The 55,534-nt window shown below is 46.7% G+C and carries 37 protein-coding genes and 1 tRNA gene; 22 read left to right on the top strand and 16 right to left on the bottom strand.

Features of this window, described 5'->3' with window-relative positions; all coding sequences use genetic code 11:
• Positions 1 to 225 precede the first annotated feature (225 nt).
• Positions 226 to 699: a thioredoxin-dependent thiol peroxidase gene (gene bcp / locus NIES208_RS10940; RefSeq protein ID WP_075892654.1), complete on the top strand. Its 474-nt coding sequence runs from the start codon at positions 226 to 228 to the stop codon at positions 697 to 699.
• Positions 700 to 1,130: 431 nt separating this feature from the next.
• Positions 1,131 to 1,349, top strand: a complete 219-nt coding sequence (locus NIES208_RS10930; RefSeq protein ID WP_139325039.1) for a hypothetical protein — start codon at positions 1,131 to 1,133, stop codon at positions 1,347 to 1,349.
• Between the two features lie 35 nt (positions 1,350 to 1,384).
• Here NIES208_RS10930 and NIES208_RS10925 read toward each other — a convergent pair whose 3' ends face one another.
• Entirely contained in the window at positions 1,385 to 2,119 is a 735-nt protein-coding gene (locus NIES208_RS10925; protein ID WP_075892648.1) for a SapC family protein, read from the bottom strand.
• An 869-nt stretch (positions 2,120 to 2,988) separates the two neighbouring features.
• Between NIES208_RS10925 and NIES208_RS10915 the strand changes: the two genes are divergently transcribed.
• Positions 2,989 to 15,402 carry an autotransporter outer membrane beta-barrel domain-containing protein gene (locus tag NIES208_RS10915; protein WP_139325038.1) on the top strand — a complete coding sequence of 4,138 codons (12,414 nt, stop codon included), beginning with the start codon at positions 2,989 to 2,991 and terminating at the stop codon, positions 15,400 to 15,402.
• An 8-nt stretch (positions 15,403 to 15,410) separates the two neighbouring features.
• Here the strand turns inward: NIES208_RS10915 and NIES208_RS10910 are convergent, their stop codons facing one another.
• Positions 15,411 to 16,352 carry a spermine/spermidine synthase domain-containing protein gene (locus NIES208_RS10910; RefSeq protein WP_075892642.1) on the bottom strand — a complete coding sequence of 314 codons (942 nt, stop codon included), beginning with the start codon at positions 16,350 to 16,352 and terminating at the stop codon, positions 15,411 to 15,413.
• 370 nt (positions 16,353 to 16,722) lie between these two features.
• On the opposite strand from NIES208_RS10910, the gene rpsU reads away from it, so the two are divergent.
• Positions 16,723 to 16,899 carry a 30S ribosomal protein S21 gene (gene rpsU, locus NIES208_RS10905; RefSeq protein ID WP_012307353.1) on the top strand — a complete coding sequence of 59 codons (177 nt, stop codon included), beginning with the start codon at positions 16,723 to 16,725 and terminating at the stop codon, positions 16,897 to 16,899.
• Positions 16,900 to 17,135: 236 nt separating this feature from the next.
• Here rpsU and NIES208_RS10900 read toward each other — a convergent pair.
• Positions 17,136 to 17,222: transfer RNA gene (locus tag NIES208_RS10900), tRNA-Ser, on the bottom strand.
• Positions 17,223 to 17,284: 62 nt separating this feature from the next.
• Between NIES208_RS10900 and NIES208_RS10895 the strand changes: the two genes are divergently transcribed.
• The 7 genes from NIES208_RS10895 to NIES208_RS10865 all read left to right on the top strand — a co-directional run bounded on the left by NIES208_RS10895 (position 17,285) and on the right by NIES208_RS10865 (position 24,763).
• Positions 17,285 to 17,653 (top strand): 2Fe-2S iron-sulfur cluster-binding protein, encoded by a 369-nt coding sequence (locus NIES208_RS10895; RefSeq protein ID WP_075892640.1) that lies wholly within the window; start codon positions 17,285 to 17,287, stop codon positions 17,651 to 17,653.
• Between the two features lie 86 nt (positions 17,654 to 17,739).
• Complete coding sequence (locus NIES208_RS10890) at positions 17,740 to 18,576, top strand: inositol monophosphatase family protein (protein ID WP_075892638.1); 837 nt, start codon at positions 17,740 to 17,742, stop codon at positions 18,574 to 18,576.
• Between the two features lie 76 nt (positions 18,577 to 18,652).
• Entirely contained in the window at positions 18,653 to 19,639 is a 987-nt protein-coding gene (locus tag NIES208_RS10885) for a J domain-containing protein (protein WP_075892636.1), read from the top strand.
• A 33-nt stretch (positions 19,640 to 19,672) separates the two neighbouring features.
• Positions 19,673 to 20,884, top strand: coding sequence for an ATP phosphoribosyltransferase regulatory subunit (locus NIES208_RS10880; RefSeq protein WP_075892634.1), 1,212 nt, complete (start codon positions 19,673 to 19,675; stop codon positions 20,882 to 20,884).
• A 121-nt stretch (positions 20,885 to 21,005) separates the two neighbouring features.
• Entirely contained in the window at positions 21,006 to 21,638 is a 633-nt protein-coding gene (gene hisG, locus NIES208_RS10875; RefSeq protein WP_075892632.1) for an ATP phosphoribosyltransferase, read from the top strand.
• A 134-nt stretch (positions 21,639 to 21,772) separates the two neighbouring features.
• The gene (rimO, locus tag NIES208_RS10870; protein ID WP_075892630.1) at positions 21,773 to 23,092 is read left to right on the top strand and encodes a 30S ribosomal protein S12 methylthiotransferase RimO; all 1,320 of its coding nucleotides are present in this window, start codon (positions 21,773 to 21,775) and stop codon (positions 23,090 to 23,092) included.
• A gap of 180 nt (positions 23,093 to 23,272) precedes the next feature.
• Positions 23,273 to 24,763 carry a DEAD/DEAH box helicase gene (locus tag NIES208_RS10865; protein ID WP_075892628.1) on the top strand — a complete coding sequence of 497 codons (1,491 nt, stop codon included), beginning with the start codon at positions 23,273 to 23,275 and terminating at the stop codon, positions 24,761 to 24,763.
• Between the two features lie 131 nt (positions 24,764 to 24,894).
• Here the strand turns inward: NIES208_RS10865 and tyrS are convergent, their stop codons facing one another.
• Positions 24,895 to 26,070 (bottom strand): tyrosine--tRNA ligase, encoded by a 1,176-nt coding sequence (tyrS, locus tag NIES208_RS10860; protein ID WP_075892626.1) that lies wholly within the window; start codon positions 26,068 to 26,070, stop codon positions 24,895 to 24,897.
• A gap of 153 nt (positions 26,071 to 26,223) precedes the next feature.
• Here tyrS and NIES208_RS10855 point away from each other — a divergent pair, with 153 nt between their 5' ends.
• Positions 26,224 to 26,961, top strand: coding sequence for a Uma2 family endonuclease (locus NIES208_RS10855; protein ID WP_075892624.1), 738 nt, complete (start codon positions 26,224 to 26,226; stop codon positions 26,959 to 26,961).
• Between the two features lie 15 nt (positions 26,962 to 26,976).
• On the opposite strand, the gene NIES208_RS10850 is transcribed toward NIES208_RS10855, so the two are convergent.
• Positions 26,977 to 27,345: an RNA polymerase sigma factor gene (locus tag NIES208_RS10850; RefSeq protein ID WP_075892622.1), complete on the bottom strand. Its 369-nt coding sequence runs from the start codon at positions 27,343 to 27,345 to the stop codon at positions 26,977 to 26,979.
• Between the two features lie 36 nt (positions 27,346 to 27,381).
• Positions 27,382 to 27,741, bottom strand: coding sequence for a hypothetical protein (locus tag NIES208_RS10845; RefSeq protein ID WP_075892620.1), 360 nt, complete (start codon positions 27,739 to 27,741; stop codon positions 27,382 to 27,384).
• A 185-nt stretch (positions 27,742 to 27,926) separates the two neighbouring features.
• On the opposite strand from NIES208_RS10845, the gene NIES208_RS10840 reads away from it, so the two are divergent.
• Together NIES208_RS10840 and pyrR are read left to right on the top strand one after the other, a co-directional pair.
• Entirely contained in the window at positions 27,927 to 30,347 is a 2,421-nt protein-coding gene (locus NIES208_RS10840) for a LuxR C-terminal-related transcriptional regulator (protein ID WP_075892618.1), read from the top strand.
• 365 nt (positions 30,348 to 30,712) lie between these two features.
• Entirely contained in the window at positions 30,713 to 31,249 is a 537-nt protein-coding gene (pyrR, locus tag NIES208_RS10835; protein WP_075892616.1) for a bifunctional pyr operon transcriptional regulator/uracil phosphoribosyltransferase PyrR, read from the top strand.
• Between the two features lie 58 nt (positions 31,250 to 31,307).
• Here the strand turns inward: pyrR and cdf31 are convergent, their stop codons facing one another.
• A complete protein-coding gene (gene cdf31, locus NIES208_RS10830; RefSeq protein WP_075892614.1) occupies positions 31,308 to 32,276 on the bottom strand; it encodes a CDF family zinc efflux transporter Cdf31 in 969 nt (322 codons plus the stop codon).
• Between the two features lie 170 nt (positions 32,277 to 32,446).
• On the opposite strand from cdf31, the gene NIES208_RS10825 reads away from it, so the two are divergent.
• Positions 32,447 to 33,475: an ABC transporter permease gene (locus NIES208_RS10825; RefSeq protein ID WP_075892612.1), complete on the top strand. Its 1,029-nt coding sequence runs from the start codon at positions 32,447 to 32,449 to the stop codon at positions 33,473 to 33,475.
• Between the two features lie 65 nt (positions 33,476 to 33,540).
• Here the strand turns inward: NIES208_RS10825 and NIES208_RS10820 are convergent, their stop codons facing one another.
• The 8 genes from NIES208_RS10820 to NIES208_RS10785 form a co-directional block, all read right to left on the bottom strand.
• Positions 33,541 to 33,771, bottom strand: coding sequence for a DUF433 domain-containing protein (locus NIES208_RS10820; RefSeq protein ID WP_225875296.1), 231 nt, complete (start codon positions 33,769 to 33,771; stop codon positions 33,541 to 33,543).
• Between the two features lie 17 nt (positions 33,772 to 33,788).
• Entirely contained in the window at positions 33,789 to 34,619 is an 831-nt protein-coding gene (locus NIES208_RS10815; RefSeq protein ID WP_075892610.1) for a DUF6429 family protein, read from the bottom strand.
• A 23-nt stretch (positions 34,620 to 34,642) separates the two neighbouring features.
• Complete coding sequence (locus tag NIES208_RS10810; RefSeq protein WP_075892608.1) at positions 34,643 to 34,897, bottom strand: BrnA antitoxin family protein; 255 nt, start codon at positions 34,895 to 34,897, stop codon at positions 34,643 to 34,645.
• Positions 34,851 to 35,156: a BrnT family toxin gene (locus NIES208_RS10805; RefSeq protein ID WP_075892606.1), complete on the bottom strand. Its 306-nt coding sequence runs from the start codon at positions 35,154 to 35,156 to the stop codon at positions 34,851 to 34,853. The genes NIES208_RS10810 and NIES208_RS10805 overlap by 47 nt, the downstream gene beginning before the upstream one ends.
• Positions 35,157 to 35,275: 119 nt before the next feature.
• Complete coding sequence (gene groL, locus NIES208_RS10800; RefSeq protein WP_075892604.1) at positions 35,276 to 36,901, bottom strand: chaperonin GroEL; 1,626 nt, start codon at positions 36,899 to 36,901, stop codon at positions 35,276 to 35,278.
• Between the two features lie 86 nt (positions 36,902 to 36,987).
• Positions 36,988 to 37,299, bottom strand: a complete 312-nt coding sequence (gene groES, locus NIES208_RS10795) for a co-chaperone GroES (protein ID WP_075892602.1) — start codon at positions 37,297 to 37,299, stop codon at positions 36,988 to 36,990.
• A 393-nt stretch (positions 37,300 to 37,692) separates the two neighbouring features.
• Positions 37,693 to 38,439, bottom strand: coding sequence for a hypothetical protein (locus NIES208_RS18980; RefSeq protein ID WP_075892600.1), 747 nt, complete (start codon positions 38,437 to 38,439; stop codon positions 37,693 to 37,695).
• Between the two features lie 97 nt (positions 38,440 to 38,536).
• Complete coding sequence (locus NIES208_RS10785) at positions 38,537 to 39,187, bottom strand: hypothetical protein (RefSeq protein WP_075892598.1); 651 nt, start codon at positions 39,185 to 39,187, stop codon at positions 38,537 to 38,539.
• A 228-nt stretch (positions 39,188 to 39,415) separates the two neighbouring features.
• Between NIES208_RS10785 and NIES208_RS10780 the strand changes: the two genes are divergently transcribed.
• From NIES208_RS10780 to NIES208_RS10760, 5 genes are all read left to right on the top strand, one after another.
• The gene (locus tag NIES208_RS10780) at positions 39,416 to 39,865 is read left to right on the top strand and encodes an MOSC domain-containing protein (protein WP_075892596.1); all 450 of its coding nucleotides are present in this window, start codon (positions 39,416 to 39,418) and stop codon (positions 39,863 to 39,865) included.
• Between the two features lie 445 nt (positions 39,866 to 40,310).
• Complete coding sequence (locus tag NIES208_RS10775; RefSeq protein WP_075892594.1) at positions 40,311 to 42,161, top strand: NAD(P)H-quinone oxidoreductase subunit F; 1,851 nt, start codon at positions 40,311 to 40,313, stop codon at positions 42,159 to 42,161.
• A 30-nt stretch (positions 42,162 to 42,191) separates the two neighbouring features.
• A complete protein-coding gene (locus NIES208_RS10770; RefSeq protein WP_075892592.1) occupies positions 42,192 to 43,715 on the top strand; it encodes an NADH-quinone oxidoreductase subunit M in 1,524 nt (507 codons plus the stop codon).
• A gap of 50 nt (positions 43,716 to 43,765) precedes the next feature.
• Positions 43,766 to 45,049, top strand: a complete 1,284-nt coding sequence (locus tag NIES208_RS10765; protein ID WP_075892590.1) for a CO2 hydration protein — start codon at positions 43,766 to 43,768, stop codon at positions 45,047 to 45,049.
• A 33-nt stretch (positions 45,050 to 45,082) separates the two neighbouring features.
• Positions 45,083 to 45,487 (top strand): fasciclin domain-containing protein, encoded by a 405-nt coding sequence (locus NIES208_RS10760; protein WP_075892588.1) that lies wholly within the window; start codon positions 45,083 to 45,085, stop codon positions 45,485 to 45,487.
• Positions 45,488 to 46,094: 607 nt separating this feature from the next.
• Here the strand turns inward: NIES208_RS10760 and carB are convergent.
• Positions 46,095 to 49,343 (bottom strand): carbamoyl-phosphate synthase large subunit, encoded by a 3,249-nt coding sequence (gene carB / locus NIES208_RS10755; protein ID WP_075892586.1) that lies wholly within the window; start codon positions 49,341 to 49,343, stop codon positions 46,095 to 46,097.
• A 427-nt stretch (positions 49,344 to 49,770) separates the two neighbouring features.
• Here carB and NIES208_RS10750 point away from each other — a divergent pair, with 427 nt between their 5' ends.
• Positions 49,771 to 54,183 (top strand): TIR domain-containing protein, encoded by a 4,413-nt coding sequence (locus NIES208_RS10750; protein WP_075892584.1) that lies wholly within the window; start codon positions 49,771 to 49,773, stop codon positions 54,181 to 54,183.
• A complete protein-coding gene (locus NIES208_RS10745) occupies positions 54,180 to 55,529 on the top strand; it encodes an SLC13 family permease (protein ID WP_075892582.1) in 1,350 nt (449 codons plus the stop codon). The genes NIES208_RS10750 and NIES208_RS10745 overlap by 4 nt, the downstream gene beginning before the upstream one ends.
• Positions 55,530 to 55,534 lie beyond the last annotated feature (5 nt).

Raw genomic sequence — 55,534 nt, 5'->3', positions numbered from 1 at the left:
GACGCGGTGAATGGGAGAGCGAGAGATCGGGAGATGTTTCTATGCAAACAATCCTCGCTTTCAAAAAATGCAAATTTTCGCTGCTTCCCCGTGTCTTTCCCTCTCCGTATCTCCTTTTCTCTAAAGAATTTTGGCTACATGCTTATCCATAACTGACGTTACCTAGGCCACATCTCTTCAGATTAAAATCAAGTTGCAAAACTATCCCAGACAAAAAGAACTAAAATGCCCCCCGAAATTGGTCAAGCCGCCCCCAACTTTTCTCTCACCAATGCAAAAAGTGAAGTCAAAACCCTGAAAGATTTTGCAGGTCAATGGCTCATTCTCTATTTTTATCCCAAGGACAATACTCCCGGCTGTACAACAGAAGCCCTAGACTTTACAGCCCTAGAACCTGAATTTACCAAGCTCAATGCCACTATTGTCGGCGTTAGCCCAGATTCAGAAAAATCCCACCAACGCTTTATCGATAAAAAAGCATTAAATATCGAACTGCTGAGCGATCCAGAGCATCAAACCGCCAAAGACTACGGCATTTGGCAACTAAAAAAATTTATGGGTAAAGAATATATGGGGATTGTCCGTTCGACATTTTTGGTAAACCCTAACGGCGACATTGCCCACACTTGGATCAAAGTTCGCGTTAAAGAGCATGCACAGAAAGTTTTAGAACAGCTCCAGTCCCTCGCGACAGCATAATCGTCTCAGCTTGGACTTTTTATTTTTTATTATGCAAGAAAATTGAAATTCTCCTGAGGTGAGGCCTGCAATGGTGATCGGGCGATGGCATGACTGGGGCGATTTTGTTAGCTCAAAAACTTTGCTCAAAACAGTCAATATGGCAATGTTTGCCTATCTTTATTTTTTTGTTTTCTCTAGAAATTTAAGATTTAACCATGCACCAGAGCTAACACTTCATGAGCTGGCGATCGCCGTACAACAAAAAAGAAAAAAACTTTCAAAAAAAAAAGCTACGTACAGATACGGAGAAACTTACATTAACTTTATCCAAACAAGAACAGTACCTTAAAAAGTTCTTGAGATTTTTATTCCGGATGTCAACCTTATTCTTCGTAAAACGTAGCGAGAGTTATTATTAGACTAGAATTTCAGCAATGCGCCGCAAAGTCATGAGTAGTAACCTTCCGCACCCTCAGCGAATCCATTCCCAGCGAGAATTTGAAGATTCACTCAATACCCTGAGTCAATTATCCCAAAAGGATTTTTCACTGAATAACCAGAATATGAACTCTCGACCTATTTCTTGGGAAGAAGCCGCAGAAGATGTTGAATCTTTTCTCTCCCAACATGTCGCGACCCATGGGCTCGACCCGTATCAATCCGAATAATTCACCATAGAGATCACACCAATTAATGATCTCCTCTAGCCATCATTTAAGCGATCAGACATCATACTTGTTAGGCGAGAGAAATGATTAAGAGAATGTAAATGTAAATAAATTAGCTCCAACCAACCTAACTGCATAAATTCATACAATACTTCAGGAGTTAAAGACTTAAGCTTGTCGCGATTAATACCGAGAAAGCCTTGAAAAGGTTTTTGCACAACATTATTAATAGTTAAACTTGCTTGCATTCCTTCTAATAGATTAAGCTCCATAAGTTTTCTAGAAAAGGCTTCTGTGGCTAAGAAACTTGCTTGGTAATCCCGTAAAAACGCAACAACATTCTTAAGATACTGAGTTTGATTTTCTTCACTATCAAATAATCGCTCACCAGAACCATTCTGATTCCAGCCATCAAAAGATTCATCAATGCAAACCGTAAAGGTTTTTTGATCTTCACTAATGGAAAAAATAAACGGATAACGCCGTACAAAAGCAGGAATATAATCCGCTTGCCATTCCCCAGATTTAGTGACGAAAAAATTTTCGTGATCCTTAATGCCGGTAATAATTGATGGGTATAGGATAGACTCGGTTTTAACAAAAACAATCGGATAAATTAATGCAGCTGGAGAAAACTCAGTTCCTAGCAGAGGAAATGCATTAACATCCTTTGCGAATGAGAAGTTACTCGTATTTTGTAAACACCATTTTTTATGGCGCTCTACGGAAAGTGGAATTGTATTTTCATAGATGAGAAGCTGCTTTGTCATGATTTAGACCTCTATTTATTAAATATTGCTATTGGCATCTTACTCATTTTTTCATGTTGGTGAAAATCAAAGTTTCTTTGGAAAAAATGTACGGATTTTAAGATATGAATTGCTCTGTTGTTTCAAGGGTTATCGATGGTGATAGCTCAAGCGCAAAACGAAATTCCTCGACTTAATTATCTATGCATTGGTATTGCCAGATTATGAATTTAGTTATTTCTTTTTATGAATGTAAAATACAAAAATGTAACTGAAACTCATGGGCAATGGAGCGTTCTGCCGTAACGCCACCGTCTATGGCGCAGATTTTAAGCTGAAGTTCTTGTTTTAAGCCCATATAGGTTGACTGCTAAATATTGCCTCCTAAACTGAATGTTATTGCTCATGGGGCTGTATATGTCCGGCCATTTTTTAGCTAAAACATTTTTGGCTAAAGAAATCAGTTTATTTGTTTTGACAGAAAACAACTTGAAAATAAAAGTTTGGGAAATATTTCTTGATAATTTCGCAAGAATTTTGCCCATCATTGTTTCCTTAGAAAAGCCTTAAAAAATAGAAAGATTTATCTAAGAATTTAGCAAAGTTTTTGTAAAGGCAGTCCATTTTTTGTGAATTCTGAGCCTTTGGGAAACATTATGTGGACAGATCAAGACGTGTATTTTTGGACTATTTATGTATATGTATGATTTTTTGTATTGTCACATAGGAGTTGTGATCAATATCAACTTTTTAAAGGGTAGTCCGTACTAACTTTAAAAAGTCATTAGTGACATTTTAGGAATGTTAATTCCTATTCGTTAATTTTGTCGGTATGGGATTTTCATTATCCCAATTTACTAGACTCTTATTTCTTCATTTCTTTCTTCACCATGTCTTTTTCCACTAAAGCAACATTGTCTACTCAACAGAGATATAAAGGCCTCTCCCAAATTTTGTTGGCGATCGCCAGTCTTGGCCGACTAAATGTGAAAGGATCTTTGCTTTTGCTCGCAATCCTGGCTTCACCGACATTGGCGATCACCCAGTCCACCCCACCACCGGACCCTTCCTCCACTTCAACTATTGGTCAAGCCGTCACCAACCCGACCAATGGCACAACAACAACGGTTACAGGTTTGCGTCGTGATCCCGCTGGCGTACCAACAGCCGGAGATGTCGCTTGGGTTGACACCGCTGATGGTGACTCTTTCCTCGTTAAAACGGCAGGTGATCTTGTTTATGCTGAGGATGATGCATCGATCTTTTTCCGTGTCGTTAGTGTTAATTTAGCGGGTGAAGAGTTTGTTCTCGATGCGGATGCAGATCTATCTACAACCGATGATCGAATAGCATTTGATAACTTTGCAACGACGACAATATTCCCAGACACTACCGTAGAACCAACAATACAGCCCCCTCCCATCAACGAAGCCGGGGCAGATGGTATTACCAAAATTGAACAAGGAAACAATGGTGGCAACGGCCGTAATGGTGCTTTATTTGTCCCGCCGAGAAGTGGCGGTGATGGTAGCAATGGCCCCACAGTCAATTCAACTAATAACACTGACATTAATGCAACCAACAGAATTGGCATGGAAGTTGCCAGTATTGGTGGCGATGGTGGGGATGGGGGTGATTCCTTTGCCTCAGCTTTTTCGGGTCGTTCCGGCGGTGATGCAGGGGATGGTGGCGCAGTCAATGCCACTAGTAATGCTCAAGTTGCATCCACAGGAGATGATCAACACGGCATTTTTGCCTATAGCCGGAGTGGCGAAGCAGGGGATGGCGGCAGTGGCTTTTTAGCGCCGAGTGGTGGCAGTGGCGGTGTCGCGGGTAGCGGCGGCGATGTGACGGTTAACAATAATGATGCGGTTGCCACATCTGGGGACGGAGCTGTTGGTGTCTATGGTTTAAGTGCGAGTAATACGGGTGGTAATGGGGGATCTCAATTCGGCATTGTCGGCAAAAGTGGTGATGGTGGAGCGACAGGGGATGGCGGCGATATTGAGATTAATAATAATGCTGGCAGCTCCATTCAAACAACGGGCGATGATGCCCACGGTATTCTCGCCCAGAGTATCGGTGGTTCAGGCGGTAACTCTGGTACATCGGGTAATTTAATTGTTTCGTTGCAAGGTAGTGCCAACAATGGTGGTGATGGTGGTGATGTTGAGGTCACGAATAACGGTTTAATTGTTACCGAGGGTCGCAACGCGAAGGGGATTTTTGCCCAAAGTCTTGGTGGTGGTGGCGGTTCTGCTGGTGGTAATGGTGCGCTGGTGGCGATCGGTGGTGATGCGGCTGGTGGTGGCGATGCGGGCACTGTCACTGTTCGCAACCTCAATGAAGGGGACATTCGTACTGGAGATGATGGGAGTGGCGATTATGCGGATGGCATTTTGGCGCAGTCGATTGGCGGCAGCGGCGGGAGTACAGCGGGAGCGGGTGGTTTAGTTGCCCTTGGTGGTGATGGTGGTGTTGCGGGGGATGGCGATGTTGTCACTGTAGAAAATTTCGGCAGTATCTCAACGGATGGCTTTACGGCTCGCGGTATTGTCGCCCAGAGTATCGGCGGTGGCGGTGGTGACAGTGGTTCTTCTGGTGGTCTGGTTAGTATTGGCGGTAGTGGTGATGGTGGTGGTGATGGTGATGTGGCGATCGCCCGCAACTTTGGCAACATTGATACGGCGGGGGATTTTTCCCATGGCATTGTTGTGCAGAGTATCGGCGGTGGCGGTGGTAATGGCGCATCCACGAGCGGCTTAGTTTCCCTCGGTGGCAGTGGTAGTGGCGGCGGTACTGGGGATGATGTCACGGTTATTAATAGCGGCACGATTGAAACGGATGGGGATGACTCGCGTGGTATTTTGGCGCAATCGATCGGCGGCGGCGGCGGTAATGGTGGCAGTTCAGCTTCGACGAGTTTATTTGCGGGTGTCTCCATTGGTGGAACAGCAGGAAATGGTAACGTTGCTGGCGATGTCAATGTCACGCTGCAAGGTCAAGATGCCGATAATGCCTCTCTGATTCGGACAACCGGCGATCGCTCCACTGGTTTATTTGCCCAATCTGTCGGTGGCGGTGGTGGTAATGGCGGTGGTTCTATTCAGGCAACGGGTGGCATTGGCGGTGCTGTCTCTGTTTCTATTGGGGGTAGTGGCGGCACAGGCGGGAATGGCGGTGTCGTTAATCTCACCAAAGGTACGGGTTTAAGCATTGTTGAGACGACTGGCGCTGACTCCACTGGCATCATGCTCCAGAGTGTCGGTGGTGGTGGCGGGAACGGTGGCTATGCGGTCAGTTTGGCGGCTTCGGGAGGGCCTGCTTCGGCTTCTCTAGGGATTGCCGTTGGTGGTGATGGTGCTGCTGGTGGTGATGGTGGTCAGGTACAGGCAGGAACTTTCAACGGCTCTAATATGCTGACGAGTACGGGCTTTAATGGCAGTATTCTCACGACCGGCGATCGCTCGACTGGATTTTTAGCCCAATCTACTGGCGGCGGTGGTGGCAATGGTGGCGTAGCCGTCGCAATTACAGGTAGTGCTAGTGCTACCTTTGGGAGTGCTATTTCTGTGGGCGTTGGTGGTGCTGGCGGCGATGGCGGCGATGGCGGCACTGTGGCGGTTGGTATTGAAGGCAATATCACCACAGAAGGCGCTAGCTCTACAGGTTTTCTGGCTCAATCCGTTGGCGGTGGCGGCGGTAATGGTGGCGGTAGTGTCACAGTGGCTGGTTCTGGCGCGGGGCTTGCTTCGGCTTCCATTAATGTTGGCGTTGGCGGTGCTGGCGGTGATGGTGGCGACGGTGGTCAAGTGACAGCAGCCACTCGTTCAGGCACAATTTCGACTGGCGGCAGTGATGCCACAGGAATTTTAGTGCAGTCGGTCGGCGGTGGCGGCGGTAACGGTGGTTACTCCGTCGGTGTCGGCGGTTCCGGTGCAGGCGTTGCTTCTGGCGCAATTAATGTTGCAGTGGGCGGTTCCGGTGGCGGTGGCGGTATCGGTAATACCGTTAAAGCTGATTTAGAATCCAATGTCACCACTACTGGTGCAAATTCTGGCGGGATTCTGGCGCAATCTGTCGGTGGTGGCGGCGGTAATGGTGGTTTTACGTTTATTGCATCTGGTTCTGGGGCTGGAGTCGGGAGTGGGGCGATCGCCATCGGTGTGGGTGGTTCTGGCGGCGGCGGCGGTGAGGGTGGCGATGTTGATGCATCTTCGACGGGCGTAATCTCTACAATCGGTAATAGTTCTATCGGTTTCGCGGCTCAGAGTCTCGGCGGTGGCGGCGGTAATGGGGGCTTTAATATCACCCTGTCCGGTAGCGGTGCTGGTGTGGGTAGTGGCACGGTAAATGTCGGTGTTGGTGGTTCCGGCGGGTCTGGTGGGGATGCGGGTATTGTCCTTGCTTCCACGTCAGGTAATGTTACAACGGCAGGTGATGATTCTATCGGTGTGCTTGCCCAGAGCATCGGTGGCGGCGGTGGTAATGGTGGTTTTGTCGTTAGCGCAACAGGCTCCGGTGCTGGTGTTGGTAGTGGCGCTGTCAATATTGGTGTCGGTGGTTCTGGCGGTGCAGCAGGCGATGGTAATACTGTCGATTTAACGGTTACGAACGACGTAACAACTAGCGGTGATAATTCCCATGGCGTTGTCGCCCAAAGTATCGGCGGTGGCGGTGGTAACGGTGGTTTTAGTATTGCGCCGACGGGTTCTGGGGCTGGCGTGGGTAGCGGCTCTATTGGCGTAAGTCTTGGTGGTGATGGCTCTGGCGGTGGCGACGGTGAAGCGGCAACCAGCAATGTCACAGGCACAATCCAAACCTCAGGCAACAATTCCTATGGCGTTTTAACCCAATCCCTCGGTGGAGGCGGCGGTAATGGTGGCTTTAATGTGACGGTGACTGGCTCCGGTGCTGGTGTTGGTAGCGGCAGTATTTCCGTGGGTCTCGGTGGTAATGGTGGAAGCGGTGGTGATGGCGCAGAAGCTGACGCAACCTTTGACGGTTTTATTGCAACCACTGGCAACGACTCCTCTGGATTTGTGGCTCAGTCCCTCGGCGGTGGCGGCGGTAATGGTGGCTTTAGTATCACGGCGACGGGTTCTGGGGCAGGCGTTGGTAGTGGTTCCGTCGGTGTATCCGTTGGTGGTAATGGTTCCGCCGGCGGTGATGGTGGCGAAGTGGAGGCTGATTTTACAGGGGGTGTCAATACCTCTGGTGACCAATCAATGGGTATCGTTGCCCAGTCCATTGGCGGTAGTGGTGGTAATGGTGGTTTTACCATTTCAGCCACTGGCGATGGCGCAGGGGTCGGCAGTGGTGCAGTTTCTGTCGGTGTCGGTGGTGCTGGTGCTGGTGGCGGTGATGCTAGTGCTGTCACTCTCACTGTTCAAGAAAAAAATACATTGGCAAATACCTCGATTACCACTTCAGGAGATGAGGCGATCGCCATTCTTGCCCAGAGTGTTGGCGGTGGCGGCGGTAATGGTGGTTTTAGTGTGACTGCATCGGGTAGTGGTGCAGGTGTCGGTAGTGGCGGTGTTTCTGTCGGTGTTGGTGGCGGTGGTGGCACGGCAGGTACAGGTGGCAATGTGGATTTATCCTTTGCCAATGATGTTTTTACCGATGGCGAAAATTCCCACGGTGTTGTGGCTCAGTCCCTCGGTGGGGGCGGCGGTAATGGTGGCTTTGCTGTTTCGGTGACGGGCAGTGGCGCAGGTGTGGGCGCTGGCACCGTTAATGTAGGTGTTGGTGGTACGGGCGCTGGTGGCGGTCAGGCAGGCACAGTTGACCTTGAAGTCACCGACGACATCACAATTTTGACGCAGCAAAAAGGTTCCTACGGCATCCTCGCCCAATCTCTTGGTGGTGGCGGCGGTAACGGCGGCTTTAATGTGACAGCATCGGGTAGTGGTGCAGGTGTTGGAAGCGGTTCTATTGGCGTTGGGGTCGGTGGTTCCGGTGGTGGTGGCGGCAATGCCAGTGCAGTTACTGTTACGGCTGCAAATACTGTCACAGGTGGCTCAATTACGACCGAAGGTGACGAGTCCAACGGCTTTACAGCTCAGTCTATCGGCGGTGGCGGCGGTAATGGTGGCTTTAATGTTACTGCGGTTGGCTCTGGTGCTGGCGTTGGCAGTGGTGCGGTCAGTGTTGCCGTGGGTGGTTCTGGTGGTGGCGCTGGTAATGGCGGCGATGTTACTGCTGTCCTAGCACAGGCGATCGCCACAAAGGGAAATACCTCCTCTGGTTTCCTAGCCCAGTCCGTGGGCGGTGGCGGCGGTAATGGTGGCTTTACTGTCAATCTCGCTGGCTCTGGCGCAGGCACTGGCAGTGGCACAGTTAGTATCGGTGTGGGCGGCGGCGGCGGTAGCGCAGGCAATGGAAGTAGCGTTAACGGTACAGCGAGGGGCACGATTACCACAGAAGGTGTTGATGCCATTGGTTTTGCCGCCCAGTCCATCGGTGGTGGTGGCGGTAATGGTGGCTTTACTGTTGTTGTTAATGGCTCCGGTGCAGGCACAGGTAGCGGCACATTAAACGTGGGTGTGGGTGGTTCTGGTGGTGGCGGCGGAAATGCCTCAACAGTGACAGCCCTTGCAGAAGAGGATATTTCGACCCAAGGCGATGGTGCTCTCGGTTTTATCGCCCAATCCCTCGGCGGTGGCGGCGGTAATGGTGGTTTTAATGTTAGTGCTAGCGGCTCTGGTGCAGGGACTGGCAGTGGCGCAATTGGCATTAGTGTGGGTGGCTCCGGCGGTGGTGCTGGCAATGCGGATGATGTGACGGCTACAGCACAGGGCAAAATTACGACTTTAGGGGATGATGCCACAGCCTTTACCGCGCAATCCCTCGGTGGCGGTGGCGGTAATGGTGGTTTTAGTGTCAATATCACTGGCTCTGGCGCAGGGACGGGTAGTGGCGCAGTGGCAATCGGTGTCGGTGGTTCTGGTGGTGGCGGTGGTACATCCGGGGCTGTTGTTGCCGTAGCGAACGACGATATCAGTACAACCGGCGATCGCTCCCGGGGCTTTTTAGCCCAATCCCTTGGTGGGGGTGGTGGTAATGGCGGCTTTAATTTCACTGTTGTGGGTTCCGGCGCGGGTACAGGCTCCGGCGCAATCAATATTGGTTTGGGCGGTTCCGGTGGCGACGGTAACGATTCGGGCAGGGTGAATGCCACCATGGTCGGTGATATTACAACCATTGGTGAAGATGCCACTGGTTTTATGGCTCAATCTATCGGCGGCGGCGGCGGTAATGGCGCGTTTAATGTCAGCATTACTGGTTCTGCTGCAGGCAAAGGATCTGGCGCATTTAATCTGGGTCTCGGCGGTTCCGGCGGATCTGGTGGTAATGCCGCGGCAGTTACAGCAACAACCCAGTCCAATATCTCTACAACCGGCGATCGCTCCGGTGGTATTTTTGTACAATCCCTCGGCGGGGGTGGCGGCAATGGCGGCTTCAATATTTCCCTTGTCGGTTCCGGTGCAAAACAAGGCAGTGGTGTCGTCGGCATTGGTATCGGTGGTAGTGGTGCTGGAGCGGGTAATGCTGGTGACGCAACCTTATCAAGCTCTACGGGCAATATTCAGACCCAAGGCGACGAAGCAAAAGGCGTTGTTGTCCAGTCCATTGGCGGCGGCGGCGGTAATGGCGGCTTTAACATTAATGGTGCTGGTGGTGGAGCCAGTAGTAGTGGTAATGGCGGCGTTGTCGGTATTGGCATTGGCGGTTCCGGTGGTGCTGGCGGGAATGCGGGTAATGTTCTTGTTAATCAAGACGGGGCGATCGCCACAGCTGGAGAATTATCCGGTGGTTTGCTAGCCCAGTCCATTGGCGGCGGCGGCGGTAATGGTGGTTTTAATGTCAATGGTGTCATTGCCATTAATAGTTCCCCAATTCAAGTGGCTGTGGGGGGTTCCGGTGGTGGTGCTGGCGAAGCGGGTTCTGTTACTGTCAATCGCGGCACATTAACAAATCCAGCGGGCAACATTTTCACCAATGGCACTCAGTCCAACGGTATTGAAGCGTCGAGTATCGGTGGCGGCGGCGGTACTGCGGGTATTAATTTCAACGCGGGCTATGTTTACACAGAGCGCCCCGGTTTTGTCGGTCAATTCACTATTGGTGGCGCTGGCGGCAATGCTACCCAAGGCTCCACGGTGGAAGTCAATAACTTCAGTAATATCACGACCCAAGGCCAAAATAGCCACGGCATCCTTGCCCAAAGTATTGGTGGCGGCGGCGGTAATGCCAACGTGAATTACAATTCTACCCACGCTAATTTCAGCTTTCTCGATAGCTTTTTTGATAGTGGTGATTCTAGTCCTGCTGACTTTAACCCGGCCATTGGTTTCTCCCTTGGTGGACAGCCGGCTGACGGTGGCGATAGCGATACCGTTGATGTCGTCCATGTCGGCGATATTACAACCCTTGGCGATCGCTCCTTTGGGGTAATGGCGCAGTCTATTGGTGGGGGTGGCGGTAATGCTGACAATGGTTCTGATGCAACTTTCCTCAATCTTCAGGCTCCCATCACTGAAGACGATAGTGATTCTGTGTTTGAGCAGGACATTACAACCGTGATCTTGGATGTCGCAACGGGGCAAGATGGCACTTTAGAATCTGGCGGGGCGATCGCCATCCAGGTCGAAGTCGGTCGTAGGGGCGGCGATGGTGGTGATGCTGGGGATGTCACCCTGGATTCAACGGGAGTAATTACAACTAGCGGCAAAGGTTCTCACGGTCTGATTGCCCAATCTGTCGGTGGTGGCGGTGGTACAAGTACAACAACTTCTGTCTCTGGTTCCTTTACCCCAGATGCTGGCGGTGCGTCAGTGGAAGTGAGTGTCGGCTTAGAAGGTGGCGAAGGGGGATCAGCGGGGAATGTCACCGTTGATGCCGCAGATTCTGTCACAACTTTCGGCGAAGAAGCCCATGCAATTTTTGCTCAATCCGTTGGTGGTGGCGGTGGTCTTGGCGGTTACGACGAAGACTTCGGTGAAGTGTCCACGGGTGACATCACAGATGCGATTGATAACGCGACCTCAGATGGTAAGGACGTTAATACCAATATTCGCGTTGGCGGCACAGGTGGAGAAGGGGGTATTGGCGGCGATGTGACGGTGACTAGCTCCGCAACCATTGCGACCAATGCAGATCGCTCTGTGGGGATTTTGGCGCAATCTATTGGTGGCGGCGGCGGTAACGGCGGTACGGCTCGTACGGGTTATTCTTCCAGCGGCTCTAATATTAATGTCCTCGTCGGTGGTGAAGGGGGCGAAGGCATGAGCGGCGGCACGGTCAAAGTCGATAATAGTGGCTCTATTACGACTGATGGCGAAGTTGCCCACGGTATTTTTGCCCAAAGCCTTGGCGGTGGCGGCGGTAATGGCGCGATGGCTGTTGATGCCAATTTGATTAGTGGTAAAGGCTTTTTCAATCTATCCACAGTTGTGGGTGGTTCCGCAGGTGATGCGGGTGCTGGCGGCGTTGTTGAGGTAACGAATAGCGACATAATTTACACTCAACAAGATAAATCCGTTGGTATTTTTGCCCAGAGCCTTGGTGGTGGTGGCGGTAATGGTGGTACGGCGATCGCCGGAACCTTAGTCAGTATCGAACCAGCAGGCACAGAGAAAACCAATTTTGGTGTAACAGTTGGTGGCAACGGCGGTACAGGCGGCGTTGGTAACAACGTCACAGTCACCAACAGCGGCACAATTATGACTGAGGGTGAAGAATCCCACGGCATCCTCGCCCAATCCGTTGGTGGCGGCGGCGGTACTGGCGGCCTCAGTCTCAATTTAGATATTGCCCTGTCGAAAAATAACTCTTCCATGCAGGGTTTAAGCGGTACTTTTGCCATTGGGGGTCAGGGCGGTGATGGCAATACTGCAGGCGATGTCACGGTCAGCAATACTGGCTCCATCGTGGTGAATGGCGATAATGCCCACGGTATCTACGCCCAATCCGTCGGCGGAGGCGGAGGCGATGGCGGCTTTGCAGTGGCATTGTCCAGCACTCAACTCAAAAATTTCACCAATCCTTTATCTAGTGCCTCACTTCTAACCTTTGGTATGGGCGGCTTTAATGGTACGGGTGCTGATGGTGGTGATGTCACGATTAATCACACAGGTTCCATCATTTCCAATGGCGATAATTCCTACGGTGTTTTTGCCCAATCCGTCGGCGGTGGCGGTGGGAACTCTGCCTATTCTGTCTCTAGTCCGTTGTGGACAGCCCTTGATGCAGTAATCAAAACGATTTCTGGTAGTGGCTTTGAGATCACATCCGAAGAAGTTATTCCAACCGAGTCCTCTAGCGGTATGTCAGGCGAAGTAACGATTAACCGCACGGGCGACATCATGATGCTCGGCGCGAATAGTCAAGCGACCAATAACCAAGGTATTAATGGTGGCGGTGGTAATACTAATCTATTCCTCGACTTTAGCGATTTTGGTGATGAACCAATTTCTCCCACTGATGACGATGCATTGAATGCCGAAATTCAGGTGGGGTCTAATGATGCTGAAAATGCGACAGCGAATCTGATGACTGTTGTGCAGAAAGGCAACATGGTCACAATGGCTGAAAACAGTGCTGGTTCTAGAACCCAGTCCATCGGTGGTGGTGGCGGTAATGTTAATCAAGATATCGTTGTTGACCAAAGCACCGACCTAAATTTAACAGCCGTTTTAGGGGCGATTAATACCAACAATTCTGGTGGTGGCAGCGTCGAGGAAACCCGTGAAGGCGACATCTTTACCCAAGGGGATTATTCGGCAGGTTCTTCTACTCAATCGATTGGTGGCGGCGGCGGCTATCTGCGTCTCGGTATTCTGCAAAATGACGGTGGTTCCGGCATTGCTGATGGTGATCAACTAGCAAAAATCACTCTCGGTTCCGACCCCAGTTTTAATAATGATGGCAATACGGTACTGCAAACTCTGGCTGGCTCTATTCGTACGGGTGGAGACATGTCACCCGGTCTCGAGGTGCAATCAATTGGTGCGGGCGGCGGCATTGCTAAGGTTTCTGGGGCAGATTCCGTTGAAGCGGTGATGGGTGCTCAGGATGACTCCACTGGTGATGGTAAAGATGTCACGGTTGTGAATACTGGCAATCTTGAAACAGATGGTTTGTTGTCCCACGCGGCGGTGGTGCAATCAATTGGTGGGGGCGGTGGTTTCGTCCTCACAGGTCTCGATAAAAGTTTAGTAACCGTTACGCCTAGTGCCGCTAATGGTGGTGACGGCGGCAATATCGATTTTGAGCAAATTGGGAATATTTCTGTTGGCGGCGATCGCTCCTTTGGTTTATTTGTCCAGAGTCTCGGTGGTGGCGGCGGTCTTGTGGATGATTTCTACGCTGATTCGGCTGGGGGTTTAGGTGCATCCGGCAAAGTTGATGTGGTGCTTGATGGCGACCTGACGGCTACGGGCGAAGAAAATGTTGGGCTCTATGCCCAATCCCGCAGTGCCCAAAGTACCCAAGGCGATATCGACATTACCCTCACTGACGACAAAACTATCTGGGTGAATGACAGTGGCATCGGCGTAAAAATTTCTGGCGGTGCGGAGAATAGCTTTACCAATGAAGGAGGCTATGTCATTGCTGCTTCGGAAGGCGACCCCAGCATGTCCGAACTGGGCATGATCACGATGTCGACACCGGATGGTTATACGGTGGTGGGCGAGGAAGGGAATGAAGTTGTCACGAATCAAGCGACGGGCGTTTTCTACGGCAATATGAACCTCGGCGGTGGTAATAATACGTTGCTGAATGAGCTAGGAGGAACCATTTTTGCGGGTACAGAAATGTTTATCGGTGAGGATGGCAATAGCGTCTTTAGCAATGCAGGTACAATTTCGCCGGGGAACCAATCGGTTTATGTAACCGAGATTTCAGGTAATTATATTCAAACAAAAACCGCTGATTTTGATCTAACCCTCGACTTTACGGATGATTCCCTCGATCGCCTTAATATCACGGAAGATGCCTCCCTCGAAGGTGATCTGAATGTTTTAAACACAGGCATCGGAAGGATTAAACCCGGTCAGCGCACTTTGATTTTTGCGGCAACGGAAGGCAGTATCACCAAGGAAACTTTGAATTTGGTCGTACCTGATTCGGCGATCGCCACTTTTGCGATTGACTCGACGGATAAAATTGCCTTCCTTGATATCGATGTTGATTTTCAGGGTTTTGGGGCACTAAACCGCAATCAAACTGCTTTTGGCGATTATCTCAATCGGGTGCAATTGGCAGGTAGTGATCCTAGTCTTGCACCGCTGATTGAAGGGATTTTTGCGCTGGCAGAACCCCTCGATTTAAGAACACCCTATGACAGTTTGTCGCCAGAAATTTATGGCTCGATTCACACAAATTTCCAGTTAACTTCGCAGCAACTACGGGATGACCTATTCACCTGTAAAGCGAGTGGCGACCAGCGAATCCTTAAAGAAGGAGAATGTCTCTGGCTCGATATCGCGGCTCTCGGTAATAACGGCGATCGCACTTCTGAATACTTTGATTTTGAGACTTCGGTTTCTGCAATTTCTGGTGGCGCACAGCTGGATCTCGGTGAGCAATGGTATTTAGCTTTAGCGGCGGGAGCGAGCGTCTATGAAACGAGTTCTGCTGTTCAGCCTGCCATGATGAACGGTTCTTCCAATCAGGCAGGTTTAGCTGTCAAAAAATCCTTTGGTAATACGGATATTGGTTTAGGAGTTGTGGGTGGTTCTGGGGAATTCGATGCGGAACGATTCAACCTTTTCCCCACCGGCGATCGCGTTACCAGTGAACAAGATGCATCCTTCTTTGGCTCATGGTTACGGATTTCCCACGATATTGATGCAGGTGGCGGCTGGTATGTACGACCCATGCTCGACTTTGGCTCCACTCGCGTGAAGTACAACGGCTTTGAGGAAACTGGTGCAGGCGCTTTAAACCTAATCGTCGACGACAGCAGCCAAGCCTATGTCACCCTCAACCCAGCCATTGAATTTGGTGGCGAATTTAAAGATGAAAATCTCACCATCCGCCCGACCATTTATCTGGGTTACACCCACTACCTCACTGATCCAAATCCTTCTACTTCTGCACGCCTAGCTGGTGCACCCCAAGGTGTTGATTCCTTTGAAGTAACTAGTCTCGGCGATCGCAGTAAATTTGATGCGGCGGCAAATGTCGAATTATTGTTCCTCAATGGTTTATCGATGAAGTTGGGGTATTGGGGACAGTTCTCCCGCAACACCACCGTCCACGGCGCAGACTTTAAGATGAAATTCTCCTTCTAATCTGCTGTTTACCCTTGCTTGCCTTTGCCGAAAAACTTTGGCGGTTCAGCAAGGGTATAAACCTCCGTATGGGTGGCGATCGCCTGCCGTACAAAAAGACTTGTTTGCAACATTCCAAGCAGGGTTTGCCCATCGATAAATTTCAATCCACCATGGGTTTGCTCGGCGAGGAGCTGATCCACATCTGCCGGATTAGGCATGGTATCGAGGTCAGTATCGCGACATAATGCAAAGCCCCAAGGCGCACCATAGGTCGAGACAAAAGAGCTGTAGGACGTAACGTTTTCAAATACTGTTTTGAGCGTATTGACCAAACGGCAATGTAATTTCACTTCCGCCGGAGCCGTGGGGCCTGCCTGCACCACCACGAGACCGCCGGGCGCTAAAACACTTTTGAGTTGTGCGAAATATTCTTTGGTGAACAATTTAAAGGAAGGCCCTTCCTCAATTGGGTCGGACAAGTCAGAAATAATGATGTCCCACTTTTCCGTGGTGGTATCCAAAATCTCAAAAGCATCTTCAATGCGCAGATCAAGACGTGGATCGTCAAAAGCCCCCTGATGCATCTCCGGTAAAAACTCTTTACAAGCGTCAACCACTTCACCGTCAATATCCACCATCATCACTTTTTCGACCGACTTCCAGCGCAAAATTTCCCGCACCGTTGCTCCTTCGCCGCCCCCAAGCACTAGAACTTTTTTTGGGTTGCCGTGGGCGATCGCCGCCGGTTGCACAAGGGGTTCATGATACAAAAACTCATCACCCGTACAAGACTGCCACTTGCCATCAAGAATTAAAGCTTTACCGTAAGCACCCGTTTCGGCGATCGCCATTTCTTGGAATGGAGTTTGCTTATAGACCAATAACTTTGTGATGCCATGACTATAAATATCCCACGGCGTAATGTACTCATTGACCCAATAATCAGCCTTAACTTCACTACCAGCCATAACACCTATCCCAACTCAACCACTCAAAATTAACGGCTACCAGTATGGCAGATTTTAAGAAAAGGATTTAAAACATTTGCATTGGCACATGGCGTAAAAAATCAGACCCAACTTCCAGCACCTAGACCATTACCAAAATTTGGTCGACCCACACTTGATATAAATCGACAAACTCATCACAAACCCCACTATCAGCAACCCAATTATTCAGACATAAAATACTTTAATCCCCGTACCGAGAACTTGCACTTGTGTCCAACAGGATTCTAAAATGGTATGTCTTATAATATGACTAAACTTTTATACCAAAGTCTTACGTCAGTATTTATTTTAATTTCTTACAAACTTACTGCCCAAAGGAGGATACTGTATGACCCAAGTGGTTGTCGGACAAAACGAAAACATCGAATCCGCATTACGTCGGTTTAAGCGTCAGGTTTCCAAAGCTGGTATTTTTGCTGATATCAAGCGTCGCCGTCACTTTGAGACTCCCATCGAGAAACGTAAGCGCAAGGCTGTAGCGCGTCGCAAGAAGCGTTTCCGTTAAACAGAATTTTTTTAGATTGGTTTTGCCAGCGATGCTCATAGCCAACGTTAAAGAAAAATCATAAATTAAAAGCAGGAAAGTTAATCTAGCTTCCCTGCTTTTTTATGTCCTAATCCTTTATGTCGTTAATCTCGAAAAATGTTGCACAAATACCTAATAAAGCAAAAATGAGATGTTATCCAAAACTCGAAAAGAGCAACCGAATAAACATCTCACATTTACTTTGTTCCTTGGAACGGAGAGAGAGGGATTCGAACCCTCGTTAGAGTTACCCCTAAACAGCATTTCCAGTGCTGCGCCTTCAACCGCTCGGCCATCTCTCCAGATGGGGCACGGTTAAAGATTATACAATACCCACTGAAAAAGACAAGTTTTTATTGGATTTATGTCTAAAACTCACCAAATAACCGTCAATTATCGCCAAATCGATAAAACTGAAACCTTTACTGTCCCTGAAGACGAATACATTTTACGGAGTATCGAGAAACAAGGTTTTGAGATTCCCTTTTCGTGCCGTAATGGTGCCTGTACGACTTGTGCTGTGCGCGTCAAATCTGGGAACCTTGAGCAAAAATATGCCATGGGGTTATCGCCAGAGTTACAGAGACAGGGTTATGCCTTGCTCTGTGTGAGTCATGCGAAAAGTGATCTTGTGGTGGAAACTCAAGATGAAGATGAAGTGTATGAGCTGCAATTTGGACGCAATTTTGGCAAGGGTAAAACTCGTTTTGGTTTTCCCATTGAGGATGACTAACGTTTGCTAATGCAATTTGTGGGGACGGCGGCGATCGCCCTATCTTTATCCAATTGATGATTTTTCCTTATCTTTGATCACCCAACATGACTTACCCCCCAAGCAAACAACGCCAGACCTATCTCGATATTGCGACCGAAGCCGCATTAAACGCTGGAGCTAAGCTCAACTATTACTATGGCAATCTTCAGCAGGTGCGCGAAAAAGCAACACCGGGTGATCTGATCACCGAAGCAGATACCGCCTCCGAAAACATCATTATTGAACTCCTACAACGACATTGCCCTGAGCTGCCCATTCACGCCGAAGAGTCCGGGCAAATTTCTGGCTCTAGTGAAAGCCCGTTTCTTTGGATGATTGATCCCCTCGATGGAACGGTGAACTATGCCCATGGCTACCCGATGTTCTCGGTCTCGATCGCCCTTTTATACAATGAGCAGCCAATTGTTGGTGTTGTGTACAATCCCTACCGCAACGAATTATTTCGGGCGGCAGAAGGCCTCGGTGCCACATTGAATCGCCAACCCATTCACGTTTCTACGACGGAAACATTAAAAGATAGCTTGCTAGTCACAGGTTTTGCCTACGATCGCCGCCAAACAAAAGACAATAACTACATCGAGTTTTGCTGTTTGACCCATCAAACCCAAGGCGTGCGCCGCGGCGGCTCAGCGGCTCTAGACCTGACCGATGTGGCCTGTGGCAGACTAGATGGTTACTGGGAACGAGGTATCCAGCCATGGGATATGTCAGCGGGAATCTGCATTTTGCGGGAGGCCGGTGGTTTTGTGACGGCCTATGATGAAAGTCCCTTGAAGATTCATAGTGGTCGATTACTGGCCACAAATCATAAAATTCATAGTCAGCTTAGCGAGGCACTAAAGTCAGCAAAAGACTGGTTTATCGACTATTACAAGAGCTAAACTACTGTGAGACCCGATGATTTTTTCCTTACTAAATCCGTCATAATTTAAACTATTGAGCCGAGACTTCTGAGATATGTCATTTGTAATCCGCCAAGGACTCTTTTTACTAGATATTGCTGATCACTATGCTGTTCTCGGTTTACCAGTGGATGCAGGATCAAAGACAGTTCGTAAAGCGTATCTCAAGATTGCTCAGCGCTTACACCCTGACACCTGTAAAGCAAAGGACAGTGTGGAAAAGCAGTTAGCCAGTGAGCTGTTATCTAAATTAGTTAATCCCGCCTACGAACAACTGGCAAAACCGGCCTCTTGGTCGGAGTTTCAGGTCATTCTGAAGCAGCTTTCTAAGCAATTACGCAACAATAACAATGAGTTAAAGCTGCAGTCGGCGATCGCCCAAGATTTACTCAAAAATGTCGATAACCTAGAAGTGGACTACCACAACAAAGTTACCGAACTGGCCAAGTCCAATTACAGCGACATGACAACAGTCCTCAAAAATATCGGCACCCTTAGTGAATTAAACCTAGTCTTTCTAAAAAACACAATTCAAGAAAGTACAGGCTTGCTTAGTAATAGCACCTCCCCCGGACGGACAACCCAGAGCAGCGCGAGAACGACCAGTAGTAGCAGTCGCTCCAAATCCATAAAACCACCCGGCATACAAGTCACCACAAATGCTCCACAAGCTCCAGAAAAAAGCACCACATCCTCTTCCCTAGAAGCCGCTATCTGGCGGGGAGAGCAACATCTTAAAAAGAAAAACTATGCTAAAGCCACCCTCGAATTTCGCGATGCTATTAAACTTGATCCCAACTCCGTCAAAGCCCACGCTCTAATGGGAATATCCTATTTACAACAAAACCAGTTGGCCATGGCGAAGGTGCACATTAAAAAAGCCTATATGGCAAAACCCAGTGATCCCTTTGCGCGCAAAGCAAAACAGCTCCTAGAAAAAGCGATGGGTAGCGCCCTAGAGACCCAAACAGGCAAGAAAAAATCGAACAATAGCAAAAAAGGCGGTCTATTCGGCGGTTTGTTTGGCGGGAAAAAGAAGTAGAATAGGCGACGGCAAAACTGAGAAACAACTTTTATGATTCATCAACCCCCCGCAGGTGCGAGGGATCTCCTTCCGCTTGAGGTCGCCCAAAAGGCTTGGATAAACGACAACTTACAGAGCGTGTTTCAGCGATGGGGATATCAGCGTATCGTCACCTCTACTTTGGAATGGCTTGATACTTTGACGGCGGGAGGTGCCATTGATGGTTCGAAGGTCATTCAAATTCAGACTTCAGAAAGTCAATCGTTGGGTTTACGTCCGGAGTTAACGGCTTCCATTGCCCGTGCGGCGGTCACGAGAATGGCCGAAAATACTTTTCCCCAGCGGCTTTGCTATCGAGCCAATGTGTTTCGCCATCCGCCCGGTGGTACCCATGGCAAGCAAATGGAATTTTATCAAGCAGGGGTGGAGTTACTGTTTGCGAGTGGTCTTGTTGCTGATGCGGAAATTCTTTTGCTGCTTAGTGATTCGTTGAATGAGTTGGGTCTCCGGGATTGGCAATTAATTCTGGGGGAAGCGGCTCTTGGGCGATCGCTACTCCAGCCATTCCCTGAAAATATTCGAGAAGCTGTACGCCACTGTATTGCCAATTTGGATCGCGTAGGATTGCAAAATCTAGATCTTAGCGATGCACTCCAGATCTATGCCCTTGAGATTTTTGAACTGCGGGGTGAGCCACTGACTGTGTTGGAACGGGTAAGTCAATTTGAGCTGACGGCAGAGGCACAGGAGATTGTCGCAAATTTAAAAGCACTATTTGATCTGCTAATCGGTAGTGCATCGCAGCCGTTGCCCATTGTGCTTGATTTGACTCTCATTCAAACATTTGACTACTACACAGGTATTGTTTTCGAAGCGGTTAGTTTTGTTAACAATCAATCGCGGGTGTTGGGGCAAGGTGGACGCTATGACAAACTTCTAGGTCTATATCATCCCCAAAAGGAGAACTATCCTGGTATTGGTTTTTGCCTTAACCTCGAAGAGCTGCATACTTGTTTGTTGCAAAGTCCTCAACTGCCAAACAAGCTTAATGGTAATGCTTGGCTTGTGATTGCTAAAGCCTCAGAGATTCAACAGCAAGCGTTCCAATATGCTCAAAAACTACGTCAACAGGATGAGAATGTGCGGGTTGAGATTGAGCTCGGTGGGCGATCGCCGCATGAAATACGTGAATACGCTAACCGCAGCCATATTTCTAATCTTGTCTGGATTGACACTGACAGCGAAACAATTGAAACCCTTTAGCCCTTTAGGATTGGCGTACATGTGAGCCATGACCCAACGTTGAGTGACTGTTGTATTCATCCCCCATCACCAAAACTATTGATATCTGATATCTGACCACTGTTCCCTGATACCTGAAAATATGATTACCATTGCCATCCCCAAAGGCGGACTGCTCCCCGAGGCGATCGCCCTCCTACAGAACGTTGGCCTAGACTTTAGTGATTTCCTAGATAAAAAAAATCGTCAACTGCAAATCACCGATCCCACAGGTACAGCCAAAGCTTTGCTCGTGAGAACCCACGACGTACCAGTTTATGTCGAATATGGGCAGGCACAACTCGGCTTTGCAGGCTATGATGTTCTAAGAGAGAAAAAACCGGAAGTTGCAAATTTACTTGATCTTAAATTTGGTGGCTGTCGTCTTTCTGTCGCTGTCCCCCAATCAAGTCCCTACAAAAATCCCCGCCAACTACCGCCCAATTGCCGCGTTGCTTCAAAATTTGTTAATTGCGCCAAAGACTATTTCCGCGAATTAGACTTGCCCATCGAAGTGATTCCCCTCCATGGCTCAGTTGAGCTCGGACCGATTACTGGCATGTCCGAGGCGATCGTCGACCTCGTTTCAACAGGCAATACACTCCGTGAAAATAACCTAGAAGAAATTGAAATTTTATTCCAAAGCACCGTGCGCCTCATCGCCCATCCCATCAGCTACCGCGCAAATCGATACGACATCGCGACCCTCGTCAAAAAAATTGAAAAAAACCTTTGATTTTTTGCACGAACGGTAACAAGGTTTGCTGACAAAACCGAAAAAACTTTTAGCACCAGCTCAAAATCCATTACAATAAGTTAAGAAATTGTTTGCGGATATTGACCTCGACACCATCTTTTATTAAAGACTGCATGACCACAAAACCTTCAATTGCTATTTCCCACCTCGGTTGCGAAAAGAACCGAATCGATTCAGAGCACATGATCGGGCTTTTAGTTGAGGCCGGCTACCATGTCGACGCAAATGAGGAGTTAGCCGATTACGTCATTGTAAATACTTGCAGTTTTATTGAAGATGCGCGCGCTGAATCTGTCCGCACTTTGGTAGAACTTGCCGAAGCAGAAAAAAAGATTGTCATTTCTGGCTGTATGGCACAGCATTTTCAGGAGCAACTTTTAGAAGAATTGCCAGAAGCTGTGGCTCTTGTCGGCACTGGTGATTATCACAAAATTGTTGATGTCATTGAACGGGCTGAGCAGGGCGAAATTGTTAAAGAGGTTTCTGAAGAGCTCACTTACATTGCTGACGAAACTGTACCGCGTTATCGCACCACCAATGAAGCCGTTGCCTATCTACGGGTAGCGGAGGGCTGTGATTACCGTTGTGCCTTTTGCATTATTCCTCACCTCCGGGGAGACCAGCGCTCCCGACCTATTGAGTCTATTGTTGCAGAGGCAAAGCAGCTCGCTGCCCAAGGTGTACAGGAAATTATTTTAATTTCTCAAATCACAACTAATTACGGTAAAGATATTTACGGCAAACCTCAACTGGCAGAGCTTCTCAGAGCCTTAGGTGATGTCGATATTCCTTGGATTCGTATCCATTATGCTTATCCCACGGGTCTAACGCCTGAGGTGATTGAAGCGATGCGAGATACCCCAAATGTTATTCCTTATCTGGATCTACCGCTACAGCATTCCCATCCAGATATCCTTCGGGCGATGAATCGTCCTTGGCAGGGGCGAGTCAATGACGAGATCATTGAAAACCTCAAAGCTGCCTTGCCCGATGCAATTTTGCGCACCACCTTTATTGTGGGTTTCCCTGGCGAAACTGAGGAGCATTTCCAGCACCTCGTTGACTTTGTGAAACGCCATGAGTTTGATCATGTGGGTGTGTTTACTTTCTCTCCTGAGGAAGGAACACCTGCTATTGATCTTCCTAATCAACTACCGCAATCTGTCAAAGACACCCGTCGGGATGCTCTGATGGAAATTCAACAACCGATTGCAGCCCGTCGCAATGAAAAATGTGTCGGACAAACGGTGGATGTGCTGATCGAACAGGAAAATCCGGCCACTGGTGAACTGATCGGGCGATCGCCCCGATTTGCGCCAGATGTCGATGGACTTGTCTATGTCAAAGGAGAAGCCTCCCTTGGTAGCCTTGTCCCTGTTCAAATTACCGCTGCGGATATTTACGACCTCTACGGCACGATCGTCGACGCGTAACTAGACCGTTTAGCCACAGCCCCCGGCATTGTCCAGACTGCTTAGAAGCATCCAATCGGTTTAATCAAAAGAACCCAGTTTGGGAAAAAGGGTTGGGGGAGAGATTGATTAATACAAATCTCACAATATATCTTTGTCGCACCTAGGCGAAGACCCATCCATAAACTCTATAACTTTTTTATGACCACTACTTTTCAAAATATCGGCCTTTCTGAAGCTCGCGCTGACCTCCTCCAAAGCATTGGTTTTGAGCAGCCTACAGAAATCCAAACAAAAGCAATTCCCGCCATCCTCGAAGGCAGAGACGTTGTTGGTCTCTCCCAGACTGGTACTGGTAAAACTGCGGCCTATGCTTTGCCTTTCCTCGAAAAAATTGATCTCCAAGAGAAAGCTGTACAGGGTTTGATCTTGACACCAACCCGTGAGTTGGCAATGCAAGTCACCCAAGCGCTTAAGCAGTTTGCTGTGGACCGTCGTCTGTGGGTTTTGACTGTCTGTGGTGGTCAATCTATGGAGCGCCAAATTCGTAGTCTCCAAAAGGGTGTCCATGTGGTTGTGGGTACTCCCGGTCGCGTGATCGATTTATTAGATCGTGGCAAGTTATCTTTTGAAGATCTCCGCTGGTCTGTACTGGATGAAGCGGATGAAATGCTAAGCATGGGCTTCATTGATGATGTCAAGAAAATTTTGCGTCAATCTCCTAATTCTCGCCAGACGGCTTGTTTTTCGGCGACGATGCCTCCTGCCATTCGTGATCTCGTCAAGAATTTCTTGACTGAGCCTGTGAGCATCACGATTAAGCAGCCGCAGGTTACGCCTGACCGTATTAAGCAGGAAGTCTATATGATTCCCCGCGGTTGGTCGAAGACTAAGGCTTTACTGCCTATTCTTGAGATGGCAAATCCTGAGTCGGCAATTATTTTTGTGCGGACAAAACGTACGGCTTCTGAGCTAACTAATGATTTGCTTGCGGCGGGTCAAAGTGTTGATGAATATCATGGTGATTTGAGTCAGGCTCAACGGGAAAAGCTCGTTCGCCGCTTTAAGGAGGGTCGCATTAAGATGATTGTGGCGACGGATATTGCGGCACGGGGTCTTGATGTGGCGAATCTTAGCCATGTGGTCAATTTTGATCTACCGGACAATACTGAAAGTTATATTCACCGTATTGGTCGTACTGGTCGTGCTGGTAAAACGGGTACGGCGATCGCCCTTGTCGATCCCAGTGATCGTCGCTTGTTGCGTCAGATTGAGCGTCGCGTGAAGCAATCTTTAGAGCCTAGCAAGATTCCTAGTCGTTCTGAGGTGGAAGCAAATCGCATTAGCCGCCTCGAAACTCAGGTGCGCGAAGCCCTTGCTGGTGAGCGGATGGCTTCTTTCCTTCCCATTGTGAAGCGTTTGGGTGATGAGTATGATCCCCAGGCGATCGCCGCAGCTGTGTTACAGATGACCTACGACCAGCACACTCCTGACTGGATGACTGAAGATTGGGATGTTCCTGAAGTGGGCAAAGGTGGCTTACCTAAGCCTGTTAAAGGTGGTGGCGGTGGCCGTCGTAGTGGCGGTGGCTATAAAGGCAAAGGTGGTGGCTATAAGGGCAAAGCTGATGGCGGTGGTTACCGTGGCGATCGCCGTGGTGGCCGTCGTTCCTACAGCTCTAACCGTGGCTAATTGATCGACTGAAAATTTTAGGTTTTAATCACTTTTAACCATTAAAAAATCCCCTGCTAATTAGTTTTAGTGGGGGAATTTTTTGCCAGAAAACAAAGAGGCGATCGCCGTCAAAGTCTAAACATCCATCCCTAGGGAACGAGGCGTACAAACTTCTTTTTGCCAACACGTAACACCCTATCCAGCAATTGATCTGGAGATTCAAACTTAGTATTTACATCAGTCATGCGCTCATCATCGAGGCGCACTGCACCACCCTTAATTTGGCGGCGACCATCACCACTACTAGAACAGAGACCACTTGCCCCAAGAATATAAAAAAGAGGCGAGGGAAATTCGATTTCAGCAAGGGAAAATTCGGGAATATTGGCCGCTGCAACATTTTGAACAGCCTTTTCGGCATCATCGGCAGCCCCTTCACCATGAAACTGAGTGACTATTTCCCGAGCTAAAAGCTTTTGTTGGGCGCGGGGATTTTCCGGCAGAGTGTCGAGATCAATTTTCGTGAGTAACTCAAAGTAATCCTTCAACAAAGTATCAGGGGTATTTTGCAGCTTTTGGTACATGGTGTGGTGATTGTCTTTTAAGCCCACATAATTATTCAAGCTTTTGGACATTTTTTCTTTGCCATCTGTACCAATCAAAATCGGTAACAGTAATCCAAACTGAGGCTTTTTCCCAAAGTGGCGTAATAGATCGCGACCGACGGCGACATTGAATTTTTGGTCTGTGCCGCCCAGCTCCACATCAGCTTCTACGGCCACAGAGTCGTAGCCCTGCATCAATGGGTACAAAAATTCGTGGATATAAATCGGATTTTCGCTGTCGTATCGTTTAGCAAATCCTTCCTTAGCTAGCATCTGCTGCACTGTCATAGTAGCGAGCAATTCTTGAATTTTGGCAAGGTCAAGCTCCTTTAACCATTCAGAGTTGTAGCGAATTTCCAGCCGTCCGGGGGTGTCAAAATCTAAAATTGGGCGCAGCTGATCAAGGTATGTCTGAGCGTTTTCTTGGACTTGCTCGGCTGTGAGTTGTTTGCGCACATCAGATTTTCCGGTGGGGTCACCAATTTGAGCGGTAAAGTCCCCAATAATCACCACGGCGGTATGGCCTGCATCCTGAAAATCTCGGAGTTTCCGAAAGGGAATGCTATGGCCTAGGTGCAAATCTGAACCTGTGGGGTCAATGCCGAGTTTGACGCGCAATGGTCTGTCGATCTCATTAAGCGCCTTTGCGAGATTATCGTCATCATTATCGGGAAAAATTTCGCTAGTGCCACGGGCGAGCCATGCGGGATTTGCAGACATATTTTCAGGATTTCGCTAAACAAGAATTTTGACCTGATTATTGTCCCATAGGTTTAAGTGTCCTAGGAAGCAGAAGGATGTGGACGAAGATTGAAGCAATTCGAGTTAATGATTGTTTCGTTAAAATCAGGTATCAGCAGCTGAGGAAATGTAATGGTGCAAGAAATCCCATCGAGTACAGAAACCTCCCCGATTAAATATCCCGATAGTGATGGACAACCAATGGCGGATAACACTTTACAGTTTCAGTGGATTGTCACTATCAAAGAGAATTTAGAGTTATTGTTTGCGCCTGACCCGAATGTTTTTGTGGCAGGAGATTTGCTTTGGTATCCCGTCGAGGGGAATAACAAGATAAGACGAGCACCTGATGCGATGGTCGTTTTTGGTCGTCCGAAAGGTTATCGCGGTTCTTATCAACAATGGCGGGAAGATAATATTCCGCCGCAGGTAGTTTTTGCAATATTTTCGCCGGGGAATAGTTTCCTAGAGATGGAGCTAAAACGGCGTTTTTATGAGCAGTATGGTGTTGAGGAATATTATTTGTATCATCCGCAAAATAATGATTTAACGGGATGGGTGATTTCTGAGAATAAGTTAGAAGTTGTTGAGTCTATTAATGGTTGGGTCAGTCCTCGTCTGGGTATTCGTTTTGAGTTAACAGAAATGACATTAAAAATTTTTAGGCCGGATGGGGAACCGTTTGTTTCTTTTCAAGAATTGGATGAGCGTCGCCGGGAAGCTGAAAAACTCAGACAAATCGCGGAAGAGCAAAAGCAAATTGCTGAAAATAAATTTGAGTCTGAGCAAAAGATGAGGCAAGCTGCGGAAGATAAGTTGAAAAAGTTGCAGGACAAAATGCGGGAAATGGGTCTTGAGCTAGAGGAATAGATCGAATTTATCGGGTCAATTTTGGGCTTCCCAGAGGTCTTGTAATAATTCTTGGAGGATTGGGCGAAAGGTTCTTTGCCAGTGACTTATGACATATCCTCTGCTTACTCCTAATTTTGAGGCGATCGCCTGATAGGTCATGCCGTGATATTTGTAGTTGAGAAATATGGCAAGGTTAAATTCTGGTCGGTTTTGGGGATGGTGGCTTTGCCACTCGGTAGAGTTGATGATTATTTCAATACGCTCTCGGATTTCTTCCCAAGAACAGGTTTCCCACAGGTTTTCGGAAGAGGCTATAAGGTCGAGATATTCACGGCGATCGCCTTCTGGTGTGTTGAGGGTATTGTTTAGGGAGAGCAGGGGTTGGCGTTTGGGTTGAGCCATGGGAAGCACCAATAGATTTTATAAGGGATAAATAAATTAGGCGGCGATGGGTATTGTTTCCTTGCGCCAAAGATCAACGTTTTTATTGCGAATGAGAATGTTTAATTCTTTAATTATGCGGATGACAATAATTGCCGCATTCTCTGGGGCGATCGCCGTGCCTTGGGTTTCGAGTTTATTAAGTAAATTGCGTAAATTTTTCCGATAGAAAACTAGCCATGCTTCTTGTACGGCTTCTTGAAAAAGTTCTGGATGGTAACGCTTGCTCTGGTTACGATTGAGTTGTGGGTGTTGGTTTATCAGTCTGTAGAGTCGGGTAAAGTGGCGATCGCCAGAGTTTTGTTGATAGTGCACAAGGGCAACGATAATTTCTTGGTTGAGATCGGTAATAACCATCAGAAAATCACGAGATTACTTTCATGCTTTGATTTTCATAAAAGTCAGAAAGTTTGTCTGGATTCGTGCAAAGTTAGGCAAAACACGTAATTTTGTTGAAGTTTGTGCAAAGTCTGTGAAGGTTGTGACTTTCGGACACTAGAAAGCTTCTATGATTGACGACAAAGGGCTTTCACGTTTTTTCTATGCAGGCTACCCCAGACGACCAGAATCAGTTTGTGACAAAAGTCGCACAGCTTACCCGTACACAAAAACAAGTGTTGCGTTTATTTCTCTCTGGTCAAGATGATGGGGCGATCGCCGTAGATTTAGAAATCAAGGACAGTACAGTGCGGCAGCACATTAGCCGCATTGCCAATAAGTTAGGGGTCCCATCGGATAAGACTGATAAGGGGTTTCGTCGTCGAGAGTTAGTGAAGCAATTTCGGCAATTCGGGATTGATGGTTATACGGTTGCGGATATCCACTACTGTGATGAACCTGCTGTTCCAAAGGTCAAAGATTCTGCTGTTGAAGCAGAGGTAGAACCGAAGCAAGCTTGGCAAAATGACCCAAATTTCGTGGGAAGAGAAGAGGCGATCGCTGAATTAGATCGGCTACGGAAGCAAGGTTCAAAGCTAGTTCAAATCGTAGCTGCTGGGGGGCAGGGTAAAACTACTCTCGCGCGAAAATACTTGTACAGTCGCTTTGACCATGTAATTGAGTTTGCGATCGCAAAAGAGACAAAAGATATTGCTTCAGTACAAAGTCTGCTGGAAGAAAAGCTACGGCAAATAGGAAAAGAGCCGGGACGAGAATTGATGGTTTCTCTAGAGCGATTTAAACAACACCTACAATCGAAAAAAATCGGGATACTAATAGATAATTTAGAGCCTGCCTTAGATGCAACAGGGAAATTTATTGGAGAATATCGTAGCTATGTAGAATTACTGAGAACTCTAAATCATTGCAGCCTAAAAAGTTATTCAATAATCACTAGCCGGGAATTATTAAACGAATCGAGCATTTCGTCTGATGTCTACAAGCTTAAGGGGCTAAAGCTTGAAGCATGGCAAAAATATTTTGAATATCAGTCATTGATTTTTTTAAAAGAAGGAAAGTCGCTTATGGAGATGCATAAATCTTTTGGCGGCAATGCAAAAGCAATGGATGTCTTTAGCGGAGTAATTAAAGAAGACTGTGAGGGAAAACTAGAAAATTACTGGAATAGTAATCGGAATTTTCTTTTACTTGAGCCAACTCTCGAGAATCTAGTAAAAGAACAATTCAACAGGCTTTTAAAGCTAAATCTAATAGATTCATATAATCTTATCTGTAGGATGGGATGCTATAGATATCAAGATGTTTCTACTATTCAAAAAAAAGGAGTCATAGATTTACTTTGGGATACTAATGAAACAGAGTCAGAGAAAGCTATAAAAATACTAAAAGATAGAGGTCTCTTAGAATCTAAACAAGAGAAATATTGGTTACACCCTATTGTAAGAGAAGAGGCAATTCAGAGATTGCGCGTTAGTTCCGACTGGATAAAAACCAATATTAAAGCTGCAGAATCTTGGAGTAAGCAGTTTGAAAAGAGTGATAATGAAAAAGATATTATTTCATCATTTGAAGCTTATTATCACTACTTAAGTATTGAAGAATTTGATCAAGCGGCAAAAACAATATCTAGAACTAAAGAAAGGGCAAACAAGTCAAGATTTTCTTTTTGGACACTTCTTTATCAAATAGGAAGACTACAACAGATTAAAGATTCCATTTATAGACTTATTGACACCCAAGGTATTAGTTATGAGTTAGCTCGACTCCATGATATTTTAGGAGATCTGTGTCTAATGTCTGGAGAAATAAATGCTGCAAAAAACTCTTATCAGAAATGTAGCTTAATCGCGAAGAAACTTGATGAACAAGAGTGTTTTTTTAATAGTGATTGGTTCTCTTCTAAGGGTAACTTACGAGTGACATCCATATTTAATATGGGATTATGCTTAGTTTTTCAGTGGAATTTGAGTTCTGCAATTAAATATTTTGAGGATGTCGTTTTTTTAACTAAGTCACTAAACTCAGATCTTAGATGTCACAATAATGCTCTAGTTATCTTATGTTTTTTGTATTCTCAACTAAACGAAAATGCTAAGTCTCAAGAGTATATGAAAAAGTATAGCTCTCGCTTCCCCGATTATAATAAAAGTTTTTGGAGTATTGGTCATTCCTATATTTTTCATGGTAAAGCTTGCCAAAATCTGAAAAAAAAAGGAGAAAGTATGGAGTCTTACCTCAAAGCATTAGAGTTCTCAAAAAAAGTTGAATATCCTAGAATTCAAGGTCAGGCTTTGGTCGGTATTGCCGAACTTAAACGTATTAATTTGAAGTATGGAAGTGCTTTAATTCAACATCAAGATTCAGTCGAAATATTCAAGAAAATCGGTGGCAAGTGCGACCTCGCTGAAGCTTACTTGCAATATGCATTAACTTACCAATCGATTAGAGATAAAGGTAACAGTCAGAAATATTTTGATAAAGCTTTATATCTTTGGAGTCCAGAGCAAATTAATGCGCCTAAACAAATTGAGAGAGTAAGAAAAGTAATGAATCAATCACTATGATTCTTCTACAAGAGTTAAACCTATATAAATATCCTCAATAGGAAAACTAAGATTAATACTTTGAAGTTCAATAGTGTCACCAGCTTGATAGTTTTTGATGAGCCATTTACCAGTATCATTGTACTGCTAAGACGGCGATTGTAATGATATTGATGAGCTTGTGGCTACTTCTACTGATGACTCGGCTTTCTGGCATCTTGCCAAAATGTGTTTCTAAGGAAGCTCGTAATGTCTCTATTGTCAGGTCGCAGGGCATTTTGATAAACTCCTCTACTTTACCCTTTTCCTGTCTTTATATTTTGATGCGATCGCCCGACGTTCAGGGCAAGCTTTACAATAAAGACTTGATTGCATACAGGTTGACCATGACAGACAGTGTCATTGAGATTCTTTCCGCCGAAGAAATCCGTCGTACGATAACGCGCCTAGCGTCACAAATTATCGAAAAAGCTGGCAATTTATCCGATGTTGCCTTGCTGGGACTGTACACGCGCGGTGTACCCCTCGCACACAACCTTGCCAAGCAAATGGAGCTCCTAGAAAATATTCAAGTGCCTGTGGGAGCTTTAGATATCACTTTTTACCGTGATGATCTCGATAAAATTAGCGTTCGCACCCCTTCGAAAACTGATATCCCCTTTGACTTAAATGGTCGTCACCTTGTGTTGATTGACGATGTGGTGTTTAGTGGTCGAACGATTCGAGCGGCTTTAAATGCGGTGAATGATTATGGTCGCCCGGAGTTGATTCGCTTGGCTGTTTTGGTAGACCGTGGTCATCGGCAGTTACCGGTGCAGCCAGATTTTACGGGAAAGAAATTACCTACGGCAAAGGATGAAAAAGTAAAAGTCTATCTACAGGATGTGGATGGTCGCGATGCGGTGGAATTGATTAAAACTTAGAGTTGGAAAAAGATGCTAGGGCTATGGAACTGGGTTAATGTTTTGAGCTGCAAGACTTTTAGTTGTACGAGGATTTGTCAATATACCCATCGAGGGCAATATGGTCGGATATGTAGGGCCTAGGCTCGACATGCACCATTATTCTGGCTGGTGCGTAGATGTTTTTTAGTTTGGCTTCGACTGCTTCGGTGATGGCGTGGGCGGTGGTGACATCTTCTGCTGTTGTGATGAGGTGCATTTCAATAAAGACTTGTCGTCCTAGTAATCCCCGTGAGGCGATGTCGTGGCAATTGATCACGCCGGGTATTGCCATTACGTGTTGGTGAATGGCTTCGGGGGCGATCGCCGTTTCATCGACTAGCCAAGGCAAATTATCAGTAAGCACTTCCCAAGCGCTGTAGAAAACTAAGGCTGCAACGGGAAAGGCGAGGATAATATCGAGCCATTGGAATTGGGGGAGCCCCCAAACTTTCGCCTGCCAAACGCCTAATAAACCGAACATCACGAGCAATGTGACCCAGATATCGCCCATGGTATGTTTCGCATCGGCTAGGAGAATCGGACTGTTAATTTTCCGGCCAATATTACGCTCATAGAAGGCCACAAAAATATTGATGCCGAGGACGAGAACGAGCCAGCTTAATTCGTTGAGGCTGATATTTGTTTCTGATTGACCGATAAATAGTTTGGCGATCGCCCCTTGCAAAATTTCAAAACAGGCAATCCCCAAAAACATTGCAATACCGAGAGCACCGATCGCCTCAAACTTTTGGTGACCGTAGGGATGATCACGATCAGGCTCTGGGGACGAAAAACGATTGGCAAATAGACCAAGGACATTATTTGCACTATCGGTAAAGCTATGGAGCGCGTCAGCTTGCAAACTGAGAGAGCCCGTCAAAGCCCCAATGATCCATTTCAAACCCATGACGAAGAGATTCAGGCCGAGGGTAAGCCAGAGGACGCGCCGCACTGTTTGACGAGTATCCTGCGGTAAGTGATTGTGAGCATGGTGATGGTCTGACATAGATATACCGACAGGGACTGATTCCAGTGTATCGAGTCTGTTTTCGTAGTTGGTTATGGGATCACCCGATAAAAGGTTTGCTCTTCGGGAAAAATAACAGGCGATCGCCCCACCGTTCTCTATAATCTGGAAGGCGATCGCCCCGCAGCAAAAATCCATAAATAAAATCCATGTCATCCCGCAGCAAAGCCCTCCAATACTACATTTTGACCCGCCTCATGTTGGCACCTCTAATGTTGTTTACCATTGTGAGCGTTGTGTTTTTACTGCTACGGGCGACTCCCGGTGACCCTGCCGATGCAATCCTAGGAAATCGCGCCCCAGAAGCGGCCAAAGCTGCCCTAAGAGAACAACTAGGTTTAGACTTACCCCTGTGGTTACAGTACCTGACCTATCTTGGTCAGCTGTTGAAATTTGATCTCGGCACCTCTCTGACCAGTCGAGGCTTAGATGTATGGCAGGTGATTCAGCAACATTTTCCTGCCACCGTTGAGCTGACTTTTTTTGGGATGTTGGTCGCTGTCACCATTGGCGTGGGAGTCGGCATGCTCTCCGCCTCGCGGCAAGGGACAATCTTTGATATTGGCGGTCGGCTGTTCGGCATTATCACCTACGCCTTGCCTTTATTTTGGATGGGCATGGTGGTACAGCTCATTTTCTCTGTCAAACTCGGTTGGTTCCCATTGGGCACAAGATTTCCTCTGAATATCGACCCGCCCCCCAGCATTTCGGGACTATACACCCTCGACAGCATTCTCACGGGTAATTTTTTGCAACTGCGAACAGCACTCTATTATTTGTTTTTACCTTGTGTAACGCTCGGATTATTACTCAGCGGCATCTTTGAAAGAATTGTGCGGGTAAATTTGCGGCAAACCCTAAAATCAGATTATGTAGAAGCGGCGAGGGCGAGAGGCATTCCAGAACACAAAATTTTATGGAACCACGCTCTAAAAAATGCACTTATTCCAGTCATTACGGTTCTAGGCTTAACCTTTGCGGCTTTGCTGGGCGGCGCGGTACTCACGGAAGTGACTTTTTCTTGGCCGGGTTTAGGCAATCGTTTGTACGAAGCGATTTCCCTGAGGGACTACCCGACAGTGCAAGGCATTATGGTCTTTTTTGGGGCGATCGTTGTCGTTATGAGTTTGGTGATTGATATTGTTAATGCGTTAATTGATCCTCGCATTCGCTATTAAATTGTTCTACTCAAAACCCCGCGAACTATATTCTTGGTTTGACACTTTGAGGGCGATCGCCTCTATTATTTCTTCGGGAAAGGTCGTTGTCTGAGTTGCAATGCCTTCAATACTGCACGGATTGATTCGGTTGTTAAAGACGGATAATTCTCTAAAATTTCAGCTTCTGACCAATCTTGCTTAGAAAGACCCGATAAAAATTCAACAGATAGCCTGGTTCCTCTTACTAACGGTTTACCTGACAAAACTTCAGGGTTTGAAATTATATAATTTAAGCGATTTACAACTATTTTCAAGTCAAAAAAAACAGGCTTTAAAAATCACTAGTATCTTCAATATACTCTTCATGATAAGCCGTTTTCTGAAGAAGCTCTTGCATTCCATCGAAATCCAACTCTCGTAATAGTTGTCGAGCTTTTCGAATACCTTCTTTTGTCACTTCTACATAAGTTCGTTTTCTATAGTGTTTTCCTTTCGTTTGTGGTTGATCAACCAGTCCTTTTTCTTCTAAAAGATCAAGGGTTCCAAAATCCATACTTATCCAAGATTGAATGCTGTAAAAGTTTTGTTTATTTGGCTCTTCATCATTAAAAGTGTGGTGAATGTCCCATCCTGAAATATATAAAATTATCAAATACAATTGCTGCATTAGCTTGGTTTGTGTGTCTCTTTCGATCTGTGATGCCTTACTTCTTTCTTTGACATCAATTAAGCTACACAGCCTATCATATGAGACATTCCATGATTCTCCCCAATAATAGGGATTACTAGTATGGTTAATAAAGTCGCCATCTTTCAGAGCAACAGCACAATATTTATCAGAGAAAATATCTGATTCAGGCATTTCAAAAATACTAATTTCCCAGCCTTTTCGTTCACGAATGCAGTGTATAGTCTTCTGGTTAAGTAATCTTTTCTTTTCTTGCTCTCTTCTTTCTTCTGCAAGTTTACGCTCTCTCTCTTCTTTTTCCTTCATATCTGGAATCTCAAGTTTTTCACAAACTAGAATCCAGAATTGGTCATCTTTAGCAAAAATTTTCTGTGCTATAAGTCCATCGATAAATTCTTTTCCACACAATTCGATTGCTTTATATTTAGTCGCATTATATCCAGTGAATTTCTTGAAATCGTACTTCTTATTCATTTTTTAAAAGTCTTGATCTTGCTCTATTTCTTATTACTTTGGGAAAGAATATAAGAACGCAGTACTTGGTTGATATGAGCCTGATAGCTTTTGCCTTGAGCTTTAAACCAATCCAAAATATCTTGATCTAGAGAAATTGAAATAGCTTGTTCTGTAGGTGGTTCTACAAGTTTTGCATTCTCCCAAAAAGACTGATCTAACTCAGGAATATCAGAGGTATCAATGTCTTCGTCAGGAATTTCCTGTAAAGCCTTTAGTCTGTCGGGCGAGATAGTCATAGTAGCTCCTACGTTCTTTTGGGGTTGCTTTTCGAGCAGAGATTAAACGAATTTTGCAGTTTCTTTCGGTGTGAGCAACAGTCACGATGACAACATTTTGAATTGTGCCAATACTTATTTCTCGAATTTCTCCATAGTCGTAACGCTCATCTATTGTGGTGAATATTCTTCCTTTGAAAACCTCAGAGGCTTCCTCAAAGCTAATGCCATGTTTTCTGACGTTGCGAATATTTTTATCTTCGTCCCATTCAAATTCCATTCAGTGTATAGAAGCCAGATTTACATTTAGTGTAGCGACATCTTTAAATAAAAATCCCCCTGAAATTAATCAGAGGGATAAAAACTTAACCTAGTTTAGTTTTTGATTTTTTTTGAGACTTAGTAGTCGAAGTCACCTGCACCGGGAGCCGCACCAGCAGCATCCTTTTCAGGCTTGTCAACAACGATGCACTCAGTTGTGAGCACCATGCCAGCGATAGAAGCAGCATTCTGAGTCGCAGAACGAGTTACTTTCGCGGGGTCAACGATACCAGCAGCAAGCATGTCAACAAATTCGTTAGTTGCAGCGTTGAAGCCAGTGTTGAAGTCCTTTTCCTTAACGCGCTCAGCGATTACCGCGCCGTTCTGACCAGCATTCTCAGCAATACGCTTGAGAGGAGCAGTCAAAGCACGAGCAACGATTAGCGCACCGGTGAGCTGTTCAGCAGAGAGGTTATCGTTTGCCCAAGCTTCCAGTTCAGGAGCGAGGTGAGCAAGGGTTGTACCGCCACCAGGAACGATACCTTCTTCGACAGCAGCCTTAGTTGCGTTGATAGCATCTTCGAGGCGGAGTTTACGATCTTTCATTTCAGTTTCAGTTGCAGCACCAACTTTGATTACTGCCACACCACCGGAGAGCTTAGCCAAACGCTCTTGGAGCTTCTCGACATCGTAGGAAGACTCGGACTCATCGATTTGACGGCGAATCTGGTCACAACGAGTTTTAACTGCGGCTTCGTTTCCGTCAGCAACGATTGTGGTGTTGTCTTTGGTGATATTGACGCGACGAGCTGTGCCGAGCATATCGATAGTGGTGCTCTCAAGCTTGAGACCTGCGTCTTCGGTAATCATTTGACCACCAGTGAGAACTGCAATATCTTCGAGCATCTGCTTACGGCGATCGCCGAAACCGGGAGCCTTAACCGCAGCAACATTGAGTACACCACGAAGACGGTTCACCACGAGGGTTGCGAGAGCTTCTTTTTCGATGTCCTCAGCGATGATCATCAGGGGTTTACCCTGACGAGCAACCTGCTCAAGCACAGGAACGAGGTCCTGAACGAGGGTGATTTTCTTGTCAGTGATCAAGATGTAAGGCTCTTCCAGAACCGCTTCCATGCGATCAGTGTCGGTGACGAAGTAAGGGGAAGTGTAGCCCTTATCGAAACGCATCCCTTCCGTGATTTCTAGCTCAGTCTCCATGGACTTGCCTTCTTCAAGGGAGATAACGCCTTCTTTGCCGACCTTATCCATCGCTCTGGCAATCATCTCGCCGACTTCCTTATCGTTACCAGCGGAGATAGAACCCACTTGGGCGATCGCCTCGGAGTTCTCAACGGGGCTAGCGAGTTCCTTAATGCGACCAACGAGGAAATCAGAAGCCTTGTCGATACCACGCTTAATGGCGATGGGGTTGGCACCAGCCGCCACGTTACGGAGACCTTCTTTAACCATTGCATGGGCAAGGACAGTCGCAGTTGTTGTACCGTCACCAGCCACATCATTCGTTTTAGAAGCCGCTTGGCGAATCAGAGAAACACCCGTGTTTTCGATGTGATCCTCTAGCTCGATTTCCTTGGCGATCGTGACACCATCATTAACGATTTGAGGTGCACCAAATTTCTTTTCGAGGACAACATTACGACCTTTCGGACCGATAGTGACGGCAACAGCTTCAGCGAGGAGGTCAATGCCCTTCTCTAAAGCGCGACGTGCGTCTTCGTTATAAATAATAGACTTAGCCATAGGGAATGAATTCCTATCTGTAGAGATTTACAAGAAAAAATAAAAAAATCTAAATCACTGGGATTACCTAACAATCACAGAAAATGTTAAGCAACAGTTGCAAGGATGTCCTTTTCGGAGAGGAGAACATAATCATCGCCACTGAATTTGATATCAGTACCAGCATACTTAGAGTAGAGAACCTTGTCGCCAACTTTTACATCAACAGCGGAGCGACTACCATCATCGTTGCGCTTGCCTTCACCGACGGCAACAACTTCACCGATTTGAGGCTTTTCCTTTGCACTATCGGGAAGCAGGATGCCACCAGCAGTTTTTTCTTCAGACTCACTAACCTTGACGAAGACGCGATCGCCGAGGGGCTTGAGGGTAGAAACATTGATGCTAATTGCTGCCATGGATAAAATCTCCAGATTTCTAAAATGACTAAAATAGTTGCGAATGAAAGTTTAGCACTCTCAATCTCTGAGTGCTAATTTAGCCGAGATGTTTCAACATATACAACACCCCGAAATGTACGGGTTCCCGAACTAAAGATTTAGGGCTAGCTGAAGTCGGTTTGGGTCAGGGATTGAGCGGCCTTGGTAGAAAAGGAGAAACGGAGAGAGGGGGAATGGAGACACGGAGAAAGGGAGACACGGAGAAAGGGAGACACGGAGAAAGGGAGACACGGAGAAAAAGTTTGAGCATACATTTTTGGACATTGGCAATACTTTTAAATGAAAAATCTCCCCGTCCCCTGTGCTCCCCTTCGCCGCGTCGTCACTTTAAATTCTTTTTAAGTCAACAGGTCATTTGCTCTGCTGGCTACGATAGTCGTCTTTTGCCTGTTTGCGTGCTTTGCGAGATTTTTTTATTTTCTCTTTTTTGCTCTTGTCAGCTTTCTTTTTATCGGTTTTTTGTCGCCAGTACAGCGCCTTTTGCCACGGCTTTTTAACAATGTCAAAGCTACAGGTAATGGGATAGACCACCGGATACCACTTTTCAGAATCGTACTCAGAGCATTGGAGCATCAAGGTCAGCTCAAAATCAAAATTTTCATCGCGCGCCTCTTTTAATAAATCAGACGGAAAGATGGGTGCCGCAATTTCGTAAATGGGAGTGTCTTGGCCTTTGAGCTTCAGGCTACTTTCAACGGTTAACTTGTCTTCTAGGATTTCCCGCGGTGAGATGACACTACTGGCTTGAGCCTGAAACAGATCAATATTGAGGGCGGGTGGTAAGCGGATGAGGCGTTGGGATTTGCCGTCAAAATCCATTAAGGTACTTTGATTCCAGTGGACGGCAAAATATTGCTTGAAGGTTTGGTTTTCGAGGGTAATTTTAAAGTCGTTTAGCGTATCGGTTAGGGGCGACTTACCAAAGTCAAATTTTAAAGAGAGTTTTTCTTCCAGTCCAAATTTGCCTAGCTGTACCTTGAGAAAGTCTTTATTAAGGACAATTTCGGTCAGATTATTAATCTCCTCAACAATGCTCTGATAGACATACCAGAGCATGATGATATAGACAAACAGGAGCAAAATTTCAAAGCCATTCACAAGCTTAGGGCGGGGTCAGGCCAGCTAAGTGTGGTTTTATCCTAGTGTAAAGTTGCCAAGAATTCACCTAGTTGGTTGTGATGTTGCGGCGATCGCCCTAACGTTTTGGCCGCCAGTAAACAGCACTTTGCCACGGAAGTTTGACAATATTAAAAGGGCAAGTGATGGCATAGAAGCGATCGGGTTTATTTTCCTCCGGGCGGGCAGGCTCATGGAAAAAGACATTTACCCCAAACTGCATACCGCGATCGCGAGCCTTTTTTAACTCCGGAATCCTAAAAATTGGACTGACAATTGAGTAGCCGGATTCTTTATCAAACATCAAACAATTTTCGAGGGTAACAATTTCAACGAGGGTTTCTCCCGGCGCGACAATGCTCAGAGACTGTCCTTCAAATAAATCAAGGTTTTGGCCACGGGGGATACGAAATAAACGTTTCACCTCACCACTAAAGGTGCGAAAAGTGCTGCGCTGCCAGTCCACATAAAGATAGCTTCCTTCCGGCAAGCGATTCGCCACAATGAGCGTAAATGTCCGCATTTCTTCCGCGAGGGGGGTGCGGGAAAAGCCACACTGGATGGTGAGCTGTTTGGCTAAACCAAGGCTTTCTAGCTGCTCTTGTAACTGACCTTGGTTCATTTTGATGGCTGTTAACTGATCTAGCTCTTCGACAATACTTTGGTAGACATACCATAAAACCCAGCTGTAGAGGATAAGGATTAAAAATTCAAAGCTATTGATTGGCATTAGCTGCGTGACTAAACTTGTGCTTCCCTGATCAAAGAAAATGAAATACTGATCAATTTATTGATCAACTTATAGACAGAGGATACGACGAGATCCGAATACTAATGTCATAAAAATCATATCGGCTCATATGGGTAGATTTCGCTGTGGGTTGTGGGGCGATCGCCCTAGGTTTCGAGGGATTTTTATAAGTAAAATATCGACGGCGCAGCATAGAGCGAGTGAGCGATGGTCGCAGTGGGCACAGTCGAAAAAATTTGGATTAAACGGGGCAAAGGAGCACCCATGGATAGCGTTGAACGGGCGGAGCTGGTGCAAGGTAAAGGGTTACAAAATAATGCTGATCAACGGGGCTGGCGACAGGTTACCCTCCTTGATGCAGCGGTGTGGGAGCGAGTGATGATGGCATTAGAAGCTGATCTTGACCCCTCAGTGCGGCGTGCCAATATTCTCGTGCGGGGCTTAGATCTCACCCAAAGTCGCGGCAAAATTTTGCAGTTAGGCGATGGTCAACTCAAAATGCTGAATGAAACAAAACCCTGTGAGCGCATGGATGAAGTTTTACCGGGACTAAAGGCTGCTCTCTATGATAATTGGGGCGGCGGTGCGTTCGGGCGGGTTGTGACCAGTGGTCAGGTTTGGATTGGGGCAAAAATTTATTGGACTGGGGCATCCTAAGCCTAAAAATTCTGGGTGTGCTGATGGGCGATCGCTTTCCTTTTCTAACAGCACAGGAATGTTTAGTATTGCTTATATAGAATTAAAGCTATGTCAATATTTTCATTCATTGACTATCGTCTATGACATTGTTAAACTCAATCTAACTTAATAAAAACAAAAGAGCAGTGTAACGACTCCTGTTCTCCAAGTATTTGGAGAGATCTGCGATGACCGAAGGCTAACCGGTCTAACCACCATTTGGCTGGGATGCTAGTGATTCTTTAAATTAGCCAAAGCTATTGAGTCTTTTCTATATTCTCTTCGGAGAGTTGGGCAGATAAACTCAGGTGCGTACAGACACTCTTTTCCTGCAAAAAACTGTTTTCTCAATTGTCCATTGACACAGTACAGTCTATTTCAAGCACATATCAATATCAGCACACAAACTTGACGCCATCCTCACATGAATACATCTCTTAGTCAGACAGTCTGGCTTGTCCCCTGCTACACCCTAATTGGGATGGGTTTATCGGCATTGTGGATGCCCGGCATTAATCGAAAAATGGGACCCCGCCCAGCGGGTTATCTCAATATTCTGTGCACTATTACGGCTTTAGTGCATAGCTGTGTGGCGTTTCTCGAAACATGGCAGCAACCAGTCCAAAAGGTTTCTTTTACGTGGCTTCAGGCCGCTGGTTTGGATCTGACCCTTGATCTAAAAATTTCTAGCGTAACGATTGGTGCGTTGATCCTGATTACAGGGATTAATTTATTAGCGCAGTTCTATGCGATCGCCTATTTAGAGATGGATTGGGGCTGGGCAAGATTCTATGCAACGATGGGTCTTTTTGAAGCTGGGATGTGCGCGTTAGTGCTTTGTAATTCCCTCTTTTTCAGCTATGTCGTTCTAGAAGTCTTAACCCTAGGCACTTATCTTCTCATCGGCTATTGGTTTAACCAATCACTTGTGGTGACCGGAGCAAGGGATGCTTTTCTGACCAAACGTGTGGGCGACCTATTTTTGCTAATGAGTGTGGTGGCGCTGTTGCCTTTGGCGGGAACTTGGAATTTTGATGAATTGGCTGTGTGGGCGAGTACCGCTGAGATTAATCCAACTTTAGCGACGTTACTCTGTTTCGGCCTCATTGCTGGCCCCCTTGGTAAATGTGCCCAATTTCCCTTGCATTTATGGCTGGATGAGGCGATGGAAGGCCCTATGCCGGCGACCATTGTACGTAACAGTTTGGTGGTGGGCACTGGTGCATGGGTGTTGATTAAATTGCAGCCAATCTTTGCCCTGTCGGATTTTGCGTCGACATTTATGATTGTTATCGGTGCGACCACTGCGATTGGGGCATCGTTGGTGGCGATCGCCCAAGTTGATCTCAAGCGTTCCTTGTCCTATTCCGTGAGTGCTTATATGGGTATCGTCTTTATGGCGGTAGGTGCGCAGCAGGATGAAACGACTCTGGTGTTGATGCTGACCTACGGTGTGGCCATGGCGCTCTTGATTATGGCGATCGGCAGCGTAATTTTGACCAATATCACCCAGGATCTGAGTCAATATGGTGGCCTTTGGTCCCGTCGCCCCATTACTGGCATTTGTTATCTGATTGGTGCAGCGTCCCTTGTGGCCCTACCGCCCTTCGGTGGTTTTTGGAGTTTGGCAAGACTCACTAGCAATTTTTGGGCAACCCGTCCGACCCTTGCGGTTGTGGTTATTATCGTCAATGCCTTGACGGCCTTTAGTGTGATGCGGGAATTTAGCCTCGTCTTCGGCGGTAAGCGTAAACCGATGATGGTGCGATCGCCGGAAGGATTATGGGCATTAGTTTTACCCACAGTTGTGTTAGCAGGCTTTGCGCTCCATACCCCTCTAATTTTGGCAACCTTAGGGCTATTACCCGGCTGGCAACAACTCAATATTTCCCTCGTTGCCGCTTTAGTTCTGTCTACCCTTGTCGGTGGTGGTACGGCGAGTTATTTATATCTCTCCCCCAGCATTGCCAAGCCGATAAATCTTTTCCCTGAGCCAGTTCGTGAGTTCTTTGCCAAGGATCTTTACACTGCGGAACTGTACAGAAATACGGTGATTTTTGCCGTGACATTTATCTCAAAAATTGTTGACTGGTTAGATCGCTACTTTGTCGATGGCGTGATTAATCTTCTTGGGATTGCAACGCTCTTTAGTGGGCAAAGCCTAAAGTACAACAACTCTGGCCAAAGTCAGTACTACGCGATTTCAATTGTCGCGGGAGTTTTGCTCTTTATCTTGGCAATCTTTTATCCCTACTTTTCCCAGCTAAGTTTTTAACATCCTTTTTATTGTTTGATCTGAGAAGCCATGCTGAGTTTACTTTTGTTTTTGCCATTATTAGGGATTGGGGCGATCGCCTTATTTCCTCGACCTTTAAGCCGTATTGTCGCAACAGTATTTACCGTTTCGGCCTTGGCCATTAGTAGTTACCTACTTTTAAATCTTGACCTTCAAAGTACGGTAATGCAGTACACCGAGTTTCACGCCTGGCTTAGCGTGCTGGGTATGAACTACAACCTCGGCGTTGATGGTTTATCATTGCCCCTCATTGTGCTAAATGGCCTCCTGACCCTAGTTGCGATCTACAGCATTGGTGAGGAAAACCACCGTCCCAAACTCTATTACTCACTGATTTTGCTGATTAATAGTGGCATTACGGGGGCGTTAATCGCTAATAATTTATTACTCTTTTTCCTTTTCTACGAAATCGAGCTTATTCCTTTCTATCTGATGATCGCCATTTGGGGAGGAGAAAAAAAAGGTTATGCATCAACGAAATTTTTGATCTACACGGCCATCTCTGGTCTCTTGGTACTGCTTGCGTTCCTCGGCATAGTGTGGCTCAGTCAATCTTCGACCTTCGACTTTGAAAATCTGACCTTGTCGAATCTTGACAGCAAATTAAAACTCATTTTATTGACCATTTTGCTCGTTGGATTTGGCATCAAAATCCCCCTTGTTCCGTTACACACTTGGCTTCCGGATGCCTATGTTGAGGCGAATCCCGCGGTTACGGTGCTACTCGGCGGCATTTTTGCAAAATTAGGAACCTACGGTTTGGTGCGCTTTGGTTTTCAGTTATTTCCTGATGTTTGGCCGACTGTTGCGCCTGCCCTCGCGGTTATCGGTACAGTCAGTGTGATGTATGGCTCCCTCGCGGCGATCGCCCAACGGGATTTAAAACGCATGGTCGCCTACAGCTCCATTGGTCACATGGGCTATATTCTCGTCGCCACTGCTGCGGGTACAGAACTCAGCATTCTCGGTGCAGTCGCCCAGATGATTAGCCATGGTTTGATTTTGGCCTTGCTGTTTCACCTTGTGGGCATCATTGAACGCAAAGTCGGCACGAGAGATCTCGATGTCTTAAATGGCCTGATGAATCCAGTGCGAGGCCTACCACTAACCAGTAGCCTCTTGATTTTGGCGGGCATGGCGAGTGCCGGAATTCCGGGTCTTGTGGGCTTTATCGCCGAGTTTATGGTGTTCCAAGGCAGCTTTAGCCGCTTCCCCATTCCGACGCTACTATGCATTGTGGCCTCCGGTTTGACAGCCGTTTATTTTGTGATTTTGCTAAATCGCACCTGCTTCGGTCGCCTCGACAACCAGACCGCCTATTACTCCAAAGTAATCGCTACGGAAAAGATTCCCGCCCTAGCCCTCACGGCCATCATTCTTTTCTTCGGCCTACAACCGGCATGGCTCACCCGTTGGATCGAACCAACAACCAGTCAGCTGGTGGCCAATGTTGATATCAATCTAGAAACGGCGGCGATCGCCCTAACTGCACCAGATTTATCAAGAGAGAGTCTAGTGGATAACTCGCTTTAAACTTTACCCCCTCAAAATTTGCGGCGTTCTTTTAATTCTCAGAGCAACCAATGATTACTAGTAAAATTGCCCCGTCCAAACACCCCCATGCAGACATTATCCATCGCCTAGAAGCAGGCGGCTCCATGTTGCCCGACACCCCCGAAAATCTCATGCAGATTATTGGGATTTACAAAGCCTATGCCGTACCGATGGATTTCTATTGGCGAGATTTACTTTACATCGCTGAGCAGGTTTTCCTAGAGCCATTACCCTTCTTTAAATACTTTATTTCCCAAGAATACCTAGATCTCCAAAACCACTACGCTGGAGACAATGCCGACCTCCGAATTTGGCGCGGCACTGGCTCAGCCCACCCCGAACTGTTAGAGTTCATGAAAAATGGCGAAACCTTTAAAGCCTCAAAACTCTTTCACCACCTTGCCCACGACCGGGTAAATATGGAATTCGCAGAAGCCTGTATGCGTGCAATGCTTTGGCATGGGCGAGATATGGGTCTCGGCAAATTTGATGCATATCTCGATTCTGACGAATATGCGGCCAATGCAGATCGAGCCATCAAAGCCTACTTCAAAAAGAACCCTTTAATGTTGGGACTGTATAAACTTTTTCCCGAAATGTTCCTCGAACAGGTACGGGAACTGTCCTACTATTCAAACCTCGGTTTATTCTGGGAAGTCATGGCTCCAGTCTTCTTCGAGATGTCGGATATTTATGACGAAGGAGGCTTTAAGGGTGTCCCTGACGCGATGAACTTTTTGGTCAATGGTATCTTTGCGATCGCCGGTCGTCCCATTTACCATCACGTGTATATTGATGGCGAATGCTTCGAAATCATTCCTAAATCCAAAGCCTTTACATGGCTCTATGAAGCAGCCCTGCCCTACGTAGAAGCTGTTTTTTACCGGACATCCCCCTTCCGAGGCACAAAATCCTATAACGCCCAAGCCGGAGAAATCCCCCGCGATCAGAAAGATTTTCACTACGGCATTTTATACGCTGACGTCTTTCCCGTGGGTACCGCAGGCATTCCCCCAACATTACTCATGGATGATATGTATCACTTCCTGCCGCAATATCTTAAGGACTACTACAAGAAAAATTGCCGAGGCGAAGACGATGAACTGATCCAACTCGGTATTACCTTCCAGCGCTCCATGTATAACGTTACCTCCGCTGTTATTCAAGCCCTACGAACAGCATTACTTTATCCGTTAGACGACCCTAATCCCGAACATTTGAAGAAAAACCGCGAGTTTTTTGAAGCGCAAATGGATCGTTTTCTCCGTCCGGAAGCCCGTCTACGAAGTATTCAGTCCCCTAATTATCGTTAATCAATTTCAACTCTTTTTTTACTTTTTTTAATCATGCCAAGCATTGTTGATATCGCGGTGAATACCGAAGGTTTTTCCACCCTAGTGGCTGCTGTCCAAGCTGCTGATTTAGTGGATGTACTGGCTGGCGAAGGTGAGTTTACGGTTTTCGCTCCCAATGATGATGCCTTTGCCCAATTACCTCCCGGAACAGTTCAAACCTTAGTGCAAAATCCACCGCAGCTGGCGCGCATTCTTACTTATCATGTTGTCCCGGGCAAGCTCACCCGCGATGATCTGATTAAGTTAAAAGAGGTGGTTTCGGTAGAAGGCTCACCCATTACTATTTCTGGGGGTGACGGCACTTTTGAGGTTAAAAATGCAACGGTTTTAGCCGCAGACATTGAAGCGGATAATGGCATTATTCACGTTTTAGATCGTGTGATTCTTATGGGCTAATCAATTAATCACAATTAATCAATTGTCCGGCAATATACTGAGTTATCAATAAATTTAGGACGACAAAGTAGGGGATGTGTAAAATTCTAGGGACGTAAACGAAACCTTACCTGTTGAAAAATCCTCGACTTTCGAACCCTAAGGTTTTTGTATTAATCTTGCTAGCTTTGACTATGTCGGGGGGGTAATGTATTAAACCTTTACAGAGTTAGCTCTGAAAGCTTGTCAAAAAAATACCGTCTTTTTCAAGGTCGAAAGAGACGGCTTTTAATTGCTAATTAACGTCCGTTATGGATAAGAATGTAGCCAAAATTTTTTAGAGAAAAGGAGACACGGAGAGGGAGNAGACACGGAGAAGCAACGAAAATTTGCATTTTTTGAAAGCTAGTAGGATTGTTTGCATGGAAACATCTCCCGATCTCTCGCTCTCCCATTTACCGCGTCGTACTTCCGAGCATGCTTAAGCAAAACTCACGTTAATTAATGATGATGGTCAGGCCATCAAAGTTATGATATTTGCTAGGCTCTAAAGCCTTATGGTGTGGGATGTAAGATATTTAATACTGACTAAGCTTGCCGGCTACGGCTATAAACAGTTTAAACATTTTTAGATATTGAGATATTCCTGCAAGGGCTTCACATCTAGAGGCTCAGCCTGTAGGGCACGGATGGCTGCAACTGTTGCCCGCGCACCAGCCAAGGTGGTGATAATCGGCAATTTATAGTCCAGTGCTGTACGACGGATGGCGCGACCATCGGTTTGGGATTCTTCGCCGGAAGGGGTGTTGATAATGAACTGAATCCAGCCATTTTTCATCCAGTCCACGACATTGGGACGGCCTTCATGGAGCTTTAGGACTAGTTCAACATCTTCGATGCCGTTGTCCATTAATGCTTTACGGGTCCCCGAGGTGGCAACGATGCGGAAACCAAGGGACATGAGCTCTTTGACGACAGAGACGGCGGCTTCTTTATTGCGGTCATTCATCGAAACGAAGACTGTGCCTTCTGTTGCTAGTTCTACGCCGGCACCAATTTCTGCTTTGGCAAAGGCTTTTCCGAAGTCAACATCTATACCCATCACCTCGCCTGTGGAACGCATTTCGGGGCCAAGTAAGGTGTCTGTACCTTCAAATTTGTTGAAGGGTAGAACGGCTTCTTTCACGGCAACATGGTTTAGGGTAACTTCGCCGTCAATGCTGAGTTCGTCAAGGGTTTTACCGGACATGATGAGGGAGGCAATTCTAGCGAGGGGACGTCCTGTTGCTTTGGAGACATAGGGGACTGTGCGGGAGGCGCGGGGATTTGCTTCGAGGATGTAAACTTGGGTGTCTTTGACGGCGTATTGAATATTCATTAAACCGACAACTTTTAGGCGTTGTGCTAATTTGGTTGTCCATTCGCGGATAGTGTTCATTACTTCGTCGGGGAGGGAAGTGTGGGGGATGGAACAGGCGGAGTCACCGGAGTGAATGCCGGCTTCTTCGATGTGCTCCATAATGCCGCCGATAACGACTTTTCCGGTTTTGTCGCAGAGGGCATCAACGTCTACTTCAATGGCGTTTTCGAGGAATTTATCTACGAGGATTGGGTGATCTGGTTCTACTTGTACGGCGTATTTCATGTAGTGGTCTAGCTCTGTGTCGGAGTAGACGATTTCCATGGCGCGGCCACCGAGAACGTAGGATGGGCGGACAACAACGGGATATTCAATGCGGTTGGCGATCGCCTGGGCTTCGGCATAGTCGCGGGCAATGCCATTGGCAGGCTGGAGAATGTCAAGTTCGTGGAGAATTTTCTCGAAGCGTTCGCGGTCTTCAGCGGTATCAATTGCATCGGGCTGTGTCCCCCAAATTTTTGTGGTGACAGGGCAATCGTCGGCATTGAGGTATGTGTCGAGGGGAACGGCTAGTTTTAGGGGGGTTTGGCCGCCGAACTGGACGATGACTCCTTCGGGATTTTCTGCCTCAATAATATTCAGCACATCTTCTTTTGTTAATGGCTCAAAGTAAAGGCGATCGCTGGTGTCGTAGTCAGTAGACACTGTTTCAGGGTTGGAATTTACCATGATTGTTTCGTAGCCTGCGTCACTAAGGGAGAAGGCCGCATGACAGCAGCAATAATCAAACTCGATACCTTGGCCAATGCGATTGGGGCCACCGCCAAGAATCATCGCTTTAGGCTTATCGGAGGGGGTTACCTCAGACTCGGTGCCGTCGTAGGTGGAGTAGTAGTAGGGGGTAAAGGCTTCAAACTCCGCAGCACAGGTGTCGACTAGTTTATATACGGGGGTCACGCCAATAGATTTACGGTAGGCGCGCACAGCATCTTCTTTGGTCTTTGTGGCAAAGGCAATTTGGCGATCGCTGAAGCCCTGTTGCTTAATGACGCGCATATCTTCTGCGGAAATATCGGTCAGTGCGGTTTGCTTCATAAAGCGCTCAGTAACGAGCAATTCCGCCATTTTGTCGAGGAACCAAATATCGATCGCCGTTAAATCATGAATCTCTTCGACGGTCATTCCCAGCTTCATCGCTTGATACACCGTAAAGATGCGCTCTGGGTTGGGTGTTCGTAGATTCGTAGAAATTTGGCTGAGGTTAGGCAGGGTTTCTTGGCGATCGCAGCCAAAACCATAACGACCTGTTTCTAGGGAACGCAATGCTTTTTGGAAAGACTCTTGGAAGGTACGGCCGATCGCCATCGCTTCACCCACAGACTTCATTTGTGTGGTGAGAGTCGGCTCAGAACCGGGGAATTTCTCAAAGGCAAAGCGGGGAATCTTCGTGACAACGTAATCAATGGTCGGCTCAAAAGATGCCGGAGTTTGCTTGGTGATATCGTTAGGAATTTCGTCGAGGGTATAGCCTACCGCTAACTTTGCCGCAAATTTGGCGATCGGGAAACCTGTTGCCTTAGATGCCAACGCAGAAGAGCGTGATACACGGGGATTCATCTCAATAACAATCACATCACCGTTAAGGGGATTAACGGAGAACTGAATATTGGAGCCGCCCGTTTCAACACCAATTTCACGAATAATTTTAAGGGAGTAGTCCCGCAGACGTTGATATTCCTTGTCTGTCAAAGTTTGGGCTGGGGCAACGGTAATCGAATCACCCGTGTGAATCCCCATCGGATCAATATTTTCGATGGAGCAAATAATCACCACATTGTCGGCGAGGTCCCGCATTACCTCCAGCTCATATTCTTTCCAGCCGAGGAGGGATTTTTCAACGAGAATCTGTGAAACGGGCGATGCTTCGAGACCAGACTTACAGATTTTTTCGTATTCTTCTTGGTTGTAGGCAATACCGCCGCCGCTACCGCCCATGGTGAATGCTGGGCGAATAATTAATGGATAGCTGCCAATCTCTGCTGCCACTTGCTTACATTCGTCCATATTGCTGGCAATGCCAGAAGGGCAAACGGGTACGTCAATTCTCGCCATTGCTTGTTTAAAGAGATCGCGGTCTTCGGCCATTTCAATGGCTTCTAATTTGGCACCAATCAGCTCGACGTTATATTTATCTAAAGCACCATTTTTGGCGAGGGACACAGCTGTATTTAACGCCGTTTGGCCGCCCATTGTAGGGAGTAGGGCATCGGGGCGCTCTTTGGCAATAACTTTCTCGACAATCTCTGGGGTAATGGGTTCGACGTAGGTGCGATCTGCTGTTTCGGGATCTGTCATAATTGTCGCGGGATTGGAGTTCACCAATACGACTTCATACCCTTCCTCCCGCAAAGCCTTACAGGACTGGGTTCCAGAATAATCAAATTCGCAGGCTTGTCCAATGACAATTGGACCAGAACCAAGGATTAAGATTTTCTTGATATCTTCGCGGCGGGGCATAGGGCTTCTAGACTTCCGTACTAAAAATTGTCTTGATTATTCTATCGGGTCAGCTGTCGATTCTTCTCGATTGTGAGGGTTGCATTACGATCAAAAGTTAGATTTAGCTGACAATCGTGATTGTTGGGGTTCGTGGGGGGCGCTTAAGGTGTTTTAAGTTTTGTGGGCGATCGCCGTTGGTCAAAGTTTATAGATCTGTTGTGTCTCAAAAAAAATCCAGTGGGCATTGGGGGATTTTATAAGATAATAAATGCTAGTACTTAAGTAGAATGAGACAAATAGATCTACTACAATTGCGGTTATGAATGGGCGAGCAATAAAGTTTGGGTATGGTCTTGGTTCTTTAGGAACTCGTGCTTGCTTTGATATGGACGCTTTCCCTTGGCTTTTCTACATATTTCTTTTTTGAGGAGCACCTATCTAGGCAATGAAACCTTCAAGTCCTTTCTTTGATGCGTTCATTTCCTACGGACGAGCCGATAGTAAAGGTTTTGCTTTAAAGCTCTATAGTCGTTTAAAGGAAGCTGGTTTCCGTATTTGGTTTGACCAAGAGGATATTCCCTTAGCTGTTGATTTTCAGGAGCAAATCAATCACGGCATCGAAAATACTCACAATTTTTTATTTATTATTGCGCCTCACTCGGTTAATTCTCCCTATTGTCTTAAGGAAATCGAGTTGGCGATCGCCCTGAATAAGCGTATTATTCCGTTGCTTCATGTGGAGCAAATTGACCGGGATTTATGGCAAGAGCGTAATCCGAGTGGTACGGATGAAGACTGGGCAAACTACCAAGCTGAAGGTCGCCACACCAGTTTTCAAAATATTCACCCGGTGATCGGCAAAATTAACTGGGTTTATTTCCGTGAGGAGCTGGATGATTTTGAGGTGTCTTTAGAGGGACTCATTAGCTCTATCAATAAGCATCAGGACTATGTCCAACGCCATACGGAATATTTAGATTTAGCGCTGGAATGGTCTCGAAATCAGCGTCGTAGCCAATATTTACTGACGGAAGAAAAGAGGCGGCAAGCGGCAAGCTGGCTCAAATATCGTTTTCTAGAGGAGCAGCCTCCCTGTATTCCGACGGAACTACATGGGGAATTTATTTGTGAAAGTATTCGTCAGGCTCAGTCCTATCAGACCCAAACTTGTCTTGCTTATGTCCAGGGGATGGGCGATCGCCATGATGAGCTGGTGCAGTCGATTCGGCGATCGCTACTCCTCTCTGGCATTACCATTGCGGACAACCGCGTGAATAATCAAACCCAAAAGGACTTTAATGCCCGCCGCCGCCAAAAAGTTGACTTGAGCGATAATTTTATCTATTTTGTCACCACGGAATCCTTAAAAAATGAATACTGTCAGCAACAATTAGACTATGCGACGGCGCACCATAAGCGGATTATTTTTATTGTTTTAGAGCCGCTAGAAGGCGACCTTTATCCCCACCATCGCGAAGATATTCAGGCGATCGACTTTATTGCCGCCGATGACCCAGAAAAACGTCAGGCAAGCATCGATAGCTTACTAAAATTTTTAGACCAAGATTACTACTACCATGAGCGCCATAAATATCTCCTCGCCAAAGCCCTAAATTGGCAAGAACAACGGCAACTTACCAGTTTGCTGCTGCGGGGTTGTCTGTTGCAGGACTACGAAGATTTACAAAAAATTTCGGCACAACGTAAACATCAGCAATTCACACAGCTGCAAGGGGAGTTTCTCGCTGCGAGTATAGAGCAGGCAACCCAAGAAACGCCGATTGATGTATTTCTCTCCTATGCACCGGAGGATATTGATTTTGCGACTAAGCTCAATGAAACCTTAGAGAAACAGGGCAAGGTGACTTTTTTTGCTGAGTTCCACGCGGATCGCGAATCGGAGATGAGCAAGGATATTAACCGGGGATTATGGGATGCGGCTAATTTCATTTTCATTATTTCGCCAGATTCGGTGGTGTCTAGTGATTGTCTCGGTCAATTTCAAAGGGCGCAGGGGTCAGGAAAACGACTATTAGGTGCGCTTTGTCGGACAACGCCCCAGGATTTTATCCAAAGAATTTGTGCTGATGATCAGCTGATTGATTTTAGTCGTAATGGTTCTGATTTTTATGCGGGCTTAAGTCAACTGGTACGTTTGCTGGATACTGATAAAGGCCATGTCGAAAGTCATACGAAATGGTTTCGCCGTGCGATGGAGTGGGAAAGGAAAAAGAAAACCCGCGATCTTCTCTTGCGGGGGAGTGAGTTGGCGATCGCCCAATATTGGCTCAAGGAATCAGATAAAACCCAGAAACGTCCAGAGCCGACCAAACTCCAGCGGGAGTTTATTCAAAGTAGTGTTGTCGAAAGTCAAAAAAATATTCGTCGCCAAAAAGCTTTATTTGCCGCAGTGAGTGTGGGTTTTGTCATCTCAACGATTTTAGGCATAGTGGCATCGCGCAAATCCTATGAGGCCGCAGTTAGTGAATTAGGGGCCATCATCAACACTTCTGCTGCTTTGTTTTCTTCGCATAATGAACTGGACTCTTTTGTTGAGGCGATGCATGCTTGGCGCAAGTCGCAAAATATTAATCTCAACCGGGGCGATCGCTTCCTCCATGAAAATGTCGCAGATGTCCTAAGTCAATCGGTCTACCAGCTACAAGAATCAAATCGACTGAGTAAACATGAAGCTGCGGTATTTGCTGTCGACTACAATCGGGACGGCGATCGCCTCGTTTCCGGCAGTGCCGATAAGCGCATCATGCTCTGGTCAGCCCAGGGAGAACTTTTACAAATCCTTGGGGAAGTAGGGCCCATTAACAAAGGCCACAACGGCAACGTTTATGCCGTCCAATTTAGTCCCAACGACCAACTAATCGCCTCAGCCAGCGCCGATCGTTCCATTAAACTGTGGGAATTAGACCAAAACGGTGAATATCAATTCCGCAGAACAATTTATGGCTGTGTTTTAGAAACCGACTTTTGCAATGGTCACGGCGGAGAAGTTAATACCATTGCCTTTAGTCCCAACGGCGAGTATTTAGCCTCAGCTAGTGAAGACCGTTCCATTAAATTGTGGGAAACCGACGGTGAATACATCACAACCGTGGGCGAGGCCGCACCAGACAGCCAACATCAACGGGCAGTCAATGAAATTGCCTTCAGTCCCAACGGTCGGTCACTCATTTCCGTTAGTGATGATCGCAGCATTAAAATTTGGAAGCGAGACTTCGGACAAAACAACTTTACCCTCCGGCAAACTATCACCGGTTGTCGTCAAACGGACGTTTGCGATGGCCATCAAGATGAAGTTAAAGGCGTGGCCATTACACCCGACGGCAAAATGTTTGTCACCGTCAGCGACGATAAAACCGTTAAAATTTGGAACCTTGAAGATGGCACTCTTGCCCACACATTAATCGGACATACGGACGAAGTCGAAGCTGTAGCCATTGACACCCACCTTAAGGGCACTCACCTGATCGCCTCCGTGAGTCGCGATAAAACCGTTCGTCTTTGGAATACAGAAGGTACATCCATCCGTACTTTACCCGGTCACACCAGTCGCATTTATGACATTGCGTTTAAACCCAACAAAGCAGCCCTCGCCTCAGCTAGCCGCGATCGGAGTATTAAACTATGGCGTTTAAACAATGAAATTGTGACACCTTTTTATGGTCATACGAGTCGCGTTTATGCCGTGACATTTAGTCCCGATGACCAAATGATTGCTTCGGCAGGGCGTGACCGCACAGTACGACTTTGGAACCGCCAAGGGAGACTATTACATACCTTAACGGGGCACACCGCTGAAATTGAAAAGGTGGTTTTTAGTCCCGATGGCAGACTATTAGCCTCAGCCAGTTGGGATGGGACGGTTAAACTTTGGACCATCCAAGGTGAATTGCTCTATACCTTTGAAGGCCATACCAAGGAAGTTTATGGTGTCGAATTTAGCCCCGATGGCACAATGATTGCCTCACTCAGTGCTGACCAAACGATGAAGCTCTGGGATCTAAGGGGAAATGAGATTCAAACGATCGAGCTGAATGAAGGGCGAGTTTACGATATTTATTTCAGTGCTGATGGTGAACTGATTGCCTTAGCCATTGGCAGTACCATTCAAACTTTAGAAAAACGCGGGAGTGGTCGCCGCACCTATCGTATCGGCAAAAAAATCGGTGGTTGCCAAATTCTCGACGAAAATTGCTACGGCCATGGTGATGATATCGAGGCGATCGCCATCACCAACGACAAAGAGATGATCGTTTCAGCGAGCCGAGACAGCACCGTTAAATTTTGGGATCGAGCAGGGCATCATCTCTATACCTTACGGGGCCATGAAAGCGAAATTGAAGGATTGAACCTGAGTGCAGACAATAAAAAATTAGTTTCCGCCAGCCGCGACAGTACCCTAGTCATTTGGGAAAATTTACCTACTATCAAAGAAATTCGACGTATAGCTTCCCGCGCCGATAGGCCTATCGAGTATTGGGGATCTAATATTAAAAGTCAAAAAAATACAGAACAGGTTAATCAGCTCAATCTTGAAAGTACAGTCCTCAAGGGACATCGGGCCGAAGTTTATGCTGCTGAGTTTAACGCCGACGGTACGATGCTGATTTCTGCTAGCGCAGATCAATCAATTATTTTGTGGGATCTAGAGATCGCCTTAAATCTTAGTGCTCTCATTGATTATGGCTGCCATTGGACTAAGGATTATTTGCAGCATAGTGACGATGAGGCGGCAAGGGCCTATGGCAATCAAGATCTTTGTCGCGATCGAGCCAAACCGAATATCTCCAATCCCGATATCTCACACCATGCGCCCAAGGCTGGAACATCTACATTATGACCCTGACAAATATTGATACCATTCAGTACCTACGCCACGCGCCGATTCTTTGTAAATGTTCGGTACAAGATTTATCAAGGCTTATTCCCTTTATCGAAGAACATCATCTCAAAGCTCAAGATGTCCTATTTCGTGCAGAGGATAAAGCTGACAAATTATTTATCCCGGTCAATGGTACATTCCAACTTTTGTCTGGTAAGCGTCGTATTGATGATGTCTCCCAAGGATTTGTCGGGGAAGAAGCGGCATTAGATATTGATCAGTATTCTTTGACTTGTGTGGCGGCCACTAATGCTACGGCTTTATCCATTGATACAAGCGCTATTAATAAAATAAAACCGGCTAATCCTTTCCTCGAAAAAGGTCTTTATCAGTCGCTTGTGACCCATTATGTTTATAAGAAAAATTTCTTGGGTCGTGAACCAACAATAGATAAAGATGCTGAACTGCTTGCGGAAGGAGCCCAAGCTCAAGTATTGATCGGCTGGATCCTGGCGATCGCCCTACCGATTGTAGTGGCGTTGATTACGGCGCGGCCAAGCTTTGAGATTTCAGAAAGCATCCAACAGTTTTTAACGATTTTTTCGGCGGCTCTGGTGCTGTGGACTTTTGATCTGGTGGCGGCATTTATTCCCGCGGTGATTATTATTTTTTCGCTGCTAGTCTTAGATGTTGCGCCGTCAAATATTGTGCTTTCGGGATTTTCGTCGAGTAGCTTTTTCTTGGCGTTAAGTATTTTCGCGCTGGGGGCGGTGCTGTCTGATTCGGGATTAACCTATCGCATTGTATTGATTATCCTTAAGGCGGTTCCGCAATCGCAGTTTTCCTATAGTTTGACGCTTTTTTTAATTGGGCTATTTTTAACGCCAGTGCTCCCCTCGGCTAATGGTCGCACCCAGTTGGTCACGCCCCTGATGATCGATATGGTTGACGCACTCCAACTCAAAACAACGGGAAAAGGGTCGACGCGGCTAGGATTTGCCGCCTTTAGTGGCGCGACTTTTATGTCATTTCTCTTTCTCAGTAGTAAGCCGATTAATTTCGTTTTGGTCGGTCTTTTACCCTCTCAGGTGCGCGAGAGGTTTAGTTTGCCCTATTGGACTTTGGCGGCTTTGGCGGCGGGGGCGGTGGCGATCGCCGGGTATTTAATTATTTCGTCACTACTATTTCGGAACGAAGAACCCACAACCCTTTCACGGGAAAATCTGCAATCTCAGATCGACATTTTAGGGCCAATGAATAACTCTGAATGGATGGCCTTTGTGAGTATCGCCATCTGGCTCTCCGGGAATGAGTATGCTGAAGTAGTAAAAGCAATGTCGTTGAAACGATGGTTCCATTACTAACCCAG

Origin of the sequence: [Limnothrix rosea] IAM M-220 (assembly GCF_001904615.1) — a bacterium.
Taxonomy (GTDB): Bacteria; Cyanobacteriota; Cyanobacteriia; order Cyanobacteriales; family MRBY01; genus MRBY01.
Note: the sequence above shows the minus strand (reverse complement) of the source record. Positions and strands in the feature narration are given on the sequence as shown.

Coding starts and splice junctions, on each gene's coding strand:
- bcp (WP_075892654.1), top strand. CDS start 226: ATGCCCCCCGAAATTGGTCAAGCCGCCCCCAACTTTTCTCTCACCAAT.
- NIES208_RS10930 (WP_139325039.1), top strand. CDS start 1,131: ATGAGTAGTAACCTTCCGCACCCTCAGCGAATCCATTCCCAGCGAGAA.
- NIES208_RS10925 (WP_075892648.1), bottom strand. CDS start 2,119: ATGACAAAGCAGCTTCTCATCTATGAAAATACAATTCCACTTTCCGTA.
- NIES208_RS10915 (WP_139325038.1), top strand. CDS start 2,989: ATGTCTTTTTCCACTAAAGCAACATTGTCTACTCAACAGAGATATAAA.
- NIES208_RS10910 (WP_075892642.1), bottom strand. CDS start 16,352: ATGGCTGGTAGTGAAGTTAAGGCTGATTATTGGGTCAATGAGTACATT.
- rpsU (WP_012307353.1), top strand. CDS start 16,723: ATGACCCAAGTGGTTGTCGGACAAAACGAAAACATCGAATCCGCATTA.
- NIES208_RS10895 (WP_075892640.1), top strand. CDS start 17,285: ATGTCTAAAACTCACCAAATAACCGTCAATTATCGCCAAATCGATAAA.
- NIES208_RS10890 (WP_075892638.1), top strand. CDS start 17,740: ATGACTTACCCCCCAAGCAAACAACGCCAGACCTATCTCGATATTGCG.
- NIES208_RS10885 (WP_075892636.1), top strand. CDS start 18,653: ATGTCATTTGTAATCCGCCAAGGACTCTTTTTACTAGATATTGCTGAT.
- NIES208_RS10880 (WP_075892634.1), top strand. CDS start 19,673: ATGATTCATCAACCCCCCGCAGGTGCGAGGGATCTCCTTCCGCTTGAG.
- hisG (WP_075892632.1), top strand. CDS start 21,006: ATGATTACCATTGCCATCCCCAAAGGCGGACTGCTCCCCGAGGCGATC.
- rimO (WP_075892630.1), top strand. CDS start 21,773: ATGACCACAAAACCTTCAATTGCTATTTCCCACCTCGGTTGCGAAAAG.
- NIES208_RS10865 (WP_075892628.1), top strand. CDS start 23,273: ATGACCACTACTTTTCAAAATATCGGCCTTTCTGAAGCTCGCGCTGAC.
- tyrS (WP_075892626.1), bottom strand. CDS start 26,070: ATGTCTGCAAATCCCGCATGGCTCGCCCGTGGCACTAGCGAAATTTTT.
- NIES208_RS10855 (WP_075892624.1), top strand. CDS start 26,224: ATGGTGCAAGAAATCCCATCGAGTACAGAAACCTCCCCGATTAAATAT.
- NIES208_RS10850 (WP_075892622.1), bottom strand. CDS start 27,345: ATGGCTCAACCCAAACGCCAACCCCTGCTCTCCCTAAACAATACCCTC.
- NIES208_RS10845 (WP_075892620.1), bottom strand. CDS start 27,741: ATGGTTATTACCGATCTCAACCAAGAAATTATCGTTGCCCTTGTGCAC.
- NIES208_RS10840 (WP_075892618.1), top strand. CDS start 27,927: ATGCAGGCTACCCCAGACGACCAGAATCAGTTTGTGACAAAAGTCGCA.
- pyrR (WP_075892616.1), top strand. CDS start 30,713: ATGACAGACAGTGTCATTGAGATTCTTTCCGCCGAAGAAATCCGTCGT.
- cdf31 (WP_075892614.1), bottom strand. CDS start 32,276: ATGTCAGACCATCACCATGCTCACAATCACTTACCGCAGGATACTCGT.
- NIES208_RS10825 (WP_075892612.1), top strand. CDS start 32,447: ATGTCATCCCGCAGCAAAGCCCTCCAATACTACATTTTGACCCGCCTC.
- NIES208_RS10815 (WP_075892610.1), bottom strand. CDS start 34,619: ATGAATAAGAAGTACGATTTCAAGAAATTCACTGGATATAATGCGACT.
- NIES208_RS10810 (WP_075892608.1), bottom strand. CDS start 34,897: ATGACTATCTCGCCCGACAGACTAAAGGCTTTACAGGAAATTCCTGAC.
- NIES208_RS10805 (WP_075892606.1), bottom strand. CDS start 35,156: ATGGAATTTGAATGGGACGAAGATAAAAATATTCGCAACGTCAGAAAA.
- groL (WP_075892604.1), bottom strand. CDS start 36,901: ATGGCTAAGTCTATTATTTATAACGAAGACGCACGTCGCGCTTTAGAG.
- groES (WP_075892602.1), bottom strand. CDS start 37,299: ATGGCAGCAATTAGCATCAATGTTTCTACCCTCAAGCCCCTCGGCGAT.
- NIES208_RS10785 (WP_075892598.1), bottom strand. CDS start 39,187: ATGCCAATCAATAGCTTTGAATTTTTAATCCTTATCCTCTACAGCTGG.
- NIES208_RS10780 (WP_075892596.1), top strand. CDS start 39,416: ATGGTCGCAGTGGGCACAGTCGAAAAAATTTGGATTAAACGGGGCAAA.
- NIES208_RS10775 (WP_075892594.1), top strand. CDS start 40,311: ATGAATACATCTCTTAGTCAGACAGTCTGGCTTGTCCCCTGCTACACC.
- NIES208_RS10770 (WP_075892592.1), top strand. CDS start 42,192: ATGCTGAGTTTACTTTTGTTTTTGCCATTATTAGGGATTGGGGCGATC.
- NIES208_RS10765 (WP_075892590.1), top strand. CDS start 43,766: ATGATTACTAGTAAAATTGCCCCGTCCAAACACCCCCATGCAGACATT.
- NIES208_RS10760 (WP_075892588.1), top strand. CDS start 45,083: ATGCCAAGCATTGTTGATATCGCGGTGAATACCGAAGGTTTTTCCACC.
- carB (WP_075892586.1), bottom strand. CDS start 49,343: ATGCCCCGCCGCGAAGATATCAAGAAAATCTTAATCCTTGGTTCTGGT.
- NIES208_RS10750 (WP_075892584.1), top strand. CDS start 49,771: ATGAAACCTTCAAGTCCTTTCTTTGATGCGTTCATTTCCTACGGACGA.
- NIES208_RS10745 (WP_075892582.1), top strand. CDS start 54,180: ATGACCCTGACAAATATTGATACCATTCAGTACCTACGCCACGCGCCG.